The 57,671-nt window shown below is 32.3% G+C and carries 52 protein-coding genes and 1 other RNA gene (2 of these 53 cut by a window edge); 18 read left to right on the top strand and 35 right to left on the bottom strand.

Annotated elements, in window-relative coordinates; translation table 11 throughout:
* The 5 genes from ABD715_RS01405 to ABD715_RS01425 form a co-directional block, all read right to left on the bottom strand.
* Positions 1–729, bottom strand: the 5' portion of a protein-coding gene (locus ABD715_RS01405; protein ID WP_344786203.1) for an efflux RND transporter permease subunit. The gene continues 2,520 nt to the left of window position 1, outside the view; the window shows 729 of its 3,249 coding nt (coding positions 1–729); its start codon is at positions 727–729; its stop codon lies beyond the left edge, outside the window.
* 24 nt (positions 730–753) lie between these two features.
* Positions 754–1,836 carry an efflux RND transporter periplasmic adaptor subunit gene (locus ABD715_RS01410; protein WP_344786204.1) on the bottom strand — a complete coding sequence of 361 codons (1,083 nt, stop codon included), beginning with the start codon at positions 1,834–1,836 and terminating at the stop codon, positions 754–756.
* A 144-nt stretch (positions 1,837–1,980) separates the two neighbouring features.
* The gene (locus ABD715_RS01415) at positions 1,981–2,388 is read right to left on the bottom strand and encodes a hypothetical protein (RefSeq protein ID WP_344786206.1); all 408 of its coding nucleotides are present in this window, start codon (positions 2,386–2,388) and stop codon (positions 1,981–1,983) included.
* 111 nt (positions 2,389–2,499) lie between these two features.
* A complete protein-coding gene (locus ABD715_RS01420; RefSeq protein ID WP_344786208.1) occupies positions 2,500–4,896 on the bottom strand; it encodes a TonB-dependent receptor domain-containing protein in 2,397 nt (798 codons plus the stop codon).
* A 71-nt stretch (positions 4,897–4,967) separates the two neighbouring features.
* On the bottom strand, positions 4,968–6,104 hold the full coding sequence (locus tag ABD715_RS01425) for a LamG domain-containing protein (RefSeq protein ID WP_344786210.1): 1,137 nt from the start codon (positions 6,102–6,104) through the stop codon (positions 4,968–4,970).
* Positions 6,105–6,655: 551 nt separating this feature from the next.
* Between ABD715_RS01425 and ABD715_RS01430 the strand changes: the two genes are divergently transcribed.
* The 4 genes from ABD715_RS01430 to ABD715_RS01445 all read left to right on the top strand — a co-directional run bounded on the left by ABD715_RS01430 (position 6,656) and on the right by ABD715_RS01445 (position 11,426).
* Positions 6,656–6,913, top strand: coding sequence for a DUF4212 domain-containing protein (locus ABD715_RS01430; protein WP_344786212.1), 258 nt, complete (start codon positions 6,656–6,658; stop codon positions 6,911–6,913).
* Positions 6,914–6,929: 16 nt separating this feature from the next.
* Positions 6,930–8,621, top strand: a complete 1,692-nt coding sequence (locus tag ABD715_RS01435) for a sodium:solute symporter family protein (protein WP_344786745.1) — start codon at positions 6,930–6,932, stop codon at positions 8,619–8,621.
* A 318-nt stretch (positions 8,622–8,939) separates the two neighbouring features.
* Positions 8,940–10,847, top strand: a complete 1,908-nt coding sequence (acs, locus tag ABD715_RS01440) for an acetate--CoA ligase (RefSeq protein WP_344786214.1) — start codon at positions 8,940–8,942, stop codon at positions 10,845–10,847.
* 99 nt (positions 10,848–10,946) lie between these two features.
* On the top strand, positions 10,947–11,426 hold the full coding sequence (locus ABD715_RS01445; RefSeq protein WP_344786216.1) for an OsmC family protein: 480 nt from the start codon (positions 10,947–10,949) through the stop codon (positions 11,424–11,426).
* Between the two features lie 47 nt (positions 11,427–11,473).
* On the opposite strand, the gene miaA is transcribed toward ABD715_RS01445, so the two are convergent.
* From miaA to ABD715_RS01475, 6 genes are all read right to left on the bottom strand, one after another.
* Positions 11,474–12,391: a tRNA (adenosine(37)-N6)-dimethylallyltransferase MiaA gene (miaA, locus tag ABD715_RS01450; RefSeq protein ID WP_344786746.1), complete on the bottom strand. Its 918-nt coding sequence runs from the start codon at positions 12,389–12,391 to the stop codon at positions 11,474–11,476.
* Positions 12,392–12,648: 257 nt separating this feature from the next.
* On the bottom strand, positions 12,649–13,497 hold the full coding sequence (locus ABD715_RS01455; RefSeq protein WP_344786218.1) for an ion transporter: 849 nt from the start codon (positions 13,495–13,497) through the stop codon (positions 12,649–12,651).
* Between the two features lie 40 nt (positions 13,498–13,537).
* On the bottom strand, positions 13,538–14,902 hold the full coding sequence (locus tag ABD715_RS01460; protein WP_344786220.1) for an exonuclease domain-containing protein: 1,365 nt from the start codon (positions 14,900–14,902) through the stop codon (positions 13,538–13,540).
* A 58-nt stretch (positions 14,903–14,960) separates the two neighbouring features.
* A complete protein-coding gene (locus tag ABD715_RS01465; protein ID WP_344786222.1) occupies positions 14,961–15,629 on the bottom strand; it encodes a YggS family pyridoxal phosphate-dependent enzyme in 669 nt (222 codons plus the stop codon).
* A gap of 48 nt (positions 15,630–15,677) precedes the next feature.
* Complete coding sequence (locus ABD715_RS01470; RefSeq protein WP_344786224.1) at positions 15,678–16,568, bottom strand: 3-hydroxybutyryl-CoA dehydrogenase; 891 nt, start codon at positions 16,566–16,568, stop codon at positions 15,678–15,680.
* A gap of 94 nt (positions 16,569–16,662) precedes the next feature.
* Positions 16,663–17,622, bottom strand: coding sequence for a Gfo/Idh/MocA family protein (locus ABD715_RS01475; protein ID WP_344786226.1), 960 nt, complete (start codon positions 17,620–17,622; stop codon positions 16,663–16,665).
* 158 nt (positions 17,623–17,780) lie between these two features.
* Here ABD715_RS01475 and ABD715_RS01480 point away from each other — a divergent pair, with 158 nt between their 5' ends.
* On the top strand, positions 17,781–18,422 hold the full coding sequence (locus ABD715_RS01480) for a protein-L-isoaspartate(D-aspartate) O-methyltransferase (RefSeq protein WP_344786228.1): 642 nt from the start codon (positions 17,781–17,783) through the stop codon (positions 18,420–18,422).
* Between the two features lie 83 nt (positions 18,423–18,505).
* On the opposite strand, the gene proB is transcribed toward ABD715_RS01480, so the two are convergent.
* The 9 genes from proB to rlmD form a co-directional block, all read right to left on the bottom strand.
* Positions 18,506–19,276, bottom strand: a complete 771-nt coding sequence (proB, locus tag ABD715_RS01485; RefSeq protein WP_344786230.1) for a glutamate 5-kinase — start codon at positions 19,274–19,276, stop codon at positions 18,506–18,508.
* Positions 19,269–20,084: a pyrroline-5-carboxylate reductase gene (proC, locus tag ABD715_RS01490; RefSeq protein ID WP_344786232.1), complete on the bottom strand. Its 816-nt coding sequence runs from the start codon at positions 20,082–20,084 to the stop codon at positions 19,269–19,271. Before proC ends, proB begins: the two co-directional genes overlap by 8 nt.
* Before the next feature lie 34 nt (positions 20,085–20,118).
* On the bottom strand, positions 20,119–20,310 hold the full coding sequence (locus ABD715_RS01495; RefSeq protein WP_344786234.1) for a hypothetical protein: 192 nt from the start codon (positions 20,308–20,310) through the stop codon (positions 20,119–20,121).
* A 19-nt stretch (positions 20,311–20,329) separates the two neighbouring features.
* The gene (locus ABD715_RS01500; protein ID WP_344786236.1) at positions 20,330–20,767 is read right to left on the bottom strand and encodes a GNAT family N-acetyltransferase; all 438 of its coding nucleotides are present in this window, start codon (positions 20,765–20,767) and stop codon (positions 20,330–20,332) included.
* 387 nt (positions 20,768–21,154) lie between these two features.
* Positions 21,155–22,465, bottom strand: coding sequence for a type II toxin-antitoxin system HipA family toxin (locus ABD715_RS01505; RefSeq protein WP_344786238.1), 1,311 nt, complete (start codon positions 22,463–22,465; stop codon positions 21,155–21,157).
* Complete coding sequence (locus tag ABD715_RS01510) at positions 22,459–22,803, bottom strand: helix-turn-helix domain-containing protein (RefSeq protein WP_344786240.1); 345 nt, start codon at positions 22,801–22,803, stop codon at positions 22,459–22,461. The genes ABD715_RS01505 and ABD715_RS01510 overlap by 7 nt, the downstream gene beginning before the upstream one ends.
* Positions 22,804–23,167: 364 nt before the next feature.
* Positions 23,168–23,896 (bottom strand): DUF6048 family protein, encoded by a 729-nt coding sequence (locus ABD715_RS01515; protein WP_344786242.1) that lies wholly within the window; start codon positions 23,894–23,896, stop codon positions 23,168–23,170.
* Positions 23,862–24,407 carry a DUF6452 family protein gene (locus ABD715_RS01520; RefSeq protein WP_344786244.1) on the bottom strand — a complete coding sequence of 182 codons (546 nt, stop codon included), beginning with the start codon at positions 24,405–24,407 and terminating at the stop codon, positions 23,862–23,864. The genes ABD715_RS01515 and ABD715_RS01520 overlap by 35 nt, the downstream gene beginning before the upstream one ends.
* A gap of 50 nt (positions 24,408–24,457) precedes the next feature.
* Positions 24,458–25,873: a 23S rRNA (uracil(1939)-C(5))-methyltransferase RlmD gene (rlmD, locus tag ABD715_RS01525; RefSeq protein ID WP_344786246.1), complete on the bottom strand. Its 1,416-nt coding sequence runs from the start codon at positions 25,871–25,873 to the stop codon at positions 24,458–24,460.
* Positions 25,874–26,193: 320 nt separating this feature from the next.
* Between rlmD and rocD the strand changes: the two genes are divergently transcribed.
* Positions 26,194–27,438, top strand: a complete 1,245-nt coding sequence (rocD, locus tag ABD715_RS01530; protein WP_344786248.1) for an ornithine--oxo-acid transaminase — start codon at positions 26,194–26,196, stop codon at positions 27,436–27,438.
* 67 nt (positions 27,439–27,505) lie between these two features.
* Here the strand turns inward: rocD and ABD715_RS01535 are convergent, their stop codons facing one another.
* Together ABD715_RS01535 and ABD715_RS01540 are read right to left on the bottom strand one after the other, a co-directional pair.
* Positions 27,506–27,838, bottom strand: a complete 333-nt coding sequence (locus ABD715_RS01535) for a CCC motif membrane protein (RefSeq protein WP_344786250.1) — start codon at positions 27,836–27,838, stop codon at positions 27,506–27,508.
* 20 nt (positions 27,839–27,858) lie between these two features.
* Positions 27,859–28,143 carry a DUF2752 domain-containing protein gene (locus tag ABD715_RS01540; RefSeq protein WP_344786252.1) on the bottom strand — a complete coding sequence of 95 codons (285 nt, stop codon included), beginning with the start codon at positions 28,141–28,143 and terminating at the stop codon, positions 27,859–27,861.
* Positions 28,144–28,269: 126 nt separating this feature from the next.
* Between ABD715_RS01540 and ABD715_RS01545 the strand changes: the two genes are divergently transcribed.
* Together ABD715_RS01545 and ABD715_RS01550 are read left to right on the top strand one after the other, a co-directional pair.
* Positions 28,270–28,461, top strand: coding sequence for a hypothetical protein (locus tag ABD715_RS01545; protein ID WP_344786254.1), 192 nt, complete (start codon positions 28,270–28,272; stop codon positions 28,459–28,461).
* A 2-nt stretch (positions 28,462–28,463) separates the two neighbouring features.
* Positions 28,464–29,024 (top strand): Smr/MutS family protein, encoded by a 561-nt coding sequence (locus ABD715_RS01550; RefSeq protein ID WP_344786256.1) that lies wholly within the window; start codon positions 28,464–28,466, stop codon positions 29,022–29,024.
* Here ABD715_RS01550 and ABD715_RS01555 read toward each other — a convergent pair.
* Positions 29,017–29,934, bottom strand: a complete 918-nt coding sequence (locus tag ABD715_RS01555) for a hypothetical protein (RefSeq protein ID WP_344786257.1) — start codon at positions 29,932–29,934, stop codon at positions 29,017–29,019. The genes ABD715_RS01550 and ABD715_RS01555 overlap by 8 nt on opposite strands.
* Before the next feature lie 111 nt (positions 29,935–30,045).
* On the opposite strand from ABD715_RS01555, the gene ABD715_RS01560 reads away from it, so the two are divergent.
* Positions 30,046–31,191 (top strand): cysteine desulfurase family protein, encoded by a 1,146-nt coding sequence (locus tag ABD715_RS01560; RefSeq protein ID WP_344786747.1) that lies wholly within the window; start codon positions 30,046–30,048, stop codon positions 31,189–31,191.
* A 16-nt stretch (positions 31,192–31,207) separates the two neighbouring features.
* Here the strand turns inward: ABD715_RS01560 and ABD715_RS01565 are convergent, their stop codons facing one another.
* Together ABD715_RS01565 and ABD715_RS01570 are read right to left on the bottom strand one after the other, a co-directional pair.
* Positions 31,208–33,670 carry a TonB-dependent receptor gene (locus tag ABD715_RS01565; protein WP_344786259.1) on the bottom strand — a complete coding sequence of 821 codons (2,463 nt, stop codon included), beginning with the start codon at positions 33,668–33,670 and terminating at the stop codon, positions 31,208–31,210.
* Between the two features lie 12 nt (positions 33,671–33,682).
* Complete coding sequence (locus ABD715_RS01570; RefSeq protein WP_344786261.1) at positions 33,683–35,368, bottom strand: M23 family metallopeptidase; 1,686 nt, start codon at positions 35,366–35,368, stop codon at positions 33,683–33,685.
* Positions 35,369–35,565: 197 nt separating this feature from the next.
* On the opposite strand from ABD715_RS01570, the gene ABD715_RS01575 reads away from it, so the two are divergent.
* From ABD715_RS01575 to rny, 4 genes are all read left to right on the top strand, one after another.
* Positions 35,566–35,856, top strand: a complete 291-nt coding sequence (locus tag ABD715_RS01575) for a hypothetical protein (protein WP_344786263.1) — start codon at positions 35,566–35,568, stop codon at positions 35,854–35,856.
* A 15-nt stretch (positions 35,857–35,871) separates the two neighbouring features.
* Positions 35,872–36,165, top strand: coding sequence for a cell division protein ZapA (locus ABD715_RS01580; RefSeq protein WP_344786265.1), 294 nt, complete (start codon positions 35,872–35,874; stop codon positions 36,163–36,165).
* Between the two features lie 54 nt (positions 36,166–36,219).
* Positions 36,220–36,348: non-coding RNA, 6S RNA (gene ssrS / locus ABD715_RS01585), on the top strand.
* A gap of 57 nt (positions 36,349–36,405) precedes the next feature.
* On the top strand, positions 36,406–37,980 hold the full coding sequence (rny, locus tag ABD715_RS01590) for a ribonuclease Y (RefSeq protein WP_344786267.1): 1,575 nt from the start codon (positions 36,406–36,408) through the stop codon (positions 37,978–37,980).
* Positions 37,981–38,064: 84 nt separating this feature from the next.
* Here the strand turns inward: rny and ABD715_RS01595 are convergent, their stop codons facing one another.
* The 6 genes from ABD715_RS01595 to uvrA all read right to left on the bottom strand — a co-directional run bounded on the left by ABD715_RS01595 (position 38,065) and on the right by uvrA (position 48,737).
* The gene (locus ABD715_RS01595) at positions 38,065–38,976 is read right to left on the bottom strand and encodes a site-specific tyrosine recombinase (RefSeq protein ID WP_344786269.1); all 912 of its coding nucleotides are present in this window, start codon (positions 38,974–38,976) and stop codon (positions 38,065–38,067) included.
* A gap of 25 nt (positions 38,977–39,001) precedes the next feature.
* The gene (locus ABD715_RS01600) at positions 39,002–39,472 is read right to left on the bottom strand and encodes a hypothetical protein (protein ID WP_344786271.1); all 471 of its coding nucleotides are present in this window, start codon (positions 39,470–39,472) and stop codon (positions 39,002–39,004) included.
* Positions 39,473–39,576: 104 nt separating this feature from the next.
* Positions 39,577–41,988 carry an alpha-ketoacid dehydrogenase subunit alpha/beta gene (locus ABD715_RS01605; protein WP_344786273.1) on the bottom strand — a complete coding sequence of 804 codons (2,412 nt, stop codon included), beginning with the start codon at positions 41,986–41,988 and terminating at the stop codon, positions 39,577–39,579.
* A gap of 175 nt (positions 41,989–42,163) precedes the next feature.
* On the bottom strand, positions 42,164–44,995 hold the full coding sequence (locus ABD715_RS01610) for a gluzincin family metallopeptidase (RefSeq protein ID WP_344786275.1): 2,832 nt from the start codon (positions 44,993–44,995) through the stop codon (positions 42,164–42,166).
* A gap of 138 nt (positions 44,996–45,133) precedes the next feature.
* A complete protein-coding gene (locus ABD715_RS01615; RefSeq protein ID WP_344786277.1) occupies positions 45,134–45,823 on the bottom strand; it encodes an LOG family protein in 690 nt (229 codons plus the stop codon).
* A gap of 82 nt (positions 45,824–45,905) precedes the next feature.
* Complete coding sequence (gene uvrA / locus ABD715_RS01620) at positions 45,906–48,737, bottom strand: excinuclease ABC subunit UvrA (RefSeq protein WP_344786279.1); 2,832 nt, start codon at positions 48,735–48,737, stop codon at positions 45,906–45,908.
* A 124-nt stretch (positions 48,738–48,861) separates the two neighbouring features.
* On the opposite strand from uvrA, the gene ABD715_RS01625 reads away from it, so the two are divergent.
* Complete coding sequence (locus ABD715_RS01625; RefSeq protein WP_344786281.1) at positions 48,862–49,386, top strand: hypothetical protein; 525 nt, start codon at positions 48,862–48,864, stop codon at positions 49,384–49,386.
* Between the two features lie 57 nt (positions 49,387–49,443).
* Here ABD715_RS01625 and ABD715_RS01630 read toward each other — a convergent pair whose 3' ends face one another.
* The 3 genes from ABD715_RS01630 to ABD715_RS01640 form a co-directional block, all read right to left on the bottom strand.
* On the bottom strand, positions 49,444–50,160 hold the full coding sequence (locus tag ABD715_RS01630; protein ID WP_344786283.1) for a hypothetical protein: 717 nt from the start codon (positions 50,158–50,160) through the stop codon (positions 49,444–49,446).
* Positions 50,161–50,264: 104 nt separating this feature from the next.
* A complete protein-coding gene (gene ggt, locus ABD715_RS01635) occupies positions 50,265–51,968 on the bottom strand; it encodes a gamma-glutamyltransferase (RefSeq protein ID WP_344786285.1) in 1,704 nt (567 codons plus the stop codon).
* Positions 51,965–52,561: an acyl carrier protein phosphodiesterase gene (locus ABD715_RS01640; protein WP_344786287.1), complete on the bottom strand. Its 597-nt coding sequence runs from the start codon at positions 52,559–52,561 to the stop codon at positions 51,965–51,967. Before ABD715_RS01640 ends, ggt begins: the two co-directional genes overlap by 4 nt.
* A gap of 124 nt (positions 52,562–52,685) precedes the next feature.
* Here ABD715_RS01640 and glmM point away from each other — a divergent pair, with 124 nt between their 5' ends.
* Together glmM and ABD715_RS01650 are read left to right on the top strand one after the other, a co-directional pair.
* Complete coding sequence (gene glmM / locus ABD715_RS01645) at positions 52,686–54,077, top strand: phosphoglucosamine mutase (RefSeq protein ID WP_344786289.1); 1,392 nt, start codon at positions 52,686–52,688, stop codon at positions 54,075–54,077.
* Between the two features lie 238 nt (positions 54,078–54,315).
* Entirely contained in the window at positions 54,316–55,848 is a 1,533-nt protein-coding gene (locus tag ABD715_RS01650; RefSeq protein WP_344786291.1) for a sulfatase family protein, read from the top strand.
* A gap of 30 nt (positions 55,849–55,878) precedes the next feature.
* On the opposite strand, the gene ABD715_RS01655 is transcribed toward ABD715_RS01650, so the two are convergent.
* Complete coding sequence (locus tag ABD715_RS01655; RefSeq protein WP_344786293.1) at positions 55,879–56,757, bottom strand: lysophospholipid acyltransferase family protein; 879 nt, start codon at positions 56,755–56,757, stop codon at positions 55,879–55,881.
* A gap of 62 nt (positions 56,758–56,819) precedes the next feature.
* Here ABD715_RS01655 and ABD715_RS01660 point away from each other — a divergent pair, with 62 nt between their 5' ends.
* The gene (locus ABD715_RS01660) at positions 56,820–57,470 is read left to right on the top strand and encodes a rhomboid family intramembrane serine protease (RefSeq protein WP_344786295.1); all 651 of its coding nucleotides are present in this window, start codon (positions 56,820–56,822) and stop codon (positions 57,468–57,470) included.
* Between the two features lie 186 nt (positions 57,471–57,656).
* Positions 57,657–57,671 carry the 5' portion of an endopeptidase La gene (gene lon, locus ABD715_RS01665; protein WP_344786297.1) on the top strand. 2,436 nt of this gene lie beyond the right edge of the window, so 15 of the gene's 2,451 nt are visible here — the first part of the coding sequence; the start codon lies at positions 57,657–57,659; its stop codon lies off the right edge, out of view.

The following is a 57,671-nucleotide window of genomic DNA, read 5'->3' on the forward strand; positions in this document are numbered from 1 at the left end:
TTCATTATAACGGTTTTGATAGGTTAAAACATATTCTAAGGATTGTGATGTAATACCAGAACTTCGTCCTAAACGACCTGGCCTAGCCAAAATGCTTTGCTCTTCCATAGCTTCAAGCACTTCTTCTGCCGATATATTGTAAGCTCGCATACGGTCTGGTTTTAACCAAACTCTCATAGCATACTTTCTGCTTCCTAAAATTTTAGCACTTGCAATACCATTAATACGTTGTATTTCTGGAATTATTTTTGTGTACGCATAATTGTAGAGGAATTTTTCGTCATTATTTTTCTCTGAGCTAGATAGGTTAACGTACATTAGCATACTAGGCTGAATAGGTGAAATAATTACACCTTCGCGCTGTACAAGTTCTGGCAATAAAGGCATCACTTGATCTACTCTAGTTTTTACCCTAACTACCGCCTCATTAGCATCTGTACCAGGTTCGAATATTACTCGAATGGTTCCTTCACCAGCACTTGTAGCATCAGAAGCAATGTAACGCATACCTTGAACACCATTAATGGCGGTTTCTAACGGTATTAAAGTTGAATTTACCAGTACTTCGGAGCTGGAACCAGGATATGCAATAAAAATATTAACTGTGGTTGGTGCAATTTGTGGGAATTGTGAAATAGGAAGTTGCTTAATAGAAAGACTTCCTACAAATACGATTATTACCGAAATGACAATTGCCAAAACGGGTCTTTTTATAAATCTTTTAAACATGATTTTTTGTAGATTAAATAAGCATTACTCTGCGTAAAGCTCTAGGTTTGATAAAACTGAAGTTGGATTGACCATTTTAACATGAATTTTTTCTTGGTCTTTAACCATCCTTATACCTTCTAACAGTATGGCATCATTTTCGGTTAGTCCTTTATCTACAATAAATAGATGTGGTAATTCTGCACTAATATTAATTTCTCTTTGGTGAACGATATCATTTTCATCTACTACAAATACATAGGTTTTGTCTAAAATTTCGAACGTAGATTTTTGAGGTATAATAAGGACGTCTTTATAAGGCACAGTCATTAAAACACTTCCAGTTTCACCATGTCTTAAAATACCGTCGGGATTAGGAAAGGTTGCCCTAAAGGCAATATTTCCGGTTTCGCTATTAAATTCGCCTTCTATGGTTTCTACAATTCCTGTTTGGTTAAACTCTTTATTGTTTGCTAGCAGGAGCTTAACTTCTTTTTTTACATTTTTATCTTTGCTCATTATGTAATCAAGGTATTCGGCTTCGGGTACATTATAGTAAACCCACATTTTACTATTGTCAGAGAGTGTGGTAAGCAATTCTCCTTCGTCTAGTAAACTGCCTTTTCGAACTTCTAAATGGTCTATTATACCATCAAAAGGAGCGCGAATATCTGTAAAACCTAGGTGCGTTTTTGCCAGTGAAACTTCGGCTTTGGCTTTTTCTAAATTGGCTTGAGCTAAAGCAAGTTCGTTTTGCGATACTACATTACCATCTGCTAAAAGTTTTGTGTTTTTAAGTTCTATTTGTGAAACATGTTGCTCTGCGTTAGCTTTTTCTAATTCAGCTTTATATACATTTGGAGAAATTTGAAACATGCGTTGCCCTTTTTTTACATAGGCTCCTTCATCTACAAATATTTGTTTTAGATACCCCTTTTCTAAGGCTCGTAATTCGATATGTTGTATAGAGTGTATTTGACTTACGTAGTCTTTTGTAATAGAAGTATCTTTTTTTATAGGTTTGGTAATTAGAAACTTAACGTTTTCTGTTTTCTTTTCGTGTTTTTTTTCACAGCTAGAAAAAATCATAAGCATGCACAGGCTCATGAAAATGGCATTTTTTATCATTTGTTTGATTTATTTGATGTAATTATTGAATGGAATGTTAGGACATGCCGAATGGATTAGAAAAAATCGGATATCCTAAAAGTTAAAAATATAAATTAATAATTAGTTGTATTGCAGTAAGCAACCTCCTAATATTGAGTAGAATCAGATTATAAAAACCTGAAATTTAGCATGTAATCTTAAAGATGTATCGCTAAAAAAGTATTTAATGTATAATGTGTTTTCTTGTACTTTACAAGAAGTAAACATTAGTTTTTGCGCATAAAAAATGGCAGTAGTTATGCTGCCAAAAGAAAGCGGTTTATTGCTAGACTCTTCTTCATTATTTTCTTCAATATCCTCAAAATCTATATATTCTATAAAAGATTTACTTTTATTATGAGTTTTGGTAGAAGAGAAAAAAAGAGATTTTACGATTTGATGTGTATTAATAACAGCATCGTTAGTATTTTTATGTATACTGTTTATCTCAGCATTAGCCATAAGTATAGCAAATCCAGATATAAGCAGGATGCTAAAAACAAACAGATATTTATAAAATACTTTTACCATTTGGATGCCAAATTTATATCAAAAGGATATTAATACCAAAGATACTACATAAAATATTTCTTACTTTAACGTTAATACTCTGTATTTATACTTAGTGTTTTTGTAAAAAAATTAAAATTTATAGTTGTAACCTAAGCGTAATACTTGTGTTTCGTTATAATTATTACTTGTGTAACTAAAGGTCTCACCTTTAATTTCTTTTTTAACAACCATAGTGTTTAACGCATCTGTAATGTTAAAAAATAATTCGCCTTTACCTTTTTGAATAGATTTTTTCATCCCTAAATCTATAGAGAACATAGATTGTATTTTACCTTGCGGAATAATATCTGGAGCCAAATAACTAGCGGTTAATTGTGCATCTAATTTTTTATTAAAATGAAAAGTGTTATTTAATTTTACTGTTCCAGAAGTGATTTTTTGTTTCTCGGCCGAAAAAGTGTTTTCAGTAGGGTAGAGGTTTACAACTTTAAAAGCATCAATTTTATTTTTATAAGCATTAGCATTTAAATTAAAAGAATATAGGTTTGATACGTCTTGTGTGTAAATTATTTCTAGACCACTATTGGTGCTTTTTCCTGCATTTTGAAAAATAGCATAAATTAAGGGATCGTTATTTACAGTACTAGATATTCTTGTAATGGTACCCTTGGCAAAACGATGGTATATCGCAGTATATACACTACCAGACTCCCAATCTGTTTTATAGCCTAATTCTATTAAATTTGTAAACTGCGGACGTAAATTAGGGTTTCCAACTTTTATAATTTCAGCATCATCATATTTTGGGAATATACGAATGTCTACTTCGTTTGGTCTGTCTACTCGACGATTATAAAAAACAGATATTTTATTGTTTTCATCTATTTTTTTAGCCAACCTTACATTAGGGAATGGCTCAAAATAATCATAACCACCGCTGGAGTAAGTATTGTGGTTTGGATTTACTTGGTAGTTTAAGTCTACGTACTCTATACGTAAACCAATTTCGGCTTCATAATTTTCGTTTTCGAAAACAATATTTCCATATACAGCAGGTATAAGTTCTTTATATTCTGCTTTTCCGCCAGCATCAACATCAATAGGAGTAAAATCTCCTGGGAAAAATTGCATGTTAATAGGTATATTTCTTTTTCTAAGTTTAAGTCCCGTTTCTAGTTTTCCGTATTTTAATGGTTTTACGTAGTCTAGATTGAAATCGTAAACCTGCTCGTCTGAGAGCAGTTTGAAAGAATCGTAACTAATGGTTGTTGGCCTAATATCATCAAAAAAATACTTTTCGTCTTCACGATGAAATGTATAATTAAGCCCAAGAGTTACGTTGTGTCCCGCTTCTTTAAATTTATGTGTATAGTTGGCGCTTGCTATTGCTGTTATTTTTACTTCATCTTCTAGAAATTGCCATAACCTAGAACGTTCGCTTAAATCCTCATTAAAAAAAGGTTGATCACCTTTATCTATAATAACTTCGGTACCGTATAAAGCAGAAAAATTTATGATGTTTTTTTCATCTAAAAACCAATCTATTCCAGATTTTAGCGTAGTGAATTTAGTGTCTCTGTTTCGTTTAGATTGTTGTTTTATTATAGTACCATCATCGTAAGTTCTTGTAACAAATTCGTTTTTATTTAAGGTTTCTGTATATAAATAATCACCTTGAAAATAAATATTAACATCATTTTTTCTATAGTTTAAAGATAAAGATGGGTTTAGTTTTGGAGTAGCAGTATACTGTGGCCTAATAGTTGGTAAGTTTTCTTTTCGCTCCCACAAGGCGCCTAAGCCACCAGTAAAACCTATCTTACCATTAAAGCCTTGCTTTTTATTTTTTTTGTAGATAATATTAATAATACCTCCATTTCCATTGGCATCGTATTTAGAAGATGGATTATTAATAATTTCAATTTTTTCGATTGCAGAAGACGGAATATTGTCTAGACCTTCTTGACTTCCAAATCCTGTTAACGCAGTTTGTTTACCATCAATAAGTACTATAACTTTATCGTTTCCACGCAGTTTTATTTTGCCTTCTTGTACGGTTACACTTGGTAAGTTTTGCATGGCTTGTAAAACAGAACCTCCGCTTTGGTTAATATTATCTGTTAAAGTATAAGACTTTTTATTCATTTTAGAACTCACTTCATCTACTTTTGTATCTATAACAACCTCTTTTAAGCTTGTAATATCCTCTGTTAGTTCTATGGTTTTAACGTTTATATATTCAGAAAGTTTGCCAACAAAAACAGGTGTCTTGCTGGTTATGTAGCCTATACTAGATACTTCTATATAGTAGTTGCCAGAGTTTACTTGTTCTAACTTAAACAAGCCAAACTCGTTAGTAGCTGTTCCTGTAACAAATAGGCTGTCTTTTTTAGTTTTTAAAACAACGTTTGCGTATGCTACACTATTTGTCGTGTTTGTTTCTTGTACAGTACCAGAAATGGTAATATTTGTTTGCGCTTTAACGGAAAAGCAAAAGAGCATAAAAGCAATAACTTTAGAGTACATAGTGCATAATTATAATTAAGTATGCGAATGTAATTAAAAAGTAAGTAATAATTACTTAATAAAATTTGCTTTTAAAACTTAGGTTTAAACACTCTAAACCAGTCTACTTTCATGGTGTTTTTCTCTGGGTTGTTTAAATCTGCATCTGTTGGTGTTCTGCCCGCGGTAACATGCCAATCTTGAGATTCTAGATTAATAATAATATTTAATGGTTTAGTAAAACCTTTACCTCCTTGATATTCGTATGGATCAATAATGCTTACTCTTGAAGTTTCGCTAGCTTTTTTTAATATATCAAAAGAATAAATATCAGTAATTTCAAATGGTGTTATTTTTTGCTTTCCATGTGCTTGGTCTAATTTGCCATTAGTCATAGTTGGATATCCATATTCCCATTTTCCATTTATTTTGGTTGCTACTGCTTTATCAAAAAGAACGCGAACCAATTCACCATCAATATAATATTCAAAATGCACAGGGCTTTTCCAGTAAACAGCAGTTTTTACATATTTTCTATCACCATTATTCCAGCAATATTCTCCCCAACCACTTACTCCTTCTTTTTTATACCACGCGCCTTTGTCTCTAGGTTGGTAATCTGTAAACGGTTTTCTTATAAAAGAGTGATGGCTAATATGTATAGATTCTGCAAAATAACTGTTACCTGGTTCTTTACCGCCATAACATTCCATAATATCTATTTCTTGTGTTGCATCAGGGCTAAGTAACCATACATCCGATGCTAAAACAATATTTGCAACGCTACTTTTAGATTCTATAAACACAGGATATATCACTGTTTTGTTAGATGTAATACAACCAGCACTTATACCTCCATGAGGTTTATTCATTTTATTAAACTTTAATGCTTTTGGTTGGGCTTCCTTTTTACCTTTCCATCTAGAAGCAGATATTATAAGTTCGTTACCATCTACAGCAACGTGGTTGTATTTCCAATAAGTAGTGCCTGGTCCATCCCATTTACTTTGGTAAAAGTTTACCCATTTTTTATTTGCACCAAAATTAGCTTTTTTGTTTTGAGCAGAAAACTTATAGTTAAAATCGTCTGATACTTCCTCTTGAAAAATCCATGTTGTACCATCTTGTAAATGTTCTGGTAAAGGTATATTTGCTATGCTATTTTGAGCAAAAGCAGGTGTAATAAATAATGTAATTGCTAATAAAAAGTATAAGTTATATAATTTCATAGGTATGTATATTTAAAAGCAAACATACTCTGCTATTATGTTTTTAAGGAGCAATATTGGGTAATATTGTAAAACAGAAATCTATTTAGTAGAAATTTAATTTAGATATTAATGCTTTTAAATAGCAGCAGTTTGTATAATAGATATATAACCGAACCTTCTTTTTAATCTATTGTTTTATAAATTATATTACGAGATGTCAATATTTTATTAAGTAATAGTATTAAAAGATATGGGGTAAATAAGTCTCTTTTTTAAATTTTTTAAAATAAAAAAGTTTTTGCTATTTAAGTTTTATAAACTACCATCAAATTTATTTTTATCAACTTAAAAGGATTTACATTTTATTAAGCTTTATATATGTGTAAAACTCTAAGCGCATAACTTTAGTAGTGAAGTTGTTAAATATCTAAAAAATACCTTTTATATTTATCAAGTTGATTTATTAATTAAGATAATTGTTGTTAATAATTCAAAATAGTGTTGGTTTTTGTAATAATACTATCGATAATCAATGAATATTAATCTTAATTTTCACAAAAATATTAAGTATGACAAATAAAGAGAAAGCAAAAGCTTATTGGAAAGAGAATATTAAATACGTTTTAATACTAATGTTTATTTGGTTTATGGTGTCTTTTGGAGCAGGAATTCTTTTTAAAGATGCTTTAAACACCATAAAAATAGGAGGTTTTAAATTAGGTTTTTGGTTTGCTCAACAAGGCTCTATGTATGTGTTTGTAGTGCTAATTTTCGTTTATGTACGGTTAATGAATAAATTAGATAAAAAATATGGTTTTGATGCATAGTTTAATGGCAGAAGGTATAGGAGTTCAAAATTGGACATATGTTTTGGTAGGCATTACATTTACCATATATATAGGTATAGCTATATGGTCTCGAGCAGGATCTACAAAAGAGTTTTATGTTGCAGGTGGTGGCGTATCGCCATTGGCCAATGGTATGGCAACAGCAGCAGACTGGATGAGCGCAGCATCGTTTATATCTATGGCAGGTATCATTTCTTTTGCGGGCTACGATGGTGCAGTATATTTAATGGGCTGGACAGGAGGTTACGTGCTACTAGCTTTATTGTTAGCGCCTTATTTAAGAAAATTTGGAAAATTTACAGTACCCGATTTTATAGGCGATCGCTATTACTCTAACACAGCAAGATTGGTAGGTGTAATTTGTGCTCTGTTGGTTTCTTTTACCTATGTTGCAGGGCAAATGCGCGGTGTTGGCTTAGTGTTTTCTCGATTTTTAGAAGTAGATATAAATACTGGAGTTATAATAGGTATGATTATAGTGTTATTCTATGCAGTTTTAGGAGGTATGAAAGGAATTACATATACTCAGGTAGCACAATATTGCGTATTAATTTTTGCGTTTATGGTACCAGCTATTTTTATATCTATTCAAATGACGGGAAATCCTATACCTCAATTAGGTTTTGGTAGTGAGTTAGCCGATGGTTCTGGTACTTATTTATTAGATAAGTTAGACGGGTTAAGTACTGATTTAGGATTTAACGAATACACAGAAGGATCAAAATCTTTAATAGATGTTTTTGCAATAACCTTAGCGTTAATGGTTGGTACAGCGGGTTTACCACATGTAATAGTTCGCTTTTTTACAGTTAAGAAAGTAAAAGATGCTCGAAAATCTGCGGGTATTGCATTACTTCTTATTGTTATTTTATACTCTACTGCTCCAGCAGTATCGGTATTTGCAAGAACAAATTTAATAGAAACGGTATCTAATAAACCTTATGGACAAGTGCCAGAGTGGTTTAAAAAATGGGAAACCACTGGTTTAATAACATTTAACGATAAAAACAACGATGGATTAATTAATTACGTTGCCAATAAAGACAAAAATGAATTAGTTGTTGATAACGATATTATGGTGCTAGCAAACCCAGAAATCGCACGGTTACCAGACTGGGTTATTGCCTTAGTTGCAGCAGGCGCATTAGCAGCAGCATTAAGTACTGCAGCTGGATTGTTATTAGTTATATCTGCATCTGTATCTCACGATTTAATTAAAAAAATGATTAACCCAAAAATATCCGAAAAAGGCGAATTAATATCTGCAAGACTATCTGCTGTAGTTGCAGTTTGTGTAGCGGGTTATTTTGGCATAAATCCGCCAGGTTTTGTAGCAGCAACAGTAGCTTTGGCCTTTGGTTTGGCAGCAGCATCATTTTTTCCAGCTATTATTTTGGGTATTTTCTATAAACGCATGAATAAAGAAGGCGCTATAGCTGGTATGGTTGTAGGTATTCTCGTTATGCTATTTTACATGGTTAAGTTTAAATTTGGTTGGTTTGGCGGAGGCCAAAAAGCTGATTGGTGGTTTGGCATATCGCCCGAAGGTTTTGGTACCATAGCCATGATTATAAACTTTATGGTGTCGATAACCATCATGAAATTTACACCACAACCACCACCAAACGTGCAAGCTATTGTAGAAAATATAAGAATACCAAGCGGTGCAGGAGAGGCTACGCATTAAAATTATATCTTGTACGTTACCGTAAAGGTTGTTTTTTTGGTAGGCGTTTTTTTGTGTTACATAAGTGTAGCAACTCTAAAAAGGCTTCAAGTACTAGTTAGCGCTGTAGAAGTAAGTTTTAATACCTAATGCTTTCAAGTTTACTAGGGAAATACATCAACCTATAAAGTCATACTATATAATTTGTTTTATCTCTATAACTTATAAAATTATCTATAGAAAAAATATAACTTAACACAATTAAATTATTAATTTAGATCACGCCTAAATTTTAGGATACTGATATATAATACCATTCAAAATTTTTAAAATAAAACCATGAGTAATTATCACATAAAACATCTAGAAGAATACTACCAAGTATATAGAAAATCGGTTAGAAATCCAGAAGGTTTTTGGGAAGAAATAGCTGAAGAGCATTTTATGTGGCGAAAAAAATGGGATAATGTACTAAGTTGGGATTTCTCTAAGCCAGAAGTTAAATGGTTTGAAGGCGCCCAATTAAACATTACAGAAAACTGTATAGATAGGCACTTGGCAACACGTGGCGAAAAAACAGCGATTCTTTTCGAACCCAACAATCCTAGCGATCCTGCAGAACATATAACATACAATCAATTACACCAACGTGTTAATAAATTTGCCAATGTTTTAAAAAATCAAGGTGTACAAAAAGGAGATCGTGTTTGTATTTATTTACCAATGATTCCTGAATTGGCAATTTCTGTTTTAGCATGTGCTAGAATAGGAGCCATCCATTCGGTAGTCTTTGCTGGATTTTCTTCTACAGCGTTAGCAACAAGAATAAACGATTCAGATTGTAAAATGGTAATTACAAGCGACGGATCTTATAGAGGGGCTAAAACCATAGATCTAAAAGGTATAGTAGATGAAGCTTTAGAAATTTGTCCAGATGTAAACACCGTATTAGTAGTAAAACGCATTAATACAGACATTAATATGGTAACTGGTAGAGACCATTGGTTACAACCACTTTTAGACGCTGCTTCAACAGATTGCGAACCAGAAATTATGAATGCAGAAGATCCCTTATTTATACTTTATACATCTGGCTCTACTGGGCAGCCAAAAGGTATGGTACATAGTACAGGTGGTTATATGGTATACGCTGCATATACGTTTAAAAATGTATTTCAGTATAGAGAAAAAGATGTGTATTGGTGTACCGCAGATATTGGTTGGATTACAGGGCATAGTTACATTGTTTATGGTCCGTTAGCAAACGGAGCAACAACTGTTATGTTCGAGGGCGTGCCTAGTTATCCAGATTTTGGACGCTTTTGGGAAGTGGTTCAAAAACATAAAGTTACACAATTTTATACAGCTCCAACAGCCATTCGTGCTTTAGCAAAACAAGGTTTAGAGTTGGTCGAAAAATACGACTTGTCATCACTAAAGGTATTAGGCTCTGTAGGCGAGCCTATTAACGAAGAGGCTTGGCACTGGTACAACGATAATATAGGTAAAAAGAATAGTCCTATTGTAGATACATGGTGGCAAACCGAAACTGGCGGGATAATGATAACGCCAATACCATACGTTACTCCAACAAAACCTACTTATGCTACATTACCTTTTATAGGCATTCAGCCAGCTTTAATGGACGAGGAAGGTAAAGAGTTAAAAGGAAACCAAGTAGATGGTAGACTTTGTATAAAATACCCGTGGCCATCTATGGCTAGAACCATTTGGGGAAACCACCAGCGTTATAAAGATACTTATTTCTCTGCATACAAAAACATGTATTTTACTGGCGATGGGGCTTTAAGAGATGAGGTTGGTTATTATAGAATTACTGGGCGTGTAGACGATGTTATAATCGTATCTGGACATAATCTAGGTACTGCTCCAATAGAAGATGCTGTAAACGAGCATCCAGCAGTAGCAGAATCTGCTATTGTTGGCTTTCCGCACGATGTTAAAGGTAATGCGCTTTACGGTTACGTTATTTTAAAAGATACTGGAGAAAGTAGAAACCACGATAATTTAAGAAAAGAGATTAATCAAATTATTACAGAGCATATTGGGCCTATAGCTAAATTAGATAAAATTCAATTTACTAGCGGTTTACCAAAAACCCGTTCTGGTAAAATAATGCGTCGTATTTTACGTAAAATTGCAGGTAACGATACTAGTAATTTAGGCGATACAAGCACGTTGTTAAATCCAGAAGTTGTTCAAGATATTATGGATAATGTGTTGTAGGTGTTTTTAATATAGATAAAATCTTAAAGTTTAAAAGTAGCGGTAATAAAAGGTGTCGCTACTTTTTTTAGTATACAACACGAGTAAAACTTTTCTAGAATGGTATTTAAACACATTTTTAAAGCTCATGTAAATTGGACTTTGCAAGAAGGAGAAACCACTACAAATACACGTGGTTTTAGTAGAAAACATAATGTAAATATAGAAAATAAGGACGTTGGTTTAGAGGTGTCTGCAGCTAAAATGTTTAGAGGAGATAAAGCACTATATAACCCTGAAGATTTGTTGCTTTCTGCACTAGCATCTTGCCATATGATGTCTTATTTGTATGTGTGTTCGCAAAATAATATTGAGGTTGTGTCTTATACAGATAATGCTGAAGCTACTCTAGAAGTAATGTCTTCTGGTAGCGGACATTTTACAAGTGCAACATTACAGCCTGTGGTTACAATAAAAGATGAAACTAAAAAAGACTTGGCTTTAAGTTTACATAAAAAAGCTAATAAACTATGTTTTATTGCTAATTCTTGCAATTTTAAGATAAAGCATAATGCTGAGGTTTTTGTAGATAATAATTGATTTTGTTATGGCCTAACCACATGTCGTGTTATGAATAACTAGCTTATTTATTCTTGTTTTTTGGCCTCAATTGCATTAATTATGGTTTTAATATCTGTTAAATAATCAAACCAAAGTGTGTTTTCATTCTTTTTAAACCAAGTAAGTTGACGTTTAGCAAAACGACGCGAATTCTTTTTTATTTCTGATATAGCAAACTCTAGCGTCCATTCGTTATTTAAATAGTTAAACAGTTCTTTATAGCCAACAGTGTTTAATGCGTTTAACTTTTGATATGGTAATAGTGTTTTTACTTCGTTTAATAAACCTTCATTAATCATTATATCTACACGCCTGTTAATACGATCGTAAATAATAGGTCTATCGGCTGTTAAGCCAATCGTTATGGTTTTAAAAGGGCGTTTGCCTTTATCTTTATTTAAAAATGAAGAATATGGCTTCCCCGACCCTATGCAAATTTCTAAAGCACGAATTAAACGGTGTGGATTGTCTATAGCAATGGTATTGTAAGACCTAATGTCTAGCGTTTTTAATTTTTCTTGTAAAACAGTAATGCCTTTTGTGGCTAAAATATTGTTTAGGTTATCTCTTACACTGGCATCTACCGCAGGAAAATAGTCTAACCCTTTGTTTACAGCATCTACATATAAGCCAGAGCCACCAACCATAATTATAACGTTTTTTGTTTTATGTAAGGTGTTTATGGTTTTTATAGCCTCTTTCTCGAAAGTGCCAACACTATAATTGTCGTGTATAGAAATATTATGAATAAAGTGATGCGGTGCTGCAGCTAGCTCGGTAGGAGTAGGTGCTGCAGTACCAATTTGCATGTCTTTAAAAAACTGACGTGAATCGGCAGAAATTATTTCGGTATTAAAATGTTGTGCTAGTTTTATGCTTAGCGCTGTTTTACCAATGGCTGTTGGACCAACTATTGATATTAAATATTTTGTAGATGACTTAATGGGCTATTAGTTTTTGTTTATGGGGTAAAGGTAAAAAACAAATAGACTTTTACTAGTATTGAAAACTAGTTTTTATAGGTATAACTATTAAGGGGTGTGGCATACTTCGATAGTGCTTAGTATAAGTTTGTTTAAACTCTTTTTGCATTGTAGCATATATGTAATACAAAAAAAGCAATTGCCAAAAGCTTGATTTTTTGGAGTTAATAAATATTTTTTCTTGTTAAAGGTAAAAAACGGTCGTCTAAAAAGAGGCGTTAACCATTAAGTTTTTCGCCACAATTGTAGCAAAATTGTGCACCATCTTTATGTTTTTCTGCTAAGCAGTTTCTGCAAGATTGTGAGTTTAGAAATGTTAGGCCTCCAGTTTTTTCTTTATCGGTTTTTGTTTGATTGGTATATTCTGCTGTTACAATGCCCGTAGGTACTGCTATTATACCGTAACCTAAAATCATAATTAGCGAGGCAATGGATTGGCCTAGTGGTGTTATTGGAGAAATATCGCCATAGCCTACGGTTGTTAGGGTTACAATACACCAGTATACACTAGCGGGTATGCTTGTAAATCCAGATTCGTCGCCTTCTACCATGTACATAATAGTACCTAAAATTATTGAGATAATAATAACAGCAAATAGAAATACCGATATTTTTACTCGGCTTGCTTTTAGTGCTTTTACCAAAGTGTTTGAGGCGCCTAAGTAGCGTGCTAATTTTAAAATCCTGAATATTCTTAATAAGCGTAAGGCGCGCAGTGCTGCTAATGCATGAAGGCCTCCAAATAGTAATGAAATGTATTTAGGAATGGTAGATAGAAAGTCTATAAGACCATAAAAACTAAAAATATAATTTAATGGTTTTTTTACTGTTACTATTCTTATTATGTATTCTATAGTAAATAGAATAGTTATTATCCATTCTGATATATTTAAAAAGTTGTGATATTGTGCATCAAAACTTTTTACACTTTCTAGCATAACAAGAATAATACTTGCTAGTATGGCAATAAGTAAAATGACATCGAATAGTTTACCGGCAGGAGTGTCTGCTTCGTAAATAATTTCGTGAAGCTTAGATTTCCAATGTCTTTTTTGCGTTGTACTCATAAATTCAAAAGTAATAAAAAAAGATAAAGCTGTTTCATTCTTATTCTAATGTAATAATTTTTAAACGTTTATTTTTTCTTAAGTAATTTTGAATAATATGTTGTGCATCTCTATTGTTTTCCATTGGTGTAATAAAAGAATGTAAAACTTCTAGATTGTTAATTTGATAATTAAGGTTGAAGAATCCTAAACCTTTAAAAACGCCATTTTCTATAAGTATGGCACTGCGTTCTTCAATTTCTCTGCCTCGGTCTACAATAACCATATTTTTGTTTTTGTAGCTGTATTTTTCTGTTAATTGTTGTGCGCGTAGGTTGTAATCTACAACGTTTTCTTTTTCTATGCAAGCACCATTACAAGCGTTAATATCGTAATTAAAACAGCTCGATTTTGTTTTATATAAACCACTTAATTTTTGGCAAAGTTTAAACTCTTCTACTACTTTTTCTATAAAACTCTTGGCGCTTTGTCTGTTTGTAAAGGTGGTAATTGGATTTTTTCGTCCGTCTGCAATATCAATTTTTAGGTTGATATAACCATTGTTATCTTTAAAACTGTATAAGGCATGCGAGAACGTTTTACGTCGCAAAGCTCTATTATAAATGGGGTTGTTACGTTTTATTTCTTCGCTTTCTTTTAGTAAAGCAACCAATTCACTGCCTGTAGCTTCGTAAGTTACAGAAGCTGCATGTAATTGTATTTTTTTAGATTTAGCGTTTGTATTAGTAAAATGTTGATTAATACGTTTTTTTATATTTTTACTTTTTCCAATATAAATAATATCTCCGTTGGCTTTGTGTATGTAATATACACCTGTAATAGTAGGTAAACTAGCTATAATATCTATATGTTTAGGCTCAAGTTGCTTTTTAGGGTTTAAACTTATAGATTCTTGAATAATAGTTTTTGTAGTGTCTTTATCTAATAATATTTTAAACAACTTAACGGTAGCTAATGCGTCGCCAGATGCACGGTGCCTATCGGTAACAGGGATACCTAACGATCTAACTAGCTTACCAAGGCTGTAAGAGGGTTGACCTGGAATTAAACGTTTAGAAAGTTCTACCGAGCAAAGTGTTTTTCTTTCATAATCAAAGCCTAAACGTCTAAACTCTGTAGATAAAATGCGGTAATCAAATTGTGCGTTATGCGCCACTAAAATACAGTCTTCTGTAATTTCTACAATACGTTTTGCAATCTCGTAAAACTTAGGGGCGTTGCGTAGCATATTGCTATTTATGCCTGTTAAATTAACAACAAAGGGTTGTATTTCTCGTTCTGGGTTTACTAGGCTAATAAATTGATCGACTATTTCGTGTCCGTTGTATTTGTAGATTGCAATTTCTGTAATGCCCTCTTCATTAAATTTACCACCAGTAGTTTCTATGTCTAAAATTGCGTACAAAAAATGTTTATGTGTTTTTAAACTAATATTTTAAACTACTCCTTAAGAGTAATTGTTATTAATTGTAGTTTCTACTTCCAAATATACTACTTCCAACTCTAACCATGGTACTTCCACAGTTAATAGCTAGCTTGTAATCGCCACTCATACCCATAGAAATTGTGTTAAACAGGCAATTATCTGTTTTTATGGTCTTTAATTTTTGAAAAGTAGTCTTTAAAGAGCTGAATTCTTTTTCAATTTGTTTTTTATTATCGGTAAATGTTGCCATTCCCATTACACCAACAATTTTAATGTTTTTTAATTCAGAAATGGTTTTAGATTGAATAATATTTGAAGCAGATTCAAAGTCCATTCCAAATTTAGAATCTTCTGAAGCTATTTTTATTTGTAACAAGCAATTAATTATTCTGTTGTGTTTAAGAGCTTGTTTGTTAATTTCTTCAAGTAAATTTAAATTATCTACACCATGAATTAAACTTACAAACTCTGCCATGTACTTTACTTTATTGCGTTGTACATGCCCAATCATGTGCCATTCAATATCTTTTGGCATAACAGTAAACTTGTTTGCCATTTCTTGAATTTTGTTTTCTCCAAAAATACGTTGTCCTGCATTGTAGGCTTCCATTAAATCTGTAACAGGTTTGGTCTTAGATACAGCAACTAAAGTAACATGCTCTGGTAAAGTAGATTTTATGTGCTCTAGGTTAGTTTGTATGCTCATTTATATTTTTTTTGATTTACCAGATTAGTTAGAATACCCTAGGTTGGTTTATTTTAAAAATTGTTTAGCTACTTTTTCTGCCTTTCTGTTTTCTGAATAGTCATAAAAACCTTCTCCAGATTTTACTCCCAGTTTACCAGCATTTACCATATTTACAAGTAAGGGACATGGTGCATATTTAGGGTTTTTAAATCCGTCGTACATAACATGTAATATAGAAAGACAAACGTCTAACCCAATAAAATCTGCTAGTTGTAAAGGTCCCATTGGGTGAGCCATTCCTAATTTCATAACGGTATCTATTTCTAAAACCCCAGCTACGCCATTGTAAAGTGTTTCTATAGATTCGTTTAGCATAGGCATTAAAATGCGATTTGCTACAAAACCAGGATAATCGTTAACCTCTACAGGTATTTTTCCTAAGGTTTTAGAGAGTTCCATAATAGTATTGGTAACACTGTTACTTGTATTGTAGCCTCTTATTATTTCTACTAATGCCATAATAGGCACCGGATTCATAAAATGCATACCAATAACTTGCTCTGGCCTTGAAGTTACAGATGCTATTTGGGTAATTGAGATAGATGAGGTATTTGTTGCCAGAATGGTGTTTTCGGGGCAATGCTGGTCTAATTGTTTAAAAATTTTAAGTTTTAAATCGAAATTTTCGGTAGCTGCTTCTACTACTAAGTCACAAGTTTTAACACCATCTTTAATAGAGGTAAAAGTTTCTATATTAGCTAGCGTATTGGCTTTATCTGTAACTGTAATTTTTTCTTTAGTTACCATTCTGTCTAAATTCTTAGCAATAGTTGCCAATCCTTTTTCTAGCGAAGCGTCACTAATATCTATAAGTTTTACTTTAAATCCGCTTTGCGCAAAAGTATGTGCTATACCATTACCCATAGTACCAGCACCAATAACTGCGATGTTTTTCATTGAAATTATATGTTTTATTATGGTTTGTTTTAGTGTGTTTATTTAAGCGTTAAGAAAGGATAGTTTATTTTAACTAGCGATTCAAACTTAAAAGTTAAAAACAATCTATAATTTGTGTTGCAACTCTAAGGGCTTCGGTGCCATCGTGTAAAGTAACAATAGGTGTTGTGTTTGTGTTAATGGCATGAGCAAAAGTTTCTAACTCATCTAAAATAGAGTTGTTATTGGCTATTTCAGGATTATCAAAATAAATTTGTTTTTTAACGCCCTCTGCATTTTGTAAAACCATATCAAAGTCTCCAGGAGTTTCTGGAGCATCTTTCATTTTTACTACTTCGCATTTCTTTTCTAAAAAATCGACAGATATGTACGCATCTTTTTGAAAAAAACGAGCTTTACGCATTTTTTTTAAAGAAATTCTACTTGCTGTTAAATTGGCAACACATCCGTTTTCGAATTCTAATCTTGCATTAGCTATATCTGGTGTGTCGCTAATAACAGCTACTCCGCTGGCCGAAACGTGTTTTACTTTCGATTTTACAATACTTAAAATAATATCTATATCATGAATCATTAAATCTAAAACTACAGGTACATCTGTACCACGAGGGTTAAACTCTGCCAATCGATGTGTTTCTATAAACATTGGCGAATTAATGTCGTTTTTTACAGCTATAAATGCTGGGTTAAATCGTTCTACATGTCCAACTTGCCCTCTAAGGTTATTTTCTGCTAAAAGTTGTCTAATATGTTCAGCTTCTTCAACTGTATTGGTTATAGGCTTTTCTATAAAAATATGTTTACCTTTTGCGATGGCCTGCTTAGCACAATGATAATGCGATAGGGTTGGGGTTACAATATCGACAACATCGACAGCATCAATAAGAGCGTCAATAGAATCGAAAAATTTATAACCAAATTCTGCTTCTACTTTTTTACCATTAGCTTCGTCTGCATCATAAAAACCAACAAGATTATATTGGCTTGATTGTTTAAGAAGTCTTAAATGAATTTTTCCTAGATGGCCAGCACCAAGTACACCTGCGTTTAACATATATTTTACGTTTTCAACAAAAATAAGGTATTTAAGACATGAATTTATTAAATTTCACTTAATTTTTTATATTAGATAGTAGTGTAATAATTCTAATAAAAATAGTTTTTTGCTACAAAATGTTTACCTAATTTTAGCATTGAAAATTTACACAACCATTGGAAGATACATTTAAACATAAGGGATTAAGGCAGAAATTAGTTAATATTTTAAAAGACAAGAATATAAAGAGCGAAGCAGTTTTAAAGGCTATTGGAAAAGTGCCTAGACATTTGTTTATGGATTCTGGTTTTTTAGATCATGCATACCAGGATAAAGCTTTTCCTATTGCAGCAAATCAAACTATTTCGCAACCTTATACTGTTGCTTTTCAAAGTGAATTGTTAAAGGTTACGCAAGGCGATAAAATTTTGGAGATTGGTACAGGTTGTGGTTATCAAACTGCTGTTTTATGCGAATTAAAAGCAAAAGTATATAGTATAGAGCGCCAACAAGAACTGTTTAAAAAAACAAGTAAGTTTTTACCAAAATTAGGCTACAGAGCTAAAAAACTTATTTTTGGAGATGGTTATAAAGGGTTGGTTGATGAGGCTCCTTTTGATAGTATTATTGTGACTGCTGGTGCGCCTTTTGTGCCAAAACCTTTATTAAGTCAGTTAAAAATAGGGGGTAGGCTTGTTATTCCGGTGGGAGACGATGTGCAAATAATGAATTTGTTTATAAGAAAAGGGCAAAAGGAATTCGAGCAACATGAGTATGGTGAGTTTCGTTTTGTACCATTGTTAGAAAACAAAAATTAAGATGTTTTAGATATATAAGTGCTAATAAAAAAACCTCAGAACTATTGTAAATTCTGAGGTTTTGCTTTATAAATTATAATATGTTATAGAGATATTTTGGTGCCTATCGATTTTCCATTTATAATATCGATTATGGTATTGTCTTTTTTACCGTTAGCAATAAATGTAGGAATGTTTTGTGCTGCAGCTTGTTGTGCATAATCTAATTTCGATCCCATTCCGCCACGACCTTCGCCTTCGGCTTTAGTGTTATCTTGAATGTATTTATTTAAATCTTCTTCAGGATTTACATTTTTAACTAAATTGCTACTTTCTGCATTGGGGTTTCCAGTATAAAGACCGTCAATATCTGTTAAAATAATAAGCTTATCGGCATTAATTAGTTGAGCAATTAAGCTTGCAAGTTCATCATTATCAGAAAACATAGACATGGTAACCGATACAGCATCATCTTCATTTGCAATAGGAATAACCCCTTCAGATAATAAGCCTTCGCAGCAATTTATCATATTTTGCCTGTGTATTCCTGGGCTAAAATCTCGTTTTGTAGGAAGTACTTGCGCACATTTCATACCATAGTCGTGAAAAATATCGTAATAAAGACGCATCATTCTTGGTTGCCCAATAGAAGAGTATACTTGCCTTCTTTGTGTTTTGTCTTTAATTTTAGATTTGCCTAAAACTTCTTTTCCTGCAATTGCAGAACCAGAAGATACTAAAAGCGTTATTATATCTCGATCGTAAAGCTCTGCTATTTGCTTTACTAAGCGCCTTAAAACAGGTCTAACTATTCTATTATCTTTGTTGGTCATTACATTGGTACCAACTTTAATAACTATTCTTTCTTTATGCATTTTCGTGTTCTTTACCTAACTCTATTGCACGATTAAATGCAGCAAAGGCAGCTTCTTTAATTAATTCGTTAACATTATTATCTTCCATAGAGTCTAGAGCAGCTCGAGTGGTACCTCCTTTAGAAGCTACTTTTTCCATCCAAGAGTTTGGAGATAGGTTAGATTGATTAAAGAGCTCTACAGCTCCAGTAAATGTTTGACTTACCAATACTGTAGAATCGTTTTTAGAGAAGCCCATTTGTAATGCAGCTTCCATCATACTTTGCATAAAGTAAAATACGTATGCAGGACCACTTCCAGAAATTCCTGTAGAGGCATCTATTAATTTTTCGTTCGATACTTTAATAGATTTTCCTGTGGTGTCTAGTAAACTTTCTACAGTTAGCATTTCTATTCTAGAAACCTCGGGAGATGTTACATACGACGTTAGTCCTTTGCCAATTTGAGCAGGTAAATTTGGCATGGCTCTTACTATTTTTTCTAAGCCAGTTATATCTTTAATGGTGTTTATAGTAACACCCGCCATTATAGAAATAATAATTTGTTGTGGTTTTACTAAAGATTGAATAGCTTTAAATACACCTTCAGCATGATAAGGTTTTACAGCTATAAATATAATATCTGCTTTGGGTACGCAGTCTTCTAACTCTTTAAAGGCATCGAAATGAGAAATTTGATTTAACTCTTCTAACTTTTCTTCAGACTTGTCTAAAACCATAATGTTTTTCTTTTTTAGAAGTTTTGATTTCGACATGCCTTCGGCATAAGTAAGTCCCATGTTACCGGCACCAATTACTAGTACTTTCATTGTTTATATTTTAGTTGATTGTTTTATTTAAAAATTAAATAAATAGCATACAGTTATTACAATCTTTTATCTCGCCATAATATGTTTGACGGTATTTATGAATTGTTTTTATAGGTAAACCAAACAGGTGTTTTTTTATGTAAGTAACCTTGGTAATTAGTTCGCCCATTTTAAAGCTGTATCTTTTTTCTACTATTGTTTTTCTTCTTATTTGTATAATTCTCATTAATAGTGTTTTTTAGTTATTAGCGTTCTAGACGCATTTCTATGTTTTTTATTTTGAAGCCTTCTTTTTTAAATAAAAGAATAGCTGGATTATCTTTATTAATATGTATGGCGATGTCGCCTTTACAATATGTTATTGTGTGTTTAATTAGTCTTTTTGCAATGCCTTTTCTTCTAGATTTTTCTTTAACAGCTATATTTACTAGAATATTTTCCGATAGGTACTCATTCATTCCTGTTTTGTTAACTACTGCAGCTCCTAGTATTTCGTTTTTATCTTCTATTATAAATACGTAGCCACCTAAACCCGAAATTTCTTTAGCTGCATACAATATAGATTTGCGTATTCCTGATTTAGGATCTTTAAACGGACCCGAATTTTCGAATAAGAAGTTTGTAATCCGGTTTATGTCAATAAATGATAGCCTAGAAAAAGCATCAAATGTTTTTATAGTCATAAAAATATAATAGTTGCCTTATCTATAAATTAAGGTATATAGACAAAGCTTATAAAAATAAAGCGTACAAGATTTAGTATATAAACAGGGTGGTTTATATATAATGTGGCATAAAAGCCTAGCGTTAAAGCTATTTAAAAATTATAAAGCAGGAGGGATGAATTTATCCGATTGATTTCTAAAAACTAGAAAATTAAAGTTAAAGACTCTGGTGTTTCTCTTTTCATGAATTCCTTTTCTCATTTTACAAAATTACGAAAATAGAGGTCTAATAGCAAATTACTAATGTTAAGGTTAGTACAAATTAAGGGTTTTTAGGTTATGACTGTGTAAAGAAAAAAATAGATGCTTCTTTTTTGTATTTAGATTTTGTTTTGTAAAAAGGATTTATAGTAGTTCTAAATTTTTATTTATTTTATCTTGTAATTCTGCTTTTACATGGGCTTTATTGGCATAAATGTTCCAATTAGCAACAGTATTGCTTATTTCTGTAATAATAGCGTTAGGTTTTTTTATGTTCATGCTTTTGGCAACGCTAAGTAAATCTGTTCTTGTAAAATTTTTACGTTTACCATTAATGCTAAGGGCGTGTTGGCTTACCCAAACACTGCCGGGTCTGTAAGCGTAGCAAATGTCGTATGCAGGAGCAAGTTCCCAAACACTGTTTTGTTTTAGTCTAAAGGCAAAGTTTTTGGTGTGGTCGTCGCAATTTTTTGCAATAACATTAAATACCATACGTCTAAACATTTGTTCTGCTTGTGTATATGGTAAGCGTAATATACGCATGGTTTGAAAAAGTTGTTCGTAGCTAAAACTTAGCATTTCGTTAAAATCGTAATGCTGCATGGCGCAAAAGGTTTGTATGTGGTGTTTTGTACTGCCAGCATCTCTATCAAAACGTTTGGTCATAAAGTGCGCGCGACCATGCTCTTCTAGTAAATACGATTCCATCATGTCTATACCGCATGCTTTAGCCATGTAGTAGTAGGCCATTTCTATGCGTCCGTAACCTTTACTTTCTCCAAATTGTGCATCGCTAACACCGTCTAGTTTTATTAGCCAATGCTCGAATCCTTTTGGAGCATTTGTTTGTCCAGAACGTACTTGTCCTGTTTTTTTATTGTAAGCAATAATAGCTTTTGGTCTTGCGCCACCTGCCGATGTGCCTATTTTTAATATATCGAGCATGGCTTGTTGCTCGTTTTTACTAAGGTTGGTTTCAAAACTTTCGCGTTTGTTTAGCATACGTTGTGCTATATCTACTAGGCTATTAATTTCTACTTCAAAGGTGCGTTTATTGGGCTTTAACTGTGTGGGTTCAAACTCTAATGCCCCCATGCCTCTTGTGCCTATAAAACAGAGTTGCTCTACGGGATTCATGCTGTTTTCTGGGCGTCCGTTTTGGGCTAGCCAACTGTTAATAAGTTGGTTACCGTATTTATCTGGAAGCACATCGGCTAAAAGCCCTGGTAAGCCTTTAAAAGTATCGTAGTCTGCGTTTCTAGATATTCTTAATTCTGGAAACGAGAAGATGTTGGTGTTCGATTTTATTGGGATTTTAATTGGTGATAAATCTAGTCCAGAGGCTTTAAATTTAGTATCGTATTCAAAACTTGCTACTTTGGTGGTATCGTTCCAAGATACAGCGCCAACTGTTTGTCCCCATATTTTAACAAATGCTGTGTTTGTGCTTACCATTCGCTTTGGTTGTTAGTGTTATTGTCTGTATTACGAGCACGTTGCCTTTTTTGTTTTTCTAGTTTTGCAAGGGCTATTGGACTTACTTGTGTTTCTATTTTAAAGTTATTTAAAACATGCAGCAAATCTAGCGCGCGTAGTATTTGTATAAGTGATGTTAACGAAATGGCTTCTCCGTTTTCTATTTGGCTAAGCGTCCATCGGTTTATACCTGCGTGTTCTGCTATTTGACTTTGTGTTTTGTTTTTAGCTAAACGCTGATGTTTTATATATTTACCTATGGATTCAATGATAGATTTATCGGTCATTGAAGCCCAGTCTGTGTTGGTATTTCCCATTGTAAATATGGTTTTTTATATTTAATGTTGGTTTTTACAATCGTAAATTTACGAAAAATATTTTTACTTTAATGATTGTAAATACCATCAATAAGTGTGTTTTTAGTTTTTAATGTTGGTTTATACCAGCTTTTGTGTGTTAGGTAAAAGGTAATTGTAAGGGAGTAACTGTTTTTTGTAGGTAAGTGCGCTAAGGATTGAAGCGGCATCCTTTTTTTATTTAATATGCTAAAAGTATGTGCTTTTAAATTGAATTTTGTTGTTAGCTGTGTTGTTTATTTTAGTCTATTGCATTTAAAAAAGATATAGCGAAAAGCCTGACCCTTGTGGTAGCGCCCAAATTATTTTAAAACGTGTGCTTGTTTTATTTTTTATATAGCGGAATTCTATAAGATATTGAATAGCCAAAGCCTGCGCCAATACCAGCGCTATCGAATGTTTTGCCGAAACCTGGTATATAAATGTTTGTAAAGTTATCTGGCTCTGTGTCTGTTACTTTACCTCTTAGTTGTACGTTAAGACCTAGGTAGAAATTGTTAAAAAGTTCTGCTTTCATACCTATAATTACTTCTAACCAAACTGCTGTTAAGCCATCAAATTCTTGGGCTTGATTAGAGGAGAATTGTGGTGCCCAATATTGATTTGTACTGTATGTGGTAAAGTTGTTTAAGGTGTGATTGAAGGAACTTAGGCCTAAGCGAAAGCCTGAGTATATCATGTTATCCATGTTTAGCCAGTTTTCGTACATGTTGTAGTCTATACCTGCTTTTATGTATGTGCCTTGTGTGGTTATGTTTAGGTAGCTGTTTTCGTCTGTTTTCTCTTCGATACCTATTTCTCCTGCTATATATAGGTTTTTTTTAAGTCTGTAGTCTGCAGTTATTTCGAACCCAGAATACTCGTCGCTAGCAAATGTTCTTGCTAGTTTAGCTATGTCTACACCAACACGTAAACCGTATTTGTCTTTAAATTTTAAAGAGTCATTAACTTTTGTAGGTTCTGGTATGCTATCGTTTTGTGCGTTTAAAGACACGTTAAAGCAAAGCATTACAATAATACTAGTGAAATAAATTAAAGTGCGTTGCTGTTTCATCTTCTACAGATTGATTGTCGTTTATAGATTCTCTTGATAATATCCAGTTGTCTCCATCGTCCTCAATGCTAATGGTTACATTGTTAAAAATGGTTTTATAGCCACAGGCTCTAGACACAAAAACAAGTTCTGTACTATAGTTTATGGTTATTAAATCTGGGTTTCCGCCAATAACATCGTCTGTTTCGTCGTCTGGTGTATCGTTATCGTCGTATGTGTACTCTTTGTAAATTATATATTGTGTGGCAGTAGAGTCTGTTTTTAATGGTAGTATAATATTATTTGTATTTACTATGGCATAACCATCTAGCACATTGTCGTTACCTACGCCTACAGCAACTAAACCAAATACATTTTTGCTGTTTTCTTGAATGGAAACATCGTAAAAATCAATAATTAATCTAGGGGTTGTAGGTGTGCTTTCTGGACAAATATCATCGCGCTCGCAACTTATGGTTGTGCAAATTGCTAAAGCAATAACTACCATGGCAATATATTTAAAGTACTTCATTTTATTTTGCATAGATTTTACAATACACATAAAGTGCTAGTGGGGTTTACTTATCGTTTTATTAAAAGCACTACATTTTCGACATGAAAAGTTTGCGGAAACATATCTACAGCTTGCGTTTTTACTACTTTGTACATGTCGTCCATAAGTTCTAAATCTCTAGCTTGTGTTGCACTATTACAGCTTACATAAACTACTTTTTCTGGAGCTATATTTAAAATTTGTTTAACAACATCTTTATGCATACCGTCTCTTGGCGGATCTGTAATTATTACATCTGGATGCCCGTGAGTAGCTATAAATGCGTCGTTAAAAACATGTTTCATGTCTCCAACAAAGAATTCAACGTTATTTATTTTATTTAATTGTGCATTTTCTTTGGCTGCTGTAATAGCATCTGGTACAGACTCTACACCAATTACTTTTTTAGCGTGTTTAGCAACAAACTGGGCAATGGTGCCTGTGCCTGTATATAAATCGTAAACTAGCTCGTTGCCAGATAATTCTGCAAAGTTTCGTGTTATTTTATACAATTCGAAAGCTTGATCTGAATTGGTTTGATAAAATGATTTGGCGTTTATTTTAAATTTTAAACCTTCCATTTCTTCAAAGATATGATCGTTTCCTTTGTAAAGAATCACGTCTTGATCGTAAATAGTATCGTTAGCTTTGCCATTAATAACATATTGTAAAGATGTTATTTCTGGAAATGTTTCTGCTAGAAAGTCTAAGATTAATTCGCGCTTGTTTTTGTCTTCTTTAAAAAACTGAATCATTACCATAATGTCGCCTGTACTAGATGTACGAATCATCATGGTACGCAATAATCCGGTTTGGTTACGTGTGTTAAAAAACTCTAAATTATGGTCTAAAGCAAATTGTTTAACAGCATTTCTTATGGCGTTAGATGGATCGGCTTGTAAGTGGCATTTTTTTACATCTAAAATTTTATCCCACATACCAGGAATGTGAAAGCCTAGAGCGTTTCTGTCTCCTAAATCTTCGTCAGACTGAACTTCTTCTAGTGTTAGCCATCGGCTATCGCTAAAAGAAAACTCCATTTTATTTCTATAAAAATACTGGTTAGCAGATCCTAAAATAGGAGTAACCTCTGGTAATTCTATATGGCCAATGCGTGTTAGGTTGTTTGTAACTTCTTTTTGTTTGTAAAAAAGTTGGTGTTCGTAGCCCATATCTTGCCATTTGCAACCACCACAGGTTCCAAAATGCTCGCAAGCGGGTTCGGTTCTTTTATCAGATAATTTATGGAAAACAGTTGCTTTTCCTTCGTAATATGCTTTTCTTTTTTTAAACGTTTGTACATCTACAACATCGCCAGGTACAGCATTTGGTAAAAAAATAACTTTACCATCTGGTGCTTTGCCAATAGTTTTTCCTTTGGCTCCAGCGTCTATAATTTCTACGTTTTCAAAAATTTGTTTTCTTGCGTTTCTTCTTCTTGACATGCTGCAAAAATAGTGAACTCATTTATACTTTTTTGATTGAAGAGAAAAAAGTTATTTTCTTTTTAATTTTTGTTTTTTGTAAGACCGAAAGGATTATTTTTTTTATAAATATAAAGAAGTGTAAATACTAAATTTTAGTTTAAAAATAAGAGCTAAAAATAAAAAAAGGAAGATGAGAATCTTTTTTTTAGAATCTCTTAATATTTACTAAATTGCAGCCTCCTAGGGATGATTTCTCTCCCACGCTGCTTTTTCGGGTTCTTCGAAAGAATAAAGGTACAGAAGGAATGGTTATTTTATTAATTTAAAAACAAATTAAAATGGCTGTTTTAAACACATTAACATCTCAGCAAGCAATTGAATTAGAAAACAAGTATGGTGCTCACAACTACCACCCTTTACCAGTAGTATTGGCAAAAGGAGAAGGCGTTTATGTATGGGACGTAGAAGGAAAAAAATATTACGATTTCCTATCTGCTTACTCTGCGGTAAACCAAGGGCATTGTCATCCAAAAATTGTTAATGCTATGGTGCAACAAGCACAAACATTAACACTAACATCTAGAGCATTTTATAATGATATGCTTGGCAAATATGAGAAGTTTGCATGCGAATTTTTTGGTTTTGATAAGCTTTTACCAATGAATACTGGAGCTGAAGCTGTAGAAACTGCATTAAAGCTTTCAAGAAAATGGGCTTACGAAGTAAAAGGTATTGAAGAAAATAAAGCCGAAATTATAGTTTGCGAAAATAATTTTCATGGACGTACAACTACAATTATTTCGTTTTCTAACGATCCTGTTGCTCGTAAAAACTTTGGTCCTTATGCTAATGGTTTTATAAAAATTGAATACGATAATTTAGAAGCTTTAGAGCATGCTTTAAAAAACAATCCTAATGTGGCTGCTTTTTTAGTAGAGCCAATACAAGGTGAAGCGGGAGTATATGTTCCAGGAGAAAACTACTTAGCAAAAGCAAAAGCATTATGCGAAGCGTATAATGTATTGTTTATTGCAGACGAAGTGCAAACAGGTATAGCTAGAACAGGGCAACTATTAGCTGTAGATCACGAGAATGTAAAACCAGATGTTTTAATTCTTGGTAAAGCCATAAGTGGAGGAGTTTACCCTGTTAGTGCTGTTTTAGCTAATAATACAGTTATGGATGTTATTAAGCCAGGAAACCATGGTAGTACTTTTGGAGGTAACCCAGTAGCTGCAGCTGTAGCTATGGCAGCTTTAGAGGTAGTAAGAGATGAAGAACTGTCTAAAAACGCAGAAACTTTAGGGCGATTATTTAGAAGTGAATTAGCTAAATTTATAGAAACAAGTAATATTGCAACGTTGGTAAGAGGTAAAGGTTTGCTAAATGCTGTAGTAATTAATGATACAGAAGATAGCGATACAGCTTGGAATATTTGTATGGCACTTCGAGACAATGGATTGTTAGCAAAACCAACACATGGTAATATTATACGTTTTGCTCCACCTTTAGTAATGACAGAAGCAGAATTGCTTGATTGTGTTAGTATAATTACTAAAACGCTAAAACAATTCGAAAAATAAAATAGAATAAAAAGCAAGTAAAAAAGCGACCATTGGTCGCTTTTTTTATTTATATAAATTAGTGAGATTATTGCCCCATTAATTCTTTTATTTTTTCTTGCATTAATTCTGGATCTTGCATACCGTCTAGTCCAAAGTAAGCAATAATACCTATGTAATATACTAAAGATAAAACACTAAGCACAATACCAACAATAGCTAATATTTTTCCCGTTTTTACATTTTGAAATCCAGTATATGCTTCAGGATTTTCAGAGTAAATTTGAGTCGCTTTTTTAGCTAATACAATGGCTACTATACCAAGTATTAAACCAACAATACCGTAACAACAGCATGTTACAATAGATAAGATTCCAAAAACGAGTATAAGCGTTGCATTAGGTAATTTTTGTTGTTCCATTTTAAGTAAATTAGTTGTGGTTATAAAAATGTTTTAATGATAAAGCTAGTTACTATTATAACAGCGTTTAATACAGCCAAAATAAGAATTATTTTACTAGCATACTTAAAATTTTTAAAAGTATTAAAAGCTATAATTCCAAAAAGAAGAATAAGGGTGTAAATGGCAGGATACATATTAAAGGCATCTGTAAACTCCCCTTTAGCAACTAAAAGAGCAGAACGTTGTAAACCACAGCCCATACAATCTAAGCCAAAAAGCTTTTTGTTTAAACAAGGTAACATGTATTCTTCTGCTTTTTGCATAATTTGGTATTAGTTAGCTAAAGTAATAAAAGTGATGTAGAATTTTATTAAGATTAAATGAATTTTAATTACTATTGTTAAATGTATATCATAATTTATATATGCTAATTTGTTTAAATTTGCAGCATGAAATATATTAACTACATTTTAATTTTACTAGGAGCTTTTATAGCTATGTATGCTAAAGCAGGCGCAGACCAAAATCAAGCGTTGTTGGTTGTAGGTATAGTTATGTTAATGCTTGGTATTTATAGAGTTTCTAAAACTATACCTAGTAAAAACGATGAGACTAATAATAACGAGCCTCAAAACAAATAACTATGGCTTTTAAAGTAGGGGATAGTGTAATGGTTTTAGATGAGAACCTTGCGGGTATAGTTAAAAATATAGCAGGAAACGAGATTTCTATAGAAACAGAAGATGGTTTTTTGTTAGAATTTAATAGTGTAGAACTCGTTTTGGTTTCTGATGATAGAAAAATGGAAACGGGGTTGTTTAATAAATCTAATATTAATAAAATATTATCTGAAAAAGAGCAACCTAAAAGAAAAAATGTAAATAAGGTAAGAGCTAAAGATAGGTACGAACCAACGATGGAGGTCGATTTACATATTCATCAATTAGTAAAATCTTATAAAGGTATGTCTAATCACGACATGTTAACGCTTCAATTAGATACAGCTAGGCATAAGTTAGACTGGGCTATTAAAAAGCGTATTCAAAAATTAGTATTTATTCACGGTGTTGGTGAAGGTGTACTAAAAATGGAATTAGATTATCTTTTTGGACGTTATAATAATATTAAATTCTACGACGCCAATTACCAAAAATATGGTTTAGGCGCCACAGAAATTTATATATACCAAAATACTTCTATTTAAAAACAGGTGTTCCTGTTCTTGTATCTGTTAAGCTAGACCCTGTTAAAAAACCAAAATCCAATTCGTCTTGCGATAAAATGTCAAAGCTAAATTCTAAAATTGTAGCTTGTACTTGGTAGGTTTGTTGTATAGTGTGTGTTCTGTAAGCTGTCGCTTTAGGTGCGGTATCATCAGCAACAGCTTTATTTAAATAATCGGCACCTACATCGCTGTTTGTTATATCGTTTCCGGGGTTTTGGTCTTGGCTATCTGTTTCTTCGTCTCTAGTATCAATACCATCATCATCATCATCTTTGTCTAAATAATCAGGAGTACCATCTTCGTCTGTATCTTGTGCATCAGATAAGTCTCCATCGCCATTAGGGTCTGGGTTTTCGTCTTTAGTTAATACATTGTCGCCATCATCATCTACATCTAAATAATCAGGTATACCATCTTCGTCTGTATCTTGTGCGTCAGAGAAATCGTCATCACCGTTTGGGTCTTGATTTTCTAATGCTGCAGGAATCCCATCATTATCATCTTCGGTTAAAACCGTTTCAAATAAAACATCGCAAGAACTACTATAGTCTTGTTTTATAGATACCTGAGATGATGGGCCTAAATTGCAAAACAAATCACTTCCGTTAATGCTTTCGTCGTTATAAGTTCTATAAATAAAAGTTCCAGATTTGGTTACGGTAAACGTATTTGTTTCGTCTACAGCAAAAACGCTTTCTATAGAATAGTTATCGATAAGTATTGATAACGACTCAGAAGGATCACCTTTTGTTTTATATATTACTAAGTCTGTTTCTTGGCAAGAATTAAAAGTATCTTCAAAATCTAATTCAACATCAATAATATCTCCATCATCACAAGAGTATAGTGTTAAACTTAGCGCTGTTAATATAAAAAATAGGTTTCGCATTTTCAATTTGATTTTAGGCAAAAATAATAGAATTGTTATTTATAACGCAGGTTAATGATAATAATTTTATTTCAAGTATTTTTGATGCCTAAAACAGGTATTAATATTGTTATGAAACAGGTTTATTTTGATAATGCAGCAACTACCCAAATACGTAACGAGGTTGTAGATGCTATGGCAGAGGTTATGAAGAGTAACTATGGCAACGCATCGTCTTCTCATAGTTTTGGCAGATCGGCTAAGGCTATTATAGAAAAATCTAGAAAAATAATCGCTCATTATTTTAATGCATCTGCAGGAGAAATTGTTTTTACTTCTGGCGGAACAGAGGCAGATAATCTGGTTTTAAGAAGTGCAGTTAGGGATTTAGGAGTTAAACATATTATTACAACTAAAATAGAGCATCATGGTGTTTTGCATACTGTTGAAGCTATTGTAAAAGACTATAATATTACAGTTAGTTATTTAAATATTGATAAAAATGGCGAGATAGATTATAAGCAATTAAAAACTCTTTTAGAAACTAATACCAATGTTTTAGTTAGTTTAATGCATGTAAATAATGAAATTGGTAATGTTTTAGATTTAAAACGTGTGGCAGATTTGTGTAAAGCAAATAAAGCTCTTTTTCATAGTGATGCAGTTCAGTCTGTTGGGCATTATAAATTAGATTTACAAGATATTCAAATTGATTACTTAGCAGCATCTGCACATAAATTTCATGGACCTAAAGGTGTTGGCTTTGCATTTATTAGAAAAAATTCGGGATTAAGAGCTTCTATATTAGGAGGAGAACAGGAGCGAGGTTTACGTGCAGGAACCGAAAGCGTGCATAATATTGTAGGTTTAGAAAAAGCATTAAATATAGCATATGCTAATTTTGATGAGGAAGTAAAATATATAAAGACTATTAAAGCGTATTTTATAAATAAAATATCGCAAGATATTCCAGGTGTTGTTTTTAATGGAAATTCAGGAGATTTAGCAAAAAGCACCTATACTTTGGTAAATGTGTGTTTACCAGTAGCTCCAAATAAATCTGGAATGTTGTTGTTTCAGTTAGATTTAAAAGGGATTGCTTGTTCTAGAGGTAGTGCTTGCCAAAGCGGAAGCCCTAAAAAATCGCATGTATTAACAGAAATATTAGATGCAGCAGCGTTAGAAAAACCATCTATTCGCTTTTCTTTTAGTATTTATAGCACTAAAGAAGAGGTCGATTATGTGGTAGATGTTTTAAAAGAGTTTATTACAAAATAATAGTTTGCTAAGAGCTTTAAAACTTCATTGTTGTTCTAATATTAAAAACTCTTGGTGTTAAGTAATTTGGAATGGCGTATTGGCGTTTGCTATACACATCGCGTACCCAAGTATTTGTTATTGAGTTCTGAACATCGAACATATTAAAAATTTCGAATCCGAAGGCAAGCTCTTTAAAGGCTTTTTTCCATCCGCTTGTAAATTGTTTTTTATCGTCTACAATTACAAATTGAAAACCAACATCGGCACGTTTGTAAGCAGGAAGTCTGTTTTGATATTCGTACGGATCTGCATAGCTAGGCGATCCGCCAGGTAATCCCGTGTTGTATACCAAGTTTAAATACATTTTCATGTTAGGTAAATTTGGCACATAGTCTTGAAACAAGGCAGCAAATTTTAAACGTTGGTCTGTAGGTCGGGCAATGTAACCTTTATTATCTATGTTTTCTTCGGTTTTTAAATAGCCAAAACTAAACCAAGACTCGGTTCCTGGAACAAATTCACCATTTAAGCGCATATCTAGTCCGTAAGCATAAGCTTTAGCATTATTATCTGCTCTATATCGTATTCTAACATTCTCTAAAGTATAGGGATTAACATCTGTTAGATTTTTATAATAAGCTTCGGTGGTTAATTTAAATGGTCTGTTCCACATTTTAAAACTATAATCGTTTCCTAAAACAAGATGAAACGACTTTTGAGCCTTAACATTGGGCAATATAACGCCATTTGCATTTCTAAGCTCTCTATAAAATGGTGGTTGGTAATATAAACCTGTTGCTATTCTAAAAAGCATGTCTTTCTCCCACGAGGGTTTTATGGCAAATTGTGCTCGCGGACTAAAAACGGTTTGGCTAGAAGAGGAAACACCATCTCCATTAACGGTCCAGTTTTGCATGCGTAATCCGGCGTTGTACCAAACATCACTTAGTCCTATGGTACTTCTTTTGCTCCATTGGGCATATGCCTGCAGTCTGTCTATTTGTGTGTTGTTTGTTGCTCTTACATTGCTAAACGGTTGCAAATTGCCTTTGTATGCAGTATAAGGTTGCTCGTTAATTGGTTCTGTTTTGGGAGGTCTTATAGAAAAACCTGCCGAGTCTATAACTTCCCATTCTATTAATCGATCTCTAATATCTTCGTGGGTGTATTTTACAGACCACTCAATTCTATTATCATTAATTTTATAGTCTCCTTTATGTTCTATGTTTGTAATTAGTGCATCTAAATCGTTTCTACCATGGTTTAGTTGACTCCCTATACCTTCACTAAACTCGACTTCTCCTAAATCTTCGCTACCAATATTAGTGTTTACTTCTCCTAAGCGGTATTGTGCTAAAATATCAAAATGTTCTTCTTCTGTAGTGTGGTAGGTAGATGCTATAAGGTTTAATGTTAAATTATCGTTTGCGAAATATGTACCCTTAAACGCTCCAAATAATGTTTGATATTGGTCTTTTTCTTCACCTTCGTAAAAAACAAGCAAAGCAACAGGATCTGCTAAGGTTCCAAAATTGGTTTGTCTTGTTTGTGGTTCATAATTGTATTTATTTAACGAAGCATTACCTAAAAAGCTTAAATGGAATTTATCTGTAAACTTATAAGTTAAAAATGCTTGCGCATCTGCAAAAGCAGCATCGTAATTGGTTTCGGTTTCTTTAGCATTAACAAATAAACCGTTGTCTCTATAGCGTACACCAATAATGGTAGATAGTTTAGAGTCTTTACTTAGGTTTTCTACAGAAAAACTTCCTCCAAGTAAACTTAAATCGGCATTAACTTCAAATTGGTATGGCGTTTTATAAGTTATGTCTAAAACAGACGATAGTTTGTCTCCATATTTAGCTTGAAATCCGCCAGCAGAAAAATCTACATTTTGTACCAAATCTGTATTAACAAAACTCAAGCCTTCTTGTTGTCCAGATCGAATTAAAAACGGACGGTAAACTTCAATACCATTTACATACACCAAGTTTTCGTCGTAATTACCACCACGCACGTTATACTGTGTACTTAACTCGTTATTATTACTAACACCGGGTAAAGTTAAAAGTAAGTTTTCTACTCCAGCATTGGCTCCAGGAATTTTTCTTATAGTTTCTGGTTTTAAGGTTAAAATACCTTCAACCTCTTTTCTTCTTTTTCCATTTATAATAACAGCGCTTATTTGCTCTCGCGATTCGCTCATTACAGGATTAAATTCAAACTCTTCTCCTTTTTCTAAATTAAAAAGACTTTCTATTTTTTTATATGATATATGAGAAAATTCTATATTAATATCTTGTCCAGATTTAATTTTAAGAATATAAAAACCGTTTTTATTTGTTTCTGTTCCTGTTGTTCCTGCTTTTACACTAACATTAGAGACAGGGGTGTTGTTCTCGTTTAATATAACACCTTTTATAGTTGCTGTTTGCGAATAACTAAATAACGTAAATGTTATTAGAAGCAGTGTGGTAAATAGTTTTTGTGTATTCAAAAGACTAACGGTTTATTTTCTGTAAAAAAGAGTTTCAAAAGTAGAACTATTTCCAACATTATCGGTTACAATTACTTTTAAATTGTTTTTAGTTTCGTTTATACGGTTATCGTTAAAATCGTGAGTAAGCGTTCTTGTTTTATAATCGTACTCCATTAAAATCCATTTACCATTAACGGTTGCTCTGTAATTAGAAATACCAGAACCTGTATCGTTTATTTTAATTTTTAAATAACGATACTTACTAAGCCATTGTCCGTTTTTAAAATTAATAGGGGTAATGGTAGGGTTGGATGTGTCCGTAACCAAAGTATGTGTTCCTAATATTTTTGTTGTCGCTGTTAAAATGTCTCCTTTTCTTTTAGTCGATATGTAGTAAGGATATTTTTTATAGCCAACCAGCCTAGCGATGTATAATTTATTTTTGTCTTCCTTATTGTACTTGCTAATATTAAAATGAATATTAAAGCTCTTTTTTAAAGGTATTATATCTTTATGAAGCGTTAGTGTGTCGTTTTTTACTTTAAAATCTAAATAAAAATCTTCGTAAAAAGTATCTTGATACAAGTCTATCGAAACATTGCCTTCTTTTAAATTGGTAGTTTGGTTAGCATATATATAATGCGGAGTTATTGTTTTTTTTGCGGGTTTTACAACTTTACTTTTACTCCCTTTTATAGGTACGGTAATCCAAACATCATTATTTTTAAAATCGTTTACTCGAATTTTGTATACAGAATAGGTGCTATCTTCAATATTTAAATAACCATCGTTTACAACAGAGTTGTATAAACTAAGTGGATTATGATCTTTAAATAATTTCTGAATGCGTTCTTTTTTTGTTTTATAATGCTCGTAATCTATAAGTTTATTAATATGTTTTGTTTCGTCAAAAGAAAAACGTTTAAAATCTATTTCAAAATTTTTACTGCCATTTAAAAAGGTTTGTATTTGTGAAACTCCATTTTTATTAGCTGCTAAATCTTGACGATCTGTAGACGAAATACCAAAGCCAATTTTTCCAAATGCCTCAATATGCTCTATAGTATAATCGCCATTTTTTAACGGGATTAATCTAAGTTTTTGTTTTTTGTTAGAATGGTTTATAGATGCGTTTTCGCCAATAGGGTAGGCGTAAATTGAAGTAATTATTGGTGTAGTCGTGTCTTTTATATCTATACCAAAATACATAGGATTTATTGGGCGTTCTGCATTATCACGAATTTCGAAATGCAAATGCGGGCCACCAGACCCACCTGTATTACCACTGTAAGCAACCAGAGCCCCTTTATTTACAAGTAACTCATCAGTTTTAGGAAACATTTCTACTTCAAACGATTCTTTTTCGTATTGTTTCTTTTTTACATAAGCTTCTATACTAGGCGAAAACCTACTTAAATGTGCGTAAACCGAAGTATATCCGTTTGGGTGTGTAATGTAAAGTGCTTTGCCATAACCGTAATGCGAAACTTTAATTCTGCTAACATAACCTTGGGCGGTGGCTTTAACTTTTAAACCTATGCGCTGTTGTGTTTTTATGTCTATACCAGAATGAAAATGATTAGAACGTAACTCGGCAAAAGTACCCGAAAGTACCAAAGGAATTTCTAAAGGGTTTTCAAAATAATTTTGAGGATATGTATTTTGAGCTCCAGATAACGTTGATATAAGTAGGATGATAGAAAGGATTAATCGCATAAATTTTAAGGGTAATACCAATTTTATAGTATATAGGCTAAAATATTAATTTGATATGAATAAGCAAAGAATAAAATAAAAATCAAGCCATTAGGTTGATAATGAGACTAAAAAAAGGTTTGTAAATTTTATGAAAAAACAATTGTAAATTATGTCTAGGTATGTTAACTTTGTAAGATATGCATTGAAATTTGTAAATGAGTCATATTGAAGATATTGTAGATTCTCTCGAAAATAAAATTAGCAAAGTATTACACAAACTTGAGCTTTTAAAGCGTGCTAATTTAAAGTTGAATGAAGAATTAGAGCAAACAAAACAAGAACTTCAATCTAAAGAGTTGGAAATATCAACTTGGTCTGATAAATATGAAGCATTAAAAATGGCAAACTCGATGCTTGGTAGTGACGATAATAAAAGAGAAACTAAGCTTAAAATAAACGCATTAATAAGAGATATTGATCATTGTATTGCTCAATTATCAGAATAATGTAACATAAATTCAATGTCAGAAAAGCTTAAAATAAAGCTGTCTATAGCTAATCGCGTATATCCTTTAACCATTGATTCAAGTCAAGAAGAGGGGTTACGTAAAGCAGCTAAGAATATTGAAGTAATGATTAAACAATTTGAGCAAAGTTATTCTGTTAGAGATAAACAAGATGTATTGGCCATGTGTGCTTTACAATTTGCCTCTCAAGTAGAACAGAAAACAATAGATAAAGAGAATGTAAACCAGAAAGTAGAAGATAAACTAACTACTTTAAACGATTTACTTCAATCTTATATAGTTTCTTAACGTTCTTTAAATAAACTAAAAGTTACTGCCTACATTGGTTATTTTTTTTGATAAACTCAACGTTAATTCTTTAAAAAGGGTGAGTTTAAGTTGTAAAAGCATGCTGTTAGTGCCAAATTTATTTGGTATCTCGAACAGACCCTTGATCAGCTTGTTAGCCCTAAACTTGTTTTTAAGGAGTTTATACAAAACTTTATGCCTATGTAGGCTTTTTTTATATATACAAATTAACAAACAACAATGGACAACCCAATTATATTAATTGTAGTAGGAGCGCTAGTAGGACTAGCGATAGGATTTATAATAGCAAAAACACTCGAAAAAAACAATGCATCTAAATTAGTAAAGGATGCAAAAAAAGCAGCAGCTTCCGTTTTAAAAGAAGCTAATATAGAAGGAGAGTCTATTAAGAAAGATAAGATGCTTCAAGCAAAAGAACGTTTTATAGAATTAAAATCTGAACATGAAAAAGTTATTTTAGCTCGCGATAAAAAAATGGCTGAAGCTGAAAAACGTACTAGAGATAAAGAATCGCAAGTATCAAGCGAATTAGCAAAAAATAAAAAGCTAAATATAGAAATTGATAGTAAAATTAAAGACTATAATTACAGACTTGAAATTTTAGATAAAAAAGAAGTAGAATTAGCTAGGCTACACAAAAGCCAAGTACAACAACTAGAAGTTATATCTAGCTTATCTGCAGAAGATGCTAAAGAGCAATTAGTAGAATCTTTAAAAGGAGAAGCTAAAAATGATGCCATGGCATTTGTGCAAAGTGCTGTTGAAGAAGCTAAACTTACCGCGCAACAAGAAGCTAAGAAAATTATAATAAACACAATTCAGCGTATTGGAACAGAGGAAGCTGTAGACAATTGTGTGTCTGTGTTTAATATTGAATCAGATGATGTAAAAGGTCGTATTATTGGACGAGAAGGTCGTAATATTCGAGCTATAGAAGCTGCTACAGGTGTAGAAATTATTGTTGATGATACACCAGAAGCTATTATACTTTCTTGTTTTGATTCTGTTCGAAGAGAAATAGCACGTTTATCGTTACATAAATTAGTTACCGATGGTAGAATTCACCCAGCAAGAATTGAAGAGGTTGTTAAAAAGACACAAAAACAGATAGAACAAGAAATTATTGAAGTTGGTAAGCGTACGGTTATCGATTTAGGTATTCATAATTTGCATCCAGAACTTATTAAAATGGTTGGTAGAATGAAGTACCGTTCGTCTTACGGGCAAAATTTATTACAACACTCTAGAGAAGTTGCTAAACTTTGTGGAGTAATGGCTGCAGAGTTAGGGCTAAATCCAAAATTAGCTAAACGAGCAGGGCTTTTACACGATATAGGAAAAGTGCCAGATGCAGAAGCAGATATGGAAACGCCTCACGCTATTTTAGGTATGCAATGGGCAGAGAAATTTGGAGAGAAAAACGAAGTATGTAATGCTATTGGAGCGCATCACGATGAAATAGAAATGAAATCGTTAATATCTCCAATTATTCAAGTTTGTGATGCTATTTCAGGCGCACGTCCAGGCGCACGTCGTCAAGTTTTAGATAGTTATATTCAACGTTTAAAAGATTTAGAAGATATTGCTTTTGGTTTTCAAGGTGTTAAAAAAGCCTATGCTATTCAAGCAGGTAGAGAGTTAAGGGTTATTGTTGAGAGTGAAAAAGTAGACGACCAAAAGGCTGCAGATTTATCGTTTAATATCTCTCAAAAAGTACAAACGGATATGACATATCCTGGTCAGGTAAAAGTAACGGTAATTAGAGAAACTAGAGCAGTTAATATAGCTAAATAATTCTGATAGAACAGGACTCTTAATAAAAATAAAAAAGCCAGTTTATGTTATTAAACTGGATTTTTTATTTTTATTAACTAACAGCTATTTCCTTGGATGAAACTCCTCGATAACTTTGGTTAAATGACTTTTATCTAAATGGACATAAATTTCTGTAGTAGTAATGCTTTCGTGCCCAAGCATAAGTTGTATAGAGCGCAAATCGGCATCGTTTTCTAAAAGGTGTGTAGCAAAAGAATGTCTAAAGGTGTGTGGCGATATTTTTTTTTCTAAACCTATGGCTTTTGCAAGTTGTTTTATAATAGTAAAAATCATGGCTCGTGTTAATTGTCTGCCATTATGATTCAAAAAAAGAGTGTCTTCAAACCCTGGCTTTATGTTAATAAAAGGTCTTATTTCGTCTTTATATATGTTAATATATTTTTGAGTAGAATCTACAATGGGAACAAAACGTTGCTTGCTGCCTTTACCTGTTACTTTAATAAAGCCTTCATCAAAAAATAAATCAGAAAGTTTTAAGTTTATAAGCTCGCTTACCCTTAAACCGCAACCGTATAAAGTCTCTAAGATAGACCTATTGCGTTCGCCTATTTTTACATTATTATACTCTTTATTTAAATCTATAGCACTTATAAGTTTATCTATTTCTTCTGTAGATAGTGTGTCTGGAAGTTTACGCCCAATTTTAGGCGATTCTATAAGCTCTAAAGGATTATCGGTTCTATAATCTTCAAACATGATGTAGTTAAAAAAACTTCGGAGCCCAGAAATTATACGCGATTGCGTTCTTGTATTTACGTTTTTTGCAGTTTCGTAAATAAAACTTTTAATGTCTTCGCTAGAAATATTAATAGGCGATGTATTAATATTATGATCTTCTAAATAAAGTATGAGCTTTTTTATGTCTAAAACATAGCTATCTATAGAGTTTTGAGATAAACCACGTTCAATTTTTAAATAGAGTTGGTAGTCTTTAAGTGCATGTTGCCATTTCATAATAGTATTAAACGTTTTAATGAGGTTACATGTCTTCTAAAATTAAATTATAATCGTATTGTAAGTCTTCATGTAATGTTGCAACACTTTTTTTTATTAAAAGTATTTGGCGCGCATACATGTTTTGTAATTGAGTGCTTCTTTTTATGCTGGGTTTAAAATCTTTTTGCTTTTGGCAGAAGTATAGAAGCAGTTCTACTTCGGTTTCTTTCTTTTTAGAATATCGAATGTACTTTTTAGTGTGTGTTAATATTTTGCGCATACTTTTTCTAATGTAAAATATGCTTTTGGTATTAATTAAATCGAACTGCTCATCAATATGCTGTTTAACACTTTTTATATAACCAGATTCGTTTTGTGCTTCGAATAATAGATAGGTAAGTAATTCTTTATTCTCTTTTTTAAACCTGCTTAAGCGCAAGCACAAATTTTGTAGCTCTTCATTAGATAAATGATTTAATTCTTGTTTTATTTCTTTTAAAGGATATGCTTTCATATAAAGGGCTTAAACAAACTTTTATATTCTGTTTTAAATATAAATAAAAAACCTTTCAAAAAACTAATTTCGAAAGGTTATGATGCTTATTGTATTATTTACTTTTATCTTAATTTAGGATATTCGTTTGCGTTAGATTCGTGCATAACATCGTAAACAGCCTCAAATATATCTTCTGCAGATGGTTTAGAAAAATAATCGCCATCGTTACCATAAGCAGGTCTGTGTGCTTTTGCTGTTAGTGTTTTTGGTTGGCTATCTAAATATTGATATGCATTCTGTGTGTTTAATATTTCGTTTAAAATGTAAGCAGATGCTCCTCCAGGTACATCTTCGTCTATAACCATTAACCTATTAGTCTTGGCTATACTTTTAGCGATATCGTGGTTTATGTCAAACGGAATTAAAGATTGTACATCAATAATTTCTACATCAATACCAACACTAGTTAATTCTTTTGCTGTTTGTTCTACTATGCGTAATGTAGAACCATAAGATACTAAAGTAATGTCGCTACCTGTTTTTATGGTTTCTACAACACCAATGGGCGTTTTAAAGTTACCCATATTTGTTGGTCGGTTTTCTTTTAGTCTATAACCATTTAAACATTCTACAACAAGAGCAGGATCGTCGCTTTGTAAAAGTGTGTTGTAAAAACCTGCAGCTTTTGTCATGTTTCTAGGTACTAATATATATACACCGCGAATTAAATTTAAAATACCACCCATTTGAGAGCCAGAATGCCAGATGCCTTCTAGTCTATGTCCTCTTGTTCGTATAATTAAAGGTGCTTTTTGTCTGCCTTTTGTTCTATAATGTAATGTAGCTAAATCGTCGCTAATAATTTGTAATGCGTACAATATATAGTCTAAATATTGAATTTCGGCAATAGGTTTAAGTCCTCTTAAAGCCATACCTATACCTTGGCCAATAATGGTTGCTTCGCGAATACCAGTATCTGCTATGCGGTTTTGTCCATACTTTTCTTGTAAGCCTTCTAAACCTTGATTAACATCTCCAATATTACCGGTATCTTCTCCAAATATTAAAGCTTCTGGATATTTTTGAAAAATGGCATCAAAATTATCTCTTATAATTATACGGGCATCAACTTGTTGTATATCTTCATCGTAAGTAGGTTTTATTTCACTTACATTAAGAGCAGATTTATCTGTTTCGCAATACAGGTGCGAACTGTATTTTGGTTGTGTTTCTTCAAAATAGGTGTTTAACCAATCTACGAGTAGTTGTTTTTCTTTATTAGTTTCTCCTAAGGTATATCTTAATGCTTTTCTAGCGTGTATTAAAATTTCTTTTCTAGTAGGTTCAGTTATTTTTTCTAAATCGTCTTTAATTTTAGATATAAAAACACTGTTTACACTATTTGAAGCTACCGTATTTAAAATAGATATAATACTTTGTTGTTCTTGCTGAATTGGTTTTAAAAAGGTAGACCAAGCTTTGTTTTTACTTTGTTTAACTTCTTTTTTTATAGTTCTATCTATGGCTGTTAAAGCTTCGTTTGATGCTATACCACTTTCTATAATCCATTGGCGCATTTTAGTATTACAATCGCGTTCTTTTTCCCATAGTAATCTAGCTTTGTCTTTATAACGTTCGTGCGATCCTGAGGTAGAGTGCCCTTGAGGTTGAGTAAGTTCTAGTACATGAATTAAAACCGGTACATGTTCTTCTCTAGCTATTTTTGCAGCTTCTTGATAGGTTTCTACAATATTTGCATAATCCCAACCTTTAACTCTAAGAATCTCGTAACCTTTGTTATTGCTATCTCTTTGAAATCCTTTTAAAATTTCAGATATATTCTCTTTAGTTGTTTGGTGTTTTGCATGTACAGAAATGCCATACTCGTCATCCCAAACACTAATAACCATTGGTACTTGCAACACACCAGCAGCATTAATGGTTTCGAAAAACAAACCTTCGCTTGTACTTGCATTACCAATAGTGCCCCAAGCCACTTCGTTTCCTTTATTAGAGAATCGTGTAGTATTAATACCTTTTTCTGTTCTGTATATTTTAGATGCTTGCGCTAAACCTAAAAGTCTAGGCATTTGTCCTGCTGTAGGCGAGATATCTGCACTAGAGTTATATTGGTTTGTTAAATCGTTCCAATCGCCATTTTCGTTTAAACTATGTGTTACAAAATGACCTCCCATTTGGCGTCCAGCAGACATAGGTTCTAGGTTAAGATCGGTGTTGGCGTATAAGCCAGCAAAAAACTGCTCTACTGTTAATTCGCCAATAGCCATCATAAAAGTTTGATCTCTGTAATAACCAGAGCGCCAATCTCCTTTTTTAAAGGCTTTAGCCATGGCTAGCTGCGGTACTTCTTTACCGTCTCCAAAAATACCAAACTTGGCTTTTCCGGTAAGTACTTCTCTACGTCCTAATAAGCTGCATTCTCTACTTTGTACAGCTATTCTATAATCATTTAATACTTCGGCTTTAAAGTCGTCAAAAGAGATATTATTTTTTAAATCTGGAATGCTTTGCATGTTTTTTTGGCTTGTCTTGCTACAAAGTTAACTAAAGTTTGTGATTTTAGCAATTATTACATCTTTAAAATATTGCGATATATTTAAAAATGGTGTTTGTTTTTCGTTTTTTATTGAAGATAATTTAACGAAGTGTTGTTTTTTTAATGTAAAAAACAATAAAACTGATGTTTTTTTAGTACCACTTTCTTCTAAATAGGCCTAATAAAGATTTTGGATCTAGGGTAAATTTAAAACGTATACTTTGGCTGTAGTTTGGTTGTCCCATTTCCCAACCAAGATTGGAGTATATAGGGAAATAAATTTCGAAATAGTCTGTTACTAAGTTTACTCTAAGTCCCGAATCGTAAACAAACTTAGCTTTGTTGTGTTTGTTTTTTAAAAGTCCTAAATCACTATAAACCAAAATATATTTCCAAAGTGTGGTACTGGTGTTTATGGTAGTCATCCATTGGTTAGCAAAAGGAGTTTCTAGTTTCGATTTAAACCCACCTTCTGCAGTAATATATTGTTGGCTAAATATACCAGAAGCTTCAGATCGACCTAAGTACGAATAATCGAATAAATAATCTGTAGGTCTATCTAATGCAAAACTAAAATAATCAGAGTTTTCGTCGTTGTTATTACTAAGAAAACTACCTGCAAAAAAGCGAAGATTTAATTGTCTGTTACTTTCAAATAAACGACGATACTCATAGTTTAAAGCAACCTTACTAAAGTTTTTTCCTATTTGAAAATCTGTATACCATTTACTAAAATTAATAAGATTGTCGTTAGATTTTATATAACGTGCATTAAAAATAGAATAGTCGGGCTCGCTTGTTGTTGCTATATGTAATGGATCTTCGTCTCGTTGTGTATCAATATATCTAACAAATATAGATTCTTTTTTATTCGACCTAAAATCGTTGTCTTGTCTAAATTTAAAAGTTACAGAAGGTGTAATTTGCCTAACAAATAAATTTTCTGCGTAAGATTTATAGCCTGCTTTTATACCGTAGTTAATAGAATACAGGTTGCTGTTTTCTATATTATGAGTAAAATAAGTAGCTACCGACCAAGTGAATGTTTGAGATTTTAAAGAATAGGTTGGTTCAAATTTATAATAAAGTTTCTTTCTTAAAAGTGTTCTATTATATAGCCTGCTACCTAAGGTTACACCATCGTAAATATTATTAAATTCTACAATTGGCATAAAAAATATTTGGTTGTAATATGGGTCTTCAACATCTTGAAACAGTCTAACTTGTAATGGTTTATTGTTAAAAAAGAAGCCTTTAAGCGATTTCCAGTTATCTCTTAAATTAAATTCTGGAACAGCATTGTTATAGTTTAATGCTAATTTATCGCTATTGTTTTTAGGTATTGTAATGGTTTTTTTGTCTTTTATGTTTTCTATCCATAACTTAGACACAATGCTATCGTTACTTAAAGAAAACAGCGATATAGGCATACTATTATTACGTTTGTTTTTTATGGTAAGCGTAATAGAATCGTCAGTCTTTTTAATATTTTTTATTTTAAAGTCTATTTTCTTTCTTGTATTTAAATAGTCTTTAAAAAACCAATCGATATTTTTATCTGTGTTAGATTTAATATGATTTTCGAAAGCTTTAGTATTTGTTTCTTTAAGTTTATTTTTATCTATAAATGTTTTTATAGAGGTTTCTATAACATCGTTATTTATAAAATCGTCTAAGTATTTTAGACCAATACCTGCTTTATATTTTCCAGAAATGTTTTTATTAAATTTTAAAAGTGAATCTTTTTGCATAGTTAATGGCTGGTCTCGGTTTGTTCTAGCCATTAGCATAAATGCCAAAGTATATTTATCGTTATAATTTAAATCGGCAGCATGAAAAGAGCGAACACCCCAAAAATTGGCTAAAGAGCCTAGAAATTTCATTTTTGGGTAGTTCTCTTCTACGTATTTCATTAAATAGTAAATTTGAATACCATCTGTTAACCACTGGTCTTTTCTAGGGTTTATTAAAAGGGTGTTTTCCAAGTAATTATGAAGACTAAGTTTTAAAATCTTTAGTTCGTATTTAAAAGTATTTGGGTAGGCTTGTACAAATTTTGGTAAAAAATTTAAACCGTAAACAGGATCTTTTTCATTGTCAATTTCTGATAAAAGAAGTTTTTCGTGTGGGTAGTTGCCTAAGTTTTTAAATATATAATTATTTATTTTTTCTGATATTAAAACCTTTTCTATTAATTCTATATTATCATCTTGAATATCTGATACAACTTCAAGATTAGTGCTTTTAATCGATTTGTATTTTGAAGCTTTGCTTAAATATAGTTTATTGTTTATTCTATCTTTTCCGTGTAGCGTTACTATTTTGTTTTTTTTGTTCTCGGTTTCTTTAATAGTGTTAAGCTCTGTTGTAATTTTATAAGCTTTAGGATATTCTATTTTTAAATTTAAATCTGCTTTTGGTATAAATAAATCATCAAGGTTTTTATTACTAAAGTATTGCCATGTACCATTATAAACAGCAGGTGTTATATACCAATATCTTAAATTAAAATCGCCTTCTGGTGTTATACCGTAACTGGTAAATTTATCTTTAGGTATTTTTACAAGATAATTTAAATGAATGGTGTAAGATTCTCTAGGTTTAACAGCTTGTGCAAGCTGTAATTCAATAATGTCTATTTGATTTTTTACATGCTGAAAAGTAATCTCTTTTCCGTTTTGTTTTATAGATGAAATTACAGAATAACCTCGATCTTCGTTTTTAGCGAGATGGAACTCATTATTATATTCGTCTGCTAAACGTTTTGCTAAAGCTGTATTTTTGGTAGAGTAGCTATTGTTCCAATCGTTTAAATAAACGGTACTTAATTCTTTATACGAATCGTTAAAATATTGAATAGTTTGAGAAATTGTTATTTCACGTTTTTCTACATCAAAATAGGCTTCTAAATCAATCTTATTTTGACTAAAAGCAGCTATACTAGTAAAAGTTATTATGGAAAAAACTAGTAAACGTAAATTCAATTATTTATAACATTAAAAGGTTAAAGTTCTTTTATTTAAGGCTGTGGACAATATAATAAAATATACTGATTTATTTGATTGCTAAATAATAAGCTTTTGCTATCAAATAAATCAGCTTATAAATTGGGGTGTATGGTTTTAAAAATTAGGACTTAATTCTGAACCGTTATAAAAACCATCTAAAATTGTAATCACTTCTTCTTGAGTGTCTACTAAATGGATAAGGTCTAAATCTGTAGCACTAATATTTCCAAATTTATCTAATAGTGTCGATTTAATCCAGTCCATAAGTCCTGCCCAAAAATCTGTTCCTACCAGTATAATCGGGAATTTCTCAATTTTATGTGTTTGTATTAGTGTAATAGCTTCAAAAAGTTCGTCTAAAGTTCCAAATCCTCCTGGCATAACAACAAAACCTTGCGAATATTTTACAAACATTACTTTTCTAACAAAAAAGTAATCAAAATCTAAGCTTTTATCATGGTCTATATAAGGGTTGTCGTGTTGTTCAAAAGGTAAATCTATATTAAGGCCAACAGATGTGCCTTCACCTAAATGTGCGCCTTTATTACCAGCTTCCATTATACCTGGTCCGCCACCAGTAATTACACCGTAACCAGCTTTTACAATAGCTTTTGCTACGTTTTCTGCAAGTTTGTAATATTTATGGTCTGGTTTTGTTCTTGCAGATCCAAAAATAGATACACAAGGGCCAATTTTGCTCATTTTCTCGTATCCATTAACAAATTCGCCCATAATTTTAAATATGGCCCAAGAATCGTTAGTTTTTATTTCGTTCCAACCTTTGTGATGTTTTTCGTTTGTCATTTTATTTTGTTTTTCAGTCTAAATATTAATTAGACATTAATGTTTTTAGTTAATACTTGTCATTTTAAAAAAAACAAGCTAGCTAATTTAGTTCTTTTTTTAGAAATTTAGCTGTATGGCTTTTTTTATGTTTAGCAACTGTTTCTGGCGAGCCTTCTACAATAACTTCTCCGCCACCTTTTCCTCCTTCATAACCAATATCTATAATATGGTCTACGGTTTTAATAACATCCAAATTATGTTCTATAATTAAAACGGTATTACCTTTGTCGGCAAGTTTGTTTAAAACAATCATTAAAACACGAATATCTTCAAAATGTAAACCAGTTGTAGGTTCGTCTAGAATATAAAAAGTGTTACCAGTATCTCGTTTACTAAGCTCGGTTGCTAGTTTTATACGTTGTGCTTCGCCACCAGAAAGAGTGGTGCTTTGTTGCCCAAGTGTAATGTAGCCTAAACCAACATCTTGAATGGTTTTTAATTTTCTGTATATTTTAGGAATATGCTCGAAAAAAGAAACTGCTTCATTAATCGTCATGTCTAACACATCGCTAATAGATTTCCCTTTATATCTAATTTCTAATGTTTCTCTATTAAAGCGTTTACCTTGGCAGGTTTCACACTCTACATAAACATCTGGTAAGAAATTCATTTCTATAACACGTAAACCTCCTCCTTTACAAGTTTCGCAGCGTCCACCCTTTACATTAAAACTAAAACGTCCAGCTTTGTAGCCACGTATCATGGCTTCTGGTATTTTAGCAAAAAGTGCTCGTATTTCGCTAAAAGTACCTGTGTAAGTAACTGGGTTGCTTCTTGGTGTTCTACCAATAGGAGATTGATTAATGTCTATTACTTTATCTATATGTTCTAAACCTTTTATGCTTTTGTAAGGCATTGGCTTTTTTACACCATTAAAATAGTGAGCATTTAAAATAGGGTAGAGGGTTTCGTTAATTAAAGTCGATTTTCCACTACCAGAAACACCAGTAATCCCAATCATTTTACCTAACGGAAACTTAACCGATATGTTTTTTAAATTATTACCCGTACAGCCTTTAAGCTCTAAAAACTTACCGTTTCCTTTTCTTCGTTTTTTAGGAATTTCAATTTCTTTATTTCCATTTATATAATCGGCAGTTAAAGTGTTGTGTGTAACTAACTCTTTAGGCGTACCAATACTAATAATTTCGCCTCCATGTTTCCCTGCTTTTGGGCCAATATCTATAACATAATCGGCACGTTCTATCATGTCTTTATCGTGCTCTACAACAATAACCGAATTACCTATATCGCGAAGCGACTCTAAAGAGTTAATTAATTTTTCGTTATCACGTTGATGTAAACCAATACTTGGTTCGTCAAGTATATAAAGCACGCCAACCAATTGCGATCCTATTTGTGTTGCTAAGCGAATACGTTGTGCTTCGCCACCAGATAAAGATTTCGAGCTTCGGTTAAGCGATAAATAATCTAAACCAACATCAAGTAAAAACTGTAAACGCGATTTAATTTCTTTAACAACCTCTTCACCAATTTTTAATTGTTTATTCGATAAGTGACTATTTAAGTCTTTAAACCAAGCTGCTAATTCTACAATATCTGTATTAGCAAGTTCTGCTATGTTTTTATTGTTTATTTTAAAGTAAAGCGACTCTTTTTTTAAACGCGAACCTTCGCAAACAGGGCATTTAACTTTATCCATATAATCTTTTGCCCAACGTTTTAGCGAGGTAGATTCGGCTGTCTTGTATTGGTTTTCTATAAAATTAGCGACACCTTCAAAATCTATTTTATAATTTCTAGTAACGCCTAGTGTTTTACTTTCTACCGAGAATTTTTCGTTGCCACCATACAAAATCATTTGTTTTGCTTGGTCTGGAATATCTTTATAAGCATCGGTTAATTTAAAATCAAAACGTTGTGCAATGGTTTCAAATTGTTTAAAAATCCAACTTTTTTTAGCTGGTCCGTGTGGCGCAAGCGCACCTGTGTTTATAGATAAACTATCGTCTGGAACAATTTTTTGTTCGTTAATTTGATACAATTCACCAATACCATTACAATTAGAGCACGCTCCTTTTGGCGAGTTAAAAGAAAAGTTATTGGGTTCTGGGTTTGGATATGAAATACCAGAAGACGGGCACATTAAGTTTCTACTAAAATAGCGCGCCTCGTTAGTATCTTGGTCTATAACAAGTAACACATCTTCTCCATGATACATGGCTGTATTAATAGTTTCGCTAAGGCGTTTATCGTTATCTACAGAGTTGTCAATTTTTAAGCGATCTATAACAATTTCTATATCGTGAGTTTTGTAGCGGTCTAGCTTCATACCTTTCACAATATCTTTAATTTCGCCATCTGTTCTCACTTTTACAAAACCTTGTTTTGCAATTTGTTCAAACAATTCGCGGTAATGCCCTTTTCTAGAACGTATAACAGGTGCAAGTATGTTTATGCGCTTACCATTAAAATTCTTGAAAATAAGTTCTTTAATTTGCTCGTCGCTATAGCTAATCATTTTATCACCAGTATTATAACTATAAGCATCACTTGCTCTGGCAAATAATAATCGCAAAAAGTCATAAATTTCGGTAATGGTACCAACTGTAGATCGAGGCGATTTACTAGTGGTTTTTTGTTCTATGGCAATTACAGGCGATAAACCGTCAATTTTATCGACATCTGGGCGCTCTAAACCGCCTAAAAACTGTCGTGCATAGGCACTAAAGGTTTCAATATATCGTCGTTGTCCTTCAGCATAAATAGTATCGAAAGCTAAAGACGATTTCCCGCTGCCAGATAATCCAGTAATAACTACTAGTTTTTCTCTAGGAATGGTAACATCAATATTCTTTAAATTATGTACTCTAGCTCCTTTAACTTCAATATTTTCTTCAAATGTACTCATAGAAATGCAAAGTTGCGAAGATACAATTTTAGATGTTAAAATCTTGTGAAGTTTTACTACGGATTTACTATAATTGTAGTGTAAATTAATTATTTCGCTTTCGCGGATATTAAAAATATATGAAATGAAATTATTAGGAATAAGCTCTAGAATTAATCATCCTGAATACGGAAAAGGGGTAGTAACCAATGTAACAACGCAGCATTATTGGGTTACTTTTATTGATGGCGGATTGGAAACCATAGATATAGATTCTGATTTTGAAGTTATTGAAGCTGCCGATGGTGATGTAGATACAATAAGCTTTTTGGATGTTGAAAGTAGTTTGGTTAATATTTTAAAAAAGTGGAGCGATACTAGCGAAATTGTACCTATTGCAGATAAGTACAAAGGCGGAAAATTAATTTTAGAACCTGCTGACACTTCTATGAAATCTTATGAGTTACCAATAGATAAATTTTTTCATAAAATTATTATGGTTAGAGATCGTTTACGAGTTATGGAGCAGCGTATTAATGCTAGCAATTTAGACGAGCAAGGTAAAATAGATTTACAACAATATATTACTAGAATTTATGGTAGTTTAACAAGTTTTAATGTGTTATTTAAATCTAAATCTCACAATTTTGTTGGGCAAAGAAGTAAATAGTATTAAAAGTCGCAGTGTATTAATTTTTATTAAAAATAAAATGCTGCGACAAATATTTTAATTTGTTACTTTAATATCATCCAATTCCAACCCTAAAAACAAAAGTTTATGGAATGTAGGTAATTGCGCTCCTGTTTTGGTAGTTTTCCAATCGCTCCAAGATGCTTCTAAGCCATCTATGGGTAATATGGAGGTCCACATTTTAAAAGCCTTAGGTTTTCCGGTTTTGTTTAATAACCATAAGTAAGAATCGCCAGGAGTAGAGCCACCAGAAGTATAAGTAATTAACAAAGCTTTCTCGTTGTTGTTTAAAGACACCAATCTGCGCTCTGTGCCTTCGTCAAATACTTTATATGGGGCAACAAGCCAAAAAGAATCGTTATTAAAATATTGGAGTGCCTTTTCTAAAAGTTCGTTAGCAGCTTCTCCTTTCATTTTAAATCCATGCACATAAACGATACTATTGGAATGGTTTTTTAAATCTAAACGTACTTTGTAATCTTTCCAGAAAACATCGCAAATATTTTCGTTTTTTTTCCATTCAAAATGGTGTCTTTTTTTAAAAGTCCATTCTATATAGTTGGTGTTTTTGTATGCGTTATAATCAAGTGCATCTAGCATTTTATTTGCTAAAGCATCTGCCTGTTCTCCTTTAATGCCTACTGGCAAATCTTCGTTATATTTAAAATAGGCATAGCCAAAAAGAAGTAGGCTAGGAAGCGTAAAGAAAATAACAACTCCAAAAAATATTTTAAGTATCTTATTGATTTTCAAAATGAGGCTTAAATTAATTTATCAATAAATAGATATCAATATATTTTATCGATATCAGTTTTGCTAAATTATCAATAATAAATAAGTTGTAAAAGTAAAAACAGTTAAAACCCAACAGCTGTATCATCGCCTCTATAATCGGCTCCACCTTCTAGTGTTTTGTCGTCTAACACAAGTATACCGTCTACTTTACCAATTACCGGACTATTTTCTTCGTTAACCATATAACCTAATTGTTTAAGTTGCTTTATTATAGAAGCATCAAAAGCATGAGGTTCCATTTTAATATCGTCTGGTAGCCATTGGTGATGAAACCTTGGTGCATTAACAGCTTCTTGCATGCTCATTCCAAACTCGTGTACATTAAGTATGGTTTGTAAAACAGATGTAATTATCGTAGAGCCTCCAGGAGTACCTACAGACATGTATAAGGTTCCATTTTTTTCTATTATTGTTGGTGTCATCGAGCTAAGCATTCTTTTTTTAGGTGCAATACTGTTGGCTTCTGCTCCTACAAGGCCAAACATGTTTGGTTCGCCTGGTTTGCTGCTAAAATCGTCCATTTCGTTATTAAGAAAAAAGCCAAGTTCTGCACAATATAGTTTAGAACCATAAGCTCCGTTTAGTGTGGTTGTAGCAGATATGGCGTTTCCAAATTGATCTATTATAGAATAATGCGTGGTTTCGTTACTTTCTATTATTTGAATATTACCATGCGAAACATCTTTGGAGTTAGTAGCTTTATCAAAAGAGAAGTTATTCATTCTTCCGCTTAAATAAGCATTTTTGGTTAGTGTTTCTACAGGGATATTTACAAAATCTGGGTCGCCTAAATAAAAACTTCTATCGGCATAGGCGCGTCGTTCTGCTTCTGTAATAACTTGAATAGATTTTACAGAGTTATGTCCAAAGGCTTTTAAATTAAAAGGTTCTATCATTTTCATTATTTGCGCTAAACAAATACCACCACTAGAAGGTGGAGACATTGAAATTATTTTTAAATCGTCGTAATTAAAAACAATAGGTTTACGCCATTTTACTTCGTATTCTGCTAAATCTTGCTCGGTAATTATACCTCCGTTATCTTGAATAAAACGTGCTAGTTTTTTTGCTGTTTGTCCTTTATAAAACTCATCGCGACCATGTTTTAAAAGGGCTTCTAGTGTTTTTGCTAGGGCGTTATATTTAATGGTATCGTTAGTTTTCCAGTGTTTTTCTAAAAAAATAGAGTCTTTATTTACTTTCCGGAATGCTGGTTGGTAGTTTTTAATGCGTTTTTCTTGTTTATTAGTAACAATAACGCCTTTTTTAGCAAGGTTTATAACAGGTGTTAAAATATCTTGTATAGGTAAGCTTCCTAGTTTTTTATGCACCGCAAAAACGCCTGCTACTGTTCCGGGAACGCCAACAGCCATAGCGCCAAGTGTGCTTTTTCCAGGAATAACGTTTCCGTTTTCATCTAAGTACATGTCTTTTGTGGCAGCTATAGGCGCTTTTTCTCTATAATCTATAGCGCCAATGTTTCCGTTGTTTTGTCTGTAAACCATAAAACCGCCACCGCCAATATTACCAGCAAACGGATAACAAACAGCAAGAGCCAACTCTGTTGCTGCCATAGCATCAAAGGCATTACCGCCTTTCTTAAGAATATCGCTTCCTATTTTAGAGGCTTCTTCTCTAGCCGATACAACCATGGCTTGTTTTGTGGTTAAACCTCTAGTTGTTTTGTTTACAATTAACGGTTTTTCACTTTTTTTGCAAGAAAAAAAAGCGAGTAGTAATATAAATATTATGTATGTTTTCTTCATATTTGTTTAAATAGTTCTTTTAATTTTAGATTAGAAAAAGTAATAAGCTCGTCAAAGAATAGGGTAAACTCATTTTCAAAATCCAAATAAAACGCTTCAAGTTCGTAAACCGCTTTGTCCATGCCCGATCTGTTTTTTGTTCTTCTATTCATACCTTCTAAAACTCTTGATATACCTTCAATAGAGGCATAGCTTAATAGCCAATTATCGGTAATCATATAAGGCAGCATTTTTTGAATTCTTAGTGGTAAAATACTGTAATTGTTTTCTAGGGTATCGTAAAAATTATTAATGTATTCTTTTAAGGGTACATCAGAGTATTTATTCCAGTTTTTAGCTAAAAAATGATCGTATAAAATATCTACAATAACTCCAGAGTAATGTCCGTATTTTTCATGCAAACGCTTTGTACTTTTTCTAACGGTTTTATGCGCATCTGTGTAGGTATCAATGTGTCTGTGCAGTAAAATACCTATTTGAATATCGTTTTCATATTTTTTATAATCTTTTCCTTTTATGCCATCGGCAATAAAATTGCCTATAGTTATTAGGTTATTATTGCCAGAAAGGTAAACGTGTGCTAAGTAATTCATGTTGGTAATTTACAAATTCAAAATAAGTAAAAAGTAGTTTATTAAAATTATGTGATTAATTTATTGAATGTTAATTGAAAGACAAGTGAAAAAATATGTACGTTTGTAAAAAAAACACAAATTAATGACACTTATTAAATCAATTTCTGGAATTAGAGGTACTATTGGCGGACAAGTAGGCGATAATTTAACACCTATTGATGCTGTAAAGTTTGCAGCAGCATATGGAGTTTGGTTAAAAAAACAACGTGATAAGGATAACCATAAAGTTGTGGTTGGTAGAGATGCTAGAATTTCTGGAAAAATGATTCAAAATCTAGTTATGAATACTTTAGTAGGATTAGGTATAGATGTTATCGATTTAGGTTTGTCTACAACACCAACGGTAGAGATTGCTGTGCCAATGGAACAGGCAGATGGAGGTATTATTTTAACAGCAAGCCATAACCCTAAACAATGGAATGCTTTAAAATTATTGAATGCTAAAGGTGAATTTTTAGATGCTGTTGAAGGTGCTAAAATTTTAGATATTGCAGAAAGTGATAATATGAGTTTTGCTGATGTTGATAGTTTAGGAAAAATTAAAAAGAATAAAGCTTATTTTGATTTACATATTATAGAGGTTTTAGATTTGCCATTAGTAAGCGTTAAAGCTATAGAATCTTGTGGTTTTAAAGTGGTTGTAGATGGTGTTAACTCTACAGGAGGTATTGCAATTCCTTTACTTTTAGAACGATTAGGTGTAGATGTTGTTAAGTTATATTGCGAGCCTAATGGCGAGTTTCCACATAACCCAGAGCCTTTAAAAGAGCATTTAACAGATTTATCTGATGCAGTAAAGAAACATAACGCAGATTTTGGTATTGTTGTAGATCCAGATGTAGACCGTTTAGCATTTATGGACGAAAACGGAGACATGTTTGGAGAAGAGTACACTTTGGTGGCTTGTGCAGATTATGTTTTAAGTAAAAACCCAGGCAGAAATACGGTGAGTAATATGAGTTCTACAAGAGCTTTAAGAGATGTTACAGAAAAGCATGGAGGTACTTACGAAGCTAGTGCGGTGGGAGAGGTTAACGTTGTTAATTTAATGAAAAAGAATAATGTTGCTATTGGAGGCGAAGGTAATGGAGGTATTATTTATCCAGATTCTCACTACGGTAGAGACGCCTTAGTTGGTGTTGCCTTATTTTTAAGCTTATTGGCAGACAAAAAAATGAGCGTTAGTGCTTTGCGTAAAACATATCCTAATTACTTTATGAGTAAAAAGAAAATTCAATTAACACCAGAATTGGATGTAGATGGAATTTTAAAGACCATGGAAACGCGTTACCAAAACGAGCAATTAACAACTATTGATGGTGTTAAAATAGATTTTTCTGAAAGTTGGGTGCACTTACGTAAAAGTAACACAGAGCCAATTATTAGAATTTATACAGAAGCTAAATCGCAAGAAGAAGCAGATAGTTTAGCAGATAAATTTATTGAAGAAATAGATGCTATTGCTAAAGCATAAAAGCAATTTATTAATTTATAAACAGTATTAAAAGCGCAATATATTTGCGCTTTTTTTTGTTTTAATATTAAATGGAATCTTGAATATGTTAGATTATTTAATAATAAAAAGAAGTTTTAATACCTGTTAAAATTAACAATGTAATTAAAGGTCAAATATGTGTAACTAATGGTCATTTAAATGGGTAAATACTTTAAAATCATTAGTTTTATTGAAACTAAATATTTTTATATAGATTATGAATTTTAAAACTAACTCACCAATTACCTTATTACTATTGCTAATTTTTGTGGTGTCTTGTCAGTCGAAAAAAGAGACTAAAAAAGATATGGCAGTTTTAGAAGAGCAAAAACCAAACATTGTTTTAATTATAGCAGACGATGTAAGTTGGAATGATATTGGAGCTTATGGACACCCAAATATAAAAACACCAAATCTAGATAAATTGGCTAAAGACGGTATGCGTTTTAATGAAGCTTTTTTAACAACAAGCTCTTGTAGCCCAAGTAGAACAAGTATTATTTCTGGATTGTACCCGCACAATACAGATGCCGAGCAATTATCTTGGCCTTTACCAGAAGGTAAAAATACCTTTGTACAACAATTAAAAGATGCTGGTTATTGGACAGGTTTAGCAGGTAAATATCATATGGGAGACCCTGTAAGAGATGATTTTGATGCCTTATTAGAAATGCAATGGAAAGATGCGCCAATTGGTTTAGATAGACGTTTGGTAGGTGATGGTAGTGGTTGCGACGAGTGGTTGTCTTTATTGCAAAACAGACCAAAAGGAAAACCTTTTTTTACATGGTTAGCTTCGTTTGATGCGCATAGACCTTTTTACGAAGGAATATCAGACGATCCTTATGGACCAGAAGACGTTGTTATTCCGCCATATATGCCACAAACTGATGCTACTAAAAAAGATTTTGCATTGTATTACGACGAAATATCTAGAATGGATAATTATATTGGTAAAGTTATAGCAGAGCTAGATGCACAAGGTGTAACAGATAATACCTTAATTTTATTTATTTCTGATAACGGGAGAGCTTTTCCAAGAGATAAAACAACACTTTACGACGGAGGAATTAAAACACCTTGGATTGTTAAATGGCCAGCTAGAATTAAAGCAGGAAGTATAAATAACAACTTAGTAAGTTCTGCAGATATAGCATCAACATTTATGAGCGTTGCTGGGTTAAAACCATTGCCAGAGTTTGATGGAAAAGACATATCTCCTTTATTATTTGGTGGTAATACAGAGGTGCACAACGAGATTTATGCCGAAGATCATTTTCACGATTTCGAAGATTATACTAGAGCGGTGAGAACTCAAAAATATAAGTACATAAAAAATTATTATTCTGATTTGCCAAATACACCTTCTGCAGATGTTTTAAGAGATAGAACATGGAAAAGTATGGTTGAAGAGCATAAAAAAGGAACGCTTAATGAGGCGCAGTCACGTTGTTTTGAAATACCTAGATCTGAAGATGAACTTTACGATATTATTGCAGATCCTAATGAGTTAAATAATTTGGCTCAAAACAGCGATTATGCCAATGTTTTAAAAGATATGAAGTCTAGATTAGAAAGTATAAGAACAAAAACTAAAGATTATTTGCCAACAGAGCGTACACCAGACGATTTCTTTAGAGAAACAGGTTTGCCAACAAAATACCGTATTCGTCCTAGACCTTCAAAAGAAGTTTATATGAAGGCAAGAAAAGAAGGAAGAGTATTAATGAATCCAGATTTTAAAGAATAGTATAAAATTACAAAAAGCATTAATCTTAGATTAATGCTTTTTGTCTTTATGTTTCCAACGTTTATGGGTCCAAAAGTAATATTCGGGAGCTTCATAAATTTGTTTTTCAACTTCACGCAAAAACATGTCTGTTAATTTATAATCTTTATGTTCTTGAGGTGTTTCGCTTAACATCATTATTTCAGCTTCATAATATCCTCTTTTAACTTTTGTTATTTTTAAATAAGCTATAACTAAATCTAGTTTTTTAGCCAAACGTTCTGCACCTGTAAAGCAAGGCACTTCAATACCCATAAACTCTCCCCAATATACATCTTTAGATATTTTAGGAGATTGGTCGCTTAAAAAAGCTGTAATGCTCTTTTTTCCAGAAGCTTCGCTCTTTTTTATAGTTAAAATGGTTTGTTTCGTGCTAATTAGTCTAGTGTTAAATTTAGAGCGTATATCTCTTACTAATTTGTCGAAATATTTATTAGCTAGACGTTTATAAACCGCAAAACCAGCTAAATTAGTGTGGTTTTGTAACTCCAAAGACCATTCCCAACTAGCATAATGCCCATACATTAAAAGTACGCTTTTGTTTAAACCTTCTAGGCGTTTAGCTTCTTCAGGGTTTTTTAATTTAAACCTTTTAGAAAGCGATTTTCTAGAAATAGTTAAGGTTTTTGCCATTTCTAAAAACATATCGCAAAGGTGGTGATAAAACTTTTTTCTTATAATATAAATTTCTTTATCAGTTTTATCAGGAAAAGCTAGCTTTAAATTATTAGTAACCACTTTTTTTCTGTACCCAATTATTTTATAAAGTAATATGTATAAACCATCAGATACTAAATAAAGTAATCTAAAAGGAAGAATAGATATAAGCCATAAAAACGGATAAACTAAAATATAAACTAGAAATTGCATTAATTAATTTTAGATTTGTAAACGCAAAGATATATTAATTTCATTTTAAACGTTTATACTAAATGGGCAAATTAGATTTAATCACAATTGTAATAATAGCTGCCAATGTTATTATTTCTTATAAAGGCTTTGGCGATTTTAATTTTTTCGAAAAATATAAATTTCAAGTTGGAGCTATACAGCGAGGTGAAAAAATGAGGCTATTTAGTGCTGGCTTTTTGCATGCCGATAACCAGCATTTGTTTTTTAACATGGTATCGCTATACTTTTTTGCAGATGTTGTAATTAGACTTTTAAACCCGCTTCAATTTATAATTATTTATATTGGTAGTTTATTGCTGGGTAACTTGTTATCGTTTTATTTTCATAAAAACGAATATCATTACAGTGCTGTAGGAGCAAGTGGAGCGGTAAGTGGTATTATTTATTCTGCTATTTTGCTACAACCAGGCATGAATTTGTATATGTTTTTTATTCCAATTCCAATTCCTGCATATCTTTTTGGAATTGGCTATTTACTATATTCTATTTATGGTATGAAAAATAGAGTAGGTAATATAGGGCACGATGCTCATTTTGGTGGAGCTATTGGCGGTTATTTAATAACGTTGCTTTTAGCACCTTATTTGTTTCAAACAAATATGTTAATGATTGGTTTACTAGCTTTACCAATTGTTTTGTTGTTTGGTATGAAAAAGGCAGGGAAAATTTAGGCACCATTTCGGTTTTAATATATTTTCTGTAAAATTTTAATGTGGCATAACTATTGAAATTATAGTTATATGCTAGACCTTGGTTTACATGTTTTATGATGTTTATCAGTGGTTTAGTAAATATTTTAATTTATTATAAATAATGGATTGTTCTGTTTTTAATGACAGAATGACTTAAAGAGATATATGAAAAAATCTAAA

It is taken from the genome of Postechiella marina (assembly GCF_039538365.1).
Classification (GTDB): Bacteria; Bacteroidota; Bacteroidia; order Flavobacteriales; family Flavobacteriaceae; genus Postechiella; species Postechiella marina.

Excerpts from the sequence above, each read along its gene's own strand:
- ABD715_RS01410 (WP_344786204.1), bottom strand. The coding sequence starts at position 1,836 with ATGATAAAAAATGCCATTTTCATGAGCCTGTGCATGCTTATGATTTTT.
- ABD715_RS01415 (WP_344786206.1), bottom strand. The coding sequence starts at position 2,388 with ATGGTAAAAGTATTTTATAAATATCTGTTTGTTTTTAGCATCCTGCTT.
- ABD715_RS01420 (WP_344786208.1), bottom strand. The coding sequence starts at position 4,896 with ATGTACTCTAAAGTTATTGCTTTTATGCTCTTTTGCTTTTCCGTTAAA.
- ABD715_RS01425 (WP_344786210.1), bottom strand. The coding sequence starts at position 6,104 with ATGAAATTATATAACTTATACTTTTTATTAGCAATTACATTATTTATT.
- ABD715_RS01430 (WP_344786212.1), top strand. The coding sequence starts at position 6,656 with ATGACAAATAAAGAGAAAGCAAAAGCTTATTGGAAAGAGAATATTAAA.
- acs (WP_344786214.1), top strand. The coding sequence starts at position 8,940 with ATGAGTAATTATCACATAAAACATCTAGAAGAATACTACCAAGTATAT.
- ABD715_RS01445 (WP_344786216.1), top strand. The coding sequence starts at position 10,947 with ATGGTATTTAAACACATTTTTAAAGCTCATGTAAATTGGACTTTGCAA.
- ABD715_RS01455 (WP_344786218.1), bottom strand. The coding sequence starts at position 13,497 with ATGAGTACAACGCAAAAAAGACATTGGAAATCTAAGCTTCACGAAATT.
- ABD715_RS01465 (WP_344786222.1), bottom strand. The coding sequence starts at position 15,629 with ATGAGCATACAAACTAACCTAGAGCACATAAAATCTACTTTACCAGAG.
- ABD715_RS01470 (WP_344786224.1), bottom strand. The coding sequence starts at position 16,568 with ATGAAAAACATCGCAGTTATTGGTGCTGGTACTATGGGTAATGGTATA.
- ABD715_RS01475 (WP_344786226.1), bottom strand. The coding sequence starts at position 17,622 with ATGTTAAACGCAGGTGTACTTGGTGCTGGCCATCTAGGAAAAATTCAT.
- proB (WP_344786230.1), bottom strand. The coding sequence starts at position 19,276 with ATGCATAAAGAAAGAATAGTTATTAAAGTTGGTACCAATGTAATGACC.
- proC (WP_344786232.1), bottom strand. The coding sequence starts at position 20,084 with ATGAAAGTACTAGTAATTGGTGCCGGTAACATGGGACTTACTTATGCC.
- ABD715_RS01495 (WP_344786234.1), bottom strand. The coding sequence starts at position 20,310 with ATGAGAATTATACAAATAAGAAGAAAAACAATAGTAGAAAAAAGATAC.
- ABD715_RS01500 (WP_344786236.1), bottom strand. The coding sequence starts at position 20,767 with ATGACTATAAAAACATTTGATGCTTTTTCTAGGCTATCATTTATTGAC.
- ABD715_RS01505 (WP_344786238.1), bottom strand. The coding sequence starts at position 22,465 with ATGGTAAGCACAAACACAGCATTTGTTAAAATATGGGGACAAACAGTT.
- ABD715_RS01510 (WP_344786240.1), bottom strand. The coding sequence starts at position 22,803 with ATGGGAAATACCAACACAGACTGGGCTTCAATGACCGATAAATCTATC.
- ABD715_RS01515 (WP_344786242.1), bottom strand. The coding sequence starts at position 23,896 with ATGAAACAGCAACGCACTTTAATTTATTTCACTAGTATTATTGTAATG.
- ABD715_RS01520 (WP_344786244.1), bottom strand. The coding sequence starts at position 24,407 with ATGAAGTACTTTAAATATATTGCCATGGTAGTTATTGCTTTAGCAATT.
- rlmD (WP_344786246.1), bottom strand. The coding sequence starts at position 25,873 with ATGTCAAGAAGAAGAAACGCAAGAAAACAAATTTTTGAAAACGTAGAA.
- rocD (WP_344786248.1), top strand. The coding sequence starts at position 26,194 with ATGGCTGTTTTAAACACATTAACATCTCAGCAAGCAATTGAATTAGAA.
- ABD715_RS01535 (WP_344786250.1), bottom strand. The coding sequence starts at position 27,838 with ATGGAACAACAAAAATTACCTAATGCAACGCTTATACTCGTTTTTGGA.
- ABD715_RS01540 (WP_344786252.1), bottom strand. The coding sequence starts at position 28,143 with ATGCAAAAAGCAGAAGAATACATGTTACCTTGTTTAAACAAAAAGCTT.
- ABD715_RS01545 (WP_344786254.1), top strand. The coding sequence starts at position 28,270 with ATGAAATATATTAACTACATTTTAATTTTACTAGGAGCTTTTATAGCT.
- ABD715_RS01550 (WP_344786256.1), top strand. The coding sequence starts at position 28,464 with ATGGCTTTTAAAGTAGGGGATAGTGTAATGGTTTTAGATGAGAACCTT.
- ABD715_RS01555 (WP_344786257.1), bottom strand. The coding sequence starts at position 29,934 with ATGCGAAACCTATTTTTTATATTAACAGCGCTAAGTTTAACACTATAC.
- ABD715_RS01560 (WP_344786747.1), top strand. The coding sequence starts at position 30,046 with ATGAAACAGGTTTATTTTGATAATGCAGCAACTACCCAAATACGTAAC.
- ABD715_RS01570 (WP_344786261.1), bottom strand. The coding sequence starts at position 35,368 with ATGCGATTAATCCTTTCTATCATCCTACTTATATCAACGTTATCTGGA.
- ABD715_RS01575 (WP_344786263.1), top strand. The coding sequence starts at position 35,566 with ATGAGTCATATTGAAGATATTGTAGATTCTCTCGAAAATAAAATTAGC.
- ABD715_RS01580 (WP_344786265.1), top strand. The coding sequence starts at position 35,872 with ATGTCAGAAAAGCTTAAAATAAAGCTGTCTATAGCTAATCGCGTATAT.
- rny (WP_344786267.1), top strand. The coding sequence starts at position 36,406 with ATGGACAACCCAATTATATTAATTGTAGTAGGAGCGCTAGTAGGACTA.
- ABD715_RS01595 (WP_344786269.1), bottom strand. The coding sequence starts at position 38,976 with ATGAAATGGCAACATGCACTTAAAGACTACCAACTCTATTTAAAAATT.
- ABD715_RS01600 (WP_344786271.1), bottom strand. The coding sequence starts at position 39,472 with ATGAAAGCATATCCTTTAAAAGAAATAAAACAAGAATTAAATCATTTA.
- ABD715_RS01605 (WP_344786273.1), bottom strand. The coding sequence starts at position 41,988 with ATGCAAAGCATTCCAGATTTAAAAAATAATATCTCTTTTGACGACTTT.
- ABD715_RS01615 (WP_344786277.1), bottom strand. The coding sequence starts at position 45,823 with ATGACAAACGAAAAACATCACAAAGGTTGGAACGAAATAAAAACTAAC.
- uvrA (WP_344786279.1), bottom strand. The coding sequence starts at position 48,737 with ATGAGTACATTTGAAGAAAATATTGAAGTTAAAGGAGCTAGAGTACAT.
- ABD715_RS01625 (WP_344786281.1), top strand. The coding sequence starts at position 48,862 with ATGAAATTATTAGGAATAAGCTCTAGAATTAATCATCCTGAATACGGA.
- ggt (WP_344786285.1), bottom strand. The coding sequence starts at position 51,968 with ATGAAGAAAACATACATAATATTTATATTACTACTCGCTTTTTTTTCT.
- ABD715_RS01640 (WP_344786287.1), bottom strand. The coding sequence starts at position 52,561 with ATGAATTACTTAGCACACGTTTACCTTTCTGGCAATAATAACCTAATA.
- glmM (WP_344786289.1), top strand. The coding sequence starts at position 52,686 with ATGACACTTATTAAATCAATTTCTGGAATTAGAGGTACTATTGGCGGA.
- ABD715_RS01650 (WP_344786291.1), top strand. The coding sequence starts at position 54,316 with ATGAATTTTAAAACTAACTCACCAATTACCTTATTACTATTGCTAATT.
- ABD715_RS01655 (WP_344786293.1), bottom strand. The coding sequence starts at position 56,757 with ATGCAATTTCTAGTTTATATTTTAGTTTATCCGTTTTTATGGCTTATA.
- ABD715_RS01660 (WP_344786295.1), top strand. The coding sequence starts at position 56,820 with ATGGGCAAATTAGATTTAATCACAATTGTAATAATAGCTGCCAATGTT.